The sequence below is a fragment of the Paenibacillus sp. CMAA1364 genome (assembly GCF_054373195.1).
The window spans coordinates 1-55,749 of sequence record NZ_JBITNB010000023.1; the positions used below are offsets into that span (position 1 = coordinate 1).

Sequence of the window (55,749 nt, forward strand, 5' to 3'; positions counted from 1 at the left end):
TTTTGAGAATGCGGAGAGTCTGTCTTCGCTTGTAGAAAATCTACTTTTGGGACAGTCCCTTCCTTTAAGACATATAAAGTTTATTTCAAGAAATTAATTTAATCTTTTGTGATGTGACTTACTTTAATAAGGTTAGTTGATCCTGAACGACCCAATGGTACACCTGCAGTAATAACTACAAGATCTCCATCTTTAACTATTCCAGAATCTAGTCCACCCTTAAGAGCATAGTCAAACATCTCATCCGTTGTATTAGCAGTTTTACCTTTTACGGTTGTAACACCCCATGTAAGAGCTAGACGGCGCATTGTACGATCTTCTGTCGTCACAGCGATGATAGGAGCCTCTGGGCGGTACTTAGCGACTACACGAGCTGTGTGACCTGTCTCTGTTGAAGAGATAATTGCTTTTGCATTCAAATCCATTGCAGTAATTGTAACCGCTTGACTGATTGCATCCGTTACCGTTGTTTCTTGGTAAGTACTCATCTTAGCGAATAGTCCACGATAGTCCAAAGCTGATTCTGCTTTCTCAGCGATACGCGACATGGTAAGAACAGATTCAACAGGGTATTTACCTGCAGCTGTTTCACCAGACAACATAATTGCATCTGTACCATCAAAGATAGCATTCGCAACGTCACTAGCTTCAGCGCGAGTTGGACGAGGGTTACGTTGCATAGAATCCAACATTTGTGTTGCAGTAATAACTGGTTTGCCTGCAAGATTTGCTTTGATGATCATACTTTTTTGTGCCAATGGAACATCTTCTGCTGGGATCTCTGTTCCAAGGTCACCACGAGCTACCATCAATCCATCAGAAACAGCAAGAATTTCATCTAGATTATCAACACCTTCTTGATTTTCGATCTTGGAAATGATGTTGATATGTCCTGCATTATGAGCTTCAAGCAATTCACGAATCTCAAGAACGTCACTTGCTTTACGAACAAATGATGCTGCGATGAAATCGATGTCTTGTCCAATTCCAAACACAATATCCGCTGTATCCTTCTCTGTAATACCTGGCAAAGAGATACGAACTCCTGGAACGTTCACACCTTTTTTGCTCTTAATCGTACCACCGTTTACGATAACACATTTAATTTCTGTTCCTGTAATATCTACAACAGTCAATCCGATCAAACCGTCATCAATTAGAATGGTAGATCCAATTTGTACGTCATTTGGAAGATTAGCATAAGTAATAGAGATACGATCCTTATCACCTAGAATTTCTTCCGTAGTAAGGGTTATAAATTCATCTTGAACTAAATCAATAGAATCCACTGAAAGTGAACCTGTACGGATCTCTGGACCTTTAGTGTCAAGTAGAATAGCTACTGTCTTCCCTAGTTCTTCACTTGCTTGACGGATAACATTAATCCGATTTCCATGCTCAGCGAAATCACCATGTGAAAAGTTTAGACGTGCTACGTTCATACCTGCATTAATTAATTTTTTGATGTTTTCTAAAGACTCACTAGCCGGACCGATCGTACATACAATTTTAGTTTTACGCATTATGTTTCCTCCGTTTTTTAGATATCTCTCTGTTCCATCTATTCAACTACCTAATTTACTACAACGCAATCGATTTGTATAGGAACTTTGTCACATTTAGCATATTTGTCACTTTTGATGACTCAAATGTTTGATTTATTTGTAGTTTCTACGTCTTTAAATGTAAACTGACCAATTTTTCTGAATTTCAAATATCGATCTTCCTTTAATTCATCTGGATTCATGACAGATAGTTCCTTTAAATGTTTACAAAGGCTTTCTTTAATATGTTGCGCTGTCAACTCATAATTACGATGAGCTCCACCTTGGGGTTCGGGAATAATATCTTCAATTACCTCAAATTCTAATAAGTCTTGGGCAGTGATCCTCATAGCCTCCGCCGCTTGATCCGCACGTGTTGCATCTTTCCAAAGAATAGAAGCTGCACCATTAGGAGAAATAACGGAGTAAATAGCGTTCTCTAGCATTAGAATACGATTACCGACGGCCATACCGAGAGCTCCTCCACTTCCACCTTCGCCGATAACGACGCACACAACCGGAACACCTAACACAGACATTTCCCTTAGATTTCGTGCAATCGCCTCAGATTGGCCTCTCTCCTCTGCTGAATTACCGGGATAAGCTCCCTTGGTATCAATAAAGGTAATAATGGGACGATTAAATTTCTCCGCTTGCTTCATAAGACGCAAAGCTTTACGAAATCCTTCGGGATGTGCACTGCCAAAAAACCTCGCAATATTATCTTTGGTATCTTTTCCACGTTGCTGTCCCAACACCGTAACAGGCACACCATTCAGTAATGCTATTCCGCCAACAACCGCAAGATCATCTCCAAATAAACGATCGCCATGTAACTCAACAAAATCCGTGAATATGAGTTCCATCAAATCTAATGAAGTTGGACGTTGTTGATGTCTTGCAAGATGCATTTTTTGAGGTGCTGAAATATTGGTATAGATTTCATTCTCTAGCTTTGTATATCGTTCCTCAAGTCTAGAAATTTCATCCGTGAAATCAATCCCTTTTTCCTCACCAAACACAATTAGCTCATCTATCTTTTTACGCATCTCAACAAGAGGCATTTCAAAAGGCATCTCAGCCGCCATTTAAAACTCCCCCTTCACCGTATGGAATTCAATAAGTTTAGCAAGCATTGCGCGCATTTCTTTGCGGTGCGTTACTAAGTCCAATTGGCCATGTGCCATGTTATATTCAGCCGTTTGGAAATCATCAGGAAGTTTTTGCCGTATCGTTTGTTCGATGACAATACGTCCTGCGAATCCAAAGACAGCACCAGGTTCTGCTATATTAATATCTCCAAGTGTAGCAAAACTAGCAGAAACACCGCCCATTGTCGGATCCGTAATAACCGAAATATACAATCCGCCTTGATCATTAAAGCGAGCAAGCGCAGCACTGGTCTTAGCCATTTGCATTAAACTTAGGATACTCTCTTGCATTCTTGCCCCACCAGATGTTGAGAATATAATTATCGGCAATTGTCGTTCCATAGCTGTCTCAATCGCTCGTGTAATCTTCTCTCCTACGACCGACCCCATGCTTCCACTAAAGAAATCAAAGCTCATTACTGCTACAATGACCGGCAATCCGGTTATTGTACCCTGTCCAGTAACTACAGCTTCACTCAGATTTGACTTCATCGCTTGCTCTTCTAGCTTTGTTGCATATCCAGGGAAGTTCAATGGATCCACAGAAATCATATCTTTATCGAATTCTTCGAATCCTTCTTCATCCAATGTGACCTGAATTCGTTCCATAGCATTTAAACGCATATGATATTCGCAAGAAGTACATACTTTCAAGTTCTTCTCCAGTTCCTTACTAATCTGGATAGTACCACACTTCGCACATTTACTCATTAGACCTTCAGGAATTTCACGTTTTGGACGTTCACCTTGTGGGCTATTGTCCCGCCCTACACGTTCTGAAGGTATGGTCGCGTATTTCCTTTTTTTCTGAAAAATATCTTTAAACACAACTACACCTCTTCAGCCGTTAATTTGTTGGCCGTTCTTTCCATCAATCTTGAATTGAACATCATGTATTGCATGTATTAAGTATAAGGATTAATAATGCCGTTCAGAACCTCCTGAACCTCTTCAAGTTCCCCAGAAGGAACTTGTATCTCGAACTGTTGCTTGGACATATTGATAGGACGTGCACGAACCAAAAAGCCTTCCTCTGTTAACTTCGTTTGTAACATATCTGCAAACTTAGCGGTAGGTGCGATATAAATAACCGTCCACACTTTCGCAATGCCCCCTACATTCAAATTCTGTGTACATATAATGAACCCATGATACCATATTTATCTTTTTAATCGCAAGAATTTGTATTGGCTATAAATGGATAGCTGGATTACTTCAGGCGGACTGTTCCTGCTCCCAACATCTGTTCGATCTCTTCCAACAGCTCCTTGGACGGATGAATTCGATACCGATCACTTAATGCAAGAATCTTTTGACTTTGCTCGTAAAAGAGTACCGTTGCCGTAGATCCCGGATGTAATTGTAGTAACTTTTTCAATCCATTCAGTAGTTCTTCCTTCTCCGCATGTGGACTGATCTTGATGAATACGCGCTGCTCAGTTAATGGTTTTGATTGAGGTACAGCTTTCATCGGAGGCTGATTAGCACCTTTTGGCACGACATGATTACGTATCACTAGTTGTTCCAATGCCTTTTCATCTAAGGGTAGAACTTCATCTGCCAACAGCTTAAACCCCTCATCTTGCTCTTGCACCTTAGCTCTCATAGCAACTAAAGATCCTGTCTCTATCCAAGATGAGCTACGTTTCCACACTTCTGGGAATAAGACGACTTCACAACGTTCAATCTGGTCCTCACACTCTATAAATGCCATAGCTTTCCCTTGTTTTGTCATGATCGTCTTAATGGAAACAACCATACCAGCAACCACTGTACGTGTATCATCTGGAAGTTCGTTCAGATCCATCAGACGATCAACAGAAGCCATCTCGTCTATAATATCATTATAATCGTCCAGCGGATGTCCTGATAGATATAGTCCTAACAATTCACGTTCAAGTTCAAGTTGTTGACCTGCGGTAAATGGACGAATATCGGGATAAGCAATGTCCCAATTCGCACTCTCCACGAAATCGAACATTTGAATCTGTAAGTCATCACGTTCTTTCCGCCATTTCAATGCGGCCTCGACGGTTTCATCTAACATCGCAAGGACTTGTGCACGATGTCCAGGCAACGAATCAAATGCTCCGGCTTGAATGAGTGATTCAATCACTCTTTTGTTACATATTTTCAGATCAATTCTTCTACAGAAATCAAGTAAACTCTCAAATGGCTTGGCTTGTCTAATGAGCATTATATTCTCCACAGCCTGCGTTCCTACATTCTTTATGGCACCCAGACCAAAACGAATATGATTGGTATTCTCATACTCACCATGTCCATTCTCGCTTCCCGATCCTATAACTGGTGTGAACAACACATTGCTAACATTCACATCTGGGGACAACACCTCAATGTTCATTCTACGACAATCAAGCACGTACTCAGCTACCTTGCGATGATTACCCATAACAGCTGTCAACATGGATGCCAAAAATGGTGTTGGATAATGTGCTTTGAGGTAAGCCGTTTGAAATGCTAATACCCCATAGGCTGTAGCGTGCGCTCGTGGAAATCCGTAGTCAGCAAACCTTACTATCATATCATAGACACCGTTAGCATCCGTTTCTGAATAGCCTTGCTCAAGGCTTCCATCTACGAAATGACTTCTTTCTCTATCTAATACTTCCCGCTTCTTCTTGGAAACTGCACGTCGCAAGAGATCTGCTTCACCGAGTGAGAACCCAGCCATGGTAGATGCAATCTTCATGATTTGTTCTTGATATACGATAATGCCATACGTATCCTTTAAGATAGGTTCTAAATCTTTATGAGGGTATTCCACTTGTAATAGACCATGTTTCGCTTGAATGTATTTAGGTATGAATTCCATCGGACCTGGACGATATAGGGCTAGAACAGAAATGATATCTTCAAAAGTAGAAGGTTTCATCTCCTTCAGCACCCTTCTCATTCCCATAGATTCCAATTGAAACACACCCGTCGTATCACCATCACCAAGCATCGTGTATGTCTGCACATCATCGTCTGGAATATATTCGAAATCAAGGACTACTCCTGTCATTTCTTCAATCCAATTCACCGTACGTTCCATGATTGAAAGTGTTCTAAGTCCAAGGAAATCCATCTTCAACAGACCAATATTCTCTAGAACATCCATTGGATATTGTGTGAGAGCTATCTTCTCGCTACCTTCTTGAAGGGGTACAACTTCCGTAAGAGGTTCTCTTGAAATAACGACACCTGCTGCATGCGTAGATGAATGTCTGGGCATACCTTCGACCTTCATTGCCATATCTAACATTTCTTTAATCTTATGGTTAGTATCATACATTTTCTTCAAATCTGCACTGACGAGCATAGCCTGATCAATATGGATTCCTAGCTGGTTAGGGATGAGCTTGGCCGCTTTATCCACATCACCAAAAGGGATATTCATCGCCCTACCTACATCTCGTACTGCTGCACGAGCAGCCATTGTACCAAATGTGATGATCTGTGCTACATGCTCACGACCATACTTATCAACCACATATTCAATTACTTCATCTCGTCGCTCATCACTGAAATCGATATCAATATCCGGCATCGTCACGCGCTCTGGATTTAAGAACCTCTCGAACAGCAACTGATATTTCATAGGGTCCACATTCGTAATCTTTAGAACATAGGCAACAATACTTCCAGCAGATGATCCGCGTCCAGGGCCTGTGGCAATGCCATTCTTATGCGAAAAAGCTATGAAATCCCACACAATGAGGAAATAATCAGCAAACCCCATACTGCCAATAACGCCAAGTTCATAAGCAAGTCTTTGTTCCAACTCACTTCTACCCACTGGATTATCCCATACATCTAATTTCTCATACCGCGCCACTAGCCCTTCTGAACAAAGTACTTGTAGATACTGCTCAGATGTCATCTCATTCGGCACAGGGCTATACTGTGGCAAGATCGAACGGTCGAATTCTAACTCCAATTGACACTGTTGTGCAATTAGCGCTGTATTCTCAAATGCTTCTTTCACATGAGGAAATAAGCGGGACATTTCCTCCCCACTTTTGAAATATAGTTGATCGGTTGGAATACGTAATCTTTGCTCGTCATCTATCGTCTTACCCGTCCCAATACAGATGAGCACATCTTGCATCTGTGCATCTTCTTCGCGAAGATAATGGACATCATTTGTGGCAACTAAAGGGATACCCGTCTCTTTACTAAGTTCAATAAGTTGTGGATTGACCCTCTTTTGTTCCGATATGCCATGGTCTTGTAGTTCTAAATAGAAGTCATCACCAAATATATCTTTGTATCGAAGTGCAGCTTTACGAGCTTCTTCGTAACGACCTAACAATAGTTGTTGAGGAACTTCACCACCCAAACATGCGCTAAGACATATAATACCTTCGTTGAAGTTACGAAGCGTGTCCAAATCAACTCTTGGTTTGTAATGGAATCCTTCCAAGTGTCCAATAGAGCATATCTTGGTTAGGTTTCGGTATCCTATCTCATTCTTTGCTAATAAGATCAAATGATAGATTGGCTGGTCCTTACGACTGCCTCTCTCCTTGCGAGAGCCTGACGTGAAATACACTTCACAACCAATAATTGGCTTAATTCCTTTACTGCGACACGCCTTATAGAACGGAATCGCACCGTACATAACCCCATGATCCGTAAGAGCCAACGCCTTCATTCCTAAATTCGAGGCCTGTTGGACGAGATCTGTAATACGTGCTGCTCCGTCTAGGAGGCTAAATTCACTATGAACATGTAGATGTACAAATGAATCCATCGTTGCCCTCCATTTCATGGTAAGTCATTATTTTTTATACACAAGACTTTCTCTTATTTTAACATATTCCAATAGGCCACGCCCATAGAATGGATAATAGCTAGGAGACAAGCGCTAGACGATCTATTATTCATGAGAGGGGACAGGTTTATGAGTACGTTTTTATCTAAGGCTATATTAGATTTCTTCATCGCCTTTGGCATTGTGCTCGGCGGCGCCATGGTTGGTGGTATGGGGGCCGTAATTTCGCTTCAACCACCCACCCAAACGATGCTCGATATCGCGGATCGAATTAAGATATGGGCTCTTGCAGCAGCCGTAGGTGGAACAATTGATCCAATGCGCGTGATTGAGAGTAACTTTTTCATAGGAAACCTATCCCCAGCAATCAAACAAATTCTATTTCTTGTATTTGCTTTTCTCGGCGCACATGCAGGCAGTGAATTAGTTAAATGGATCTGCAATGGTAGGAGATAAAGATGAGAATTCCACCTACGGTTATATTCCGTTCGAAATTAACGGCTTTTCTCGTGTTGGGGATTATCATTGGGAGTATTTTATATAATACTATTTATCACGCTAGTTACAATTCTCTTTGGCAAGAGAACCAAGATTTACTTATACGAATCAAGCAATATGAACTAGATAACAATTCCTTGAAGAAATATAGCAATCGTCAGACGGTTATCAAAGAAATTAAGATACGTGCTGAACAACAAGATCCTCCGCTAGATTCCCTTATTGAAAAAGATATATTACTTAAAGTTAGTAAAGATGTTGAAGTGTTAAGGGGCAGAAGTGTGTATGAGATCGACACCGATAGTAAATTAACTAGAGCCTTACTTCATCGTAAGACCTACATCGCTCGTGACAAAGATTACATCATCCAGATCAAGACAATGTTAGTTGCGGATAGTGTACTGCAAATATGGATTAGCATTAGTGTTGCTGTTCGCTAGCGAAGTGATATGTGATACAATACAGACACAATAACCATCTATTAAGGAGTGGAGACCACGTAATGATTTCTCTATTTAAAATAGTACTTATGGTACTAATAATCGCGACATGTATTGCTTCAGCCTATTATAGTCTTCGATCACATCGTTCCGCCGATCCAGTCGATCGAGGTGTGTTTAGCTCAATTACGAATATATTCATGGGCATTATGCTTATATTATTATCCATTACTTTCATGTTTATATTCCATGGTTCTACACCCGCTGTTATCATTGAAGCCCTATTCATGGTCTTAGGTGCATTCAATCTATTCGCAGGTATTCGTAACCGTAAATATTATACTCATCAGAAGACGAAGATCGATCATAACTAACCTTGTTCATCAACTATGATCAATGGATTGAAGTGTCATAACACCTTTACAGATCAGTGTCTCATCATGGATCATTTCAATCTCTATTTTACACATTCTACGACTCATCTCTAATAATTTGGAAGTGATCACGATTTGATCTTCAATTTGTACAGGACGCAAGAAATAGGTAGACATATGATCTAACACATAATCATTTCCCGAAATATCCTTGGTGTACTTAAATGCAGCCTGTGTCATTACGGTAGATAATATACCCTCAGAAATGGTGCCTAAATTCGTTGCCATTTGGGGGGTAATAAATCCATGGAAATACAATCGACCATCCTGATCCCGCTCCTCTGCGATACCATTCCATATCAATTGATCAAACGTCTCACCAACCTGAGCATGTTCCTGAGCATCTCTCATCGCTTGTAGAACTTCTCTACGTCTAATACTTGAGATGAGTTTGCGATTGCGGTCTACAACAGGTAAGAAGTCAATTCCTTCCCACATCATTAGTTGTGCTGCTGATGCAAGTGACGTCTGTAAGGTCGTTGTAATCGGATTTCGAATTAGAACCTTCTCGATAGATTGTCCGTCCGTTAGACTCTCAATGTCCTTATGATTCACAATGCCAAGCACACGATTCCATTCATCCGTAACCGTATACCTCTCTTCACCCAACGCATTCGCAAGTGTTCTCCATTCTGTCGTGGTGCTAGAAATTTTAAGTGTATTCATCTTCGGTTTATTCGCTACAATATCTTCAACTATCATGATTTTCTTCTTAATAATTCTATCAAAAATGGCCCGATTGATCATGGAAGCCACAGTAAATGTATCATATCGTGAAGAGAATATCGGAAGATCAAGCTCATCTGCCAACAACTTCACTTCACTGCTAATTCCGAACCCCCCAGTGATGAGTACTCCAGCACCGTGTTTAAGGGCTAATAAATGTGCATTATCACGATTACCAACGATCAATAGACTTCCAGCATCGATATATCTTATCATCGCATCGTCCTTCATTGCCCCGATAACATATTTGTGAAGATTCTTGTGAAGACCATCTCCTCCACCTAACACATGACCTTCGACAATTTCTACAACCTCAGAAAAGGTTAACTGCTCTGATATATTACGTGGTTTTTTCTCAACCCGGATGGTGCCCATTCGTTCTTTCGTAATTACAATTCCAAGGTTCTCCGCCTCCTTCACTGCACGATAAGCCGTCCCCTCACTAACTCCCATTTCTTTAGCTAGTTTCCTAACGGATATCTTTGTTCCAACTTTAAGTCTCTCAATATATTGAAGTAACTGTTCATGTTTCGTAATGGTATCGTCTCGACTTTCCATCTGTTACACCTCGCTAACATAATCTGTACTAATCTGTACCTATTATATCATGCATATTCCATAAGAAGAAATGGCATTTGAATAAACAAAAGATGAGTGCCACCGCCATTTAAAATGACTAATGTGACAACTCATCCTATTTGTTCATGACCGCAACTACAACGTTCGTCATTACCTATTATTGCTTCTCTCTTCTTGCGGCCAATTTAATTGCTTTTCAAACGACTTGGTTTGTCTAATCTGTGCAAGTTGCCTTTTCTTCTCTTCACCTACACCGAGAATAACATGCCAATGCGCACCTATAACCAGAAAGGCAAACGTTCCCCATAATACGCCGAATATGGATATCAGCGCATTTCCACTATCAAATGAAATGATAGGTAGAGCATACATTAACATCACTAAAGCAAGTAGCATGTACAAGAAATTCACGATCTTTCTCTTCTTTTTCATTCCAATGCAACTCCTTCATATCTAAATCTATATATCTAGTCTATGAAGATAGCAATTGAAATATGAGAAGAATTTAAGAAAGACTAGATATCGGACTCGTCATATAGATGTTGAAGACTATCTGTAATAATTTTATTCATATCTTCAATGATCACACTCAATCGACGCTCCGAATCAAATAAACGGCGAACATTCAGATTCATGCTCAGCACTTCATACTCTTTCTCCATCTTTTCCATTTCTTCTGGAGCGGGCATTTCACCTGTCATCATTTGTTGTTGAAGTTCCATTTGGCGCTTACGGAAATCATTCAACATTGCCTTACCTTCTGGATCCTTATTAATCATATTCATAGCTGAATTAATTTCTTTGACCTCTTCGCTATCCTTTAGTGCGTTTGCTAAATCATGTGCTTTGTCATAAACATTCATTATTTATTCCTCCTTTTTGAATTTCTCTCCAATTCTTTAGAAATGGTCAATCACCAAGGGATATATGTCCTCATATGATGAATCACATGCAATATGCACAGTCTAACTATGACTTAAGACATCAAGTTGTTGGAAGGAGACTCACGATGTCCACCAAAAAGATATCGGTCCAACTATTCAAACCAGGCATTGTGCAGGGGAACACAATCATGTTAGGCGATAAATTAATCAAATTGTGGAGACTATCCACAGATCGTCCAATACAATTAGTGTTCGGTTCCTTCAAACAGGAGTTCACTATTATCTCTGTACCCAAGAATAATGGACTACGAATCAGTGCAGTGTTAGCTAGACAACTAGGGCTTCCCTCTAAAGCTATGCTTCGAATCCATTATCATGCTGGAAGCCGGACACTACGATTAGGTCCACTAATCGGCATTATGATTAGTCGTGACTATCCCAATACGCCTAGTAATCCATTTGGTTCTATCTCCATGTTCTGTCGTGAGTTAGTGAATGCCTGTCAAAACCAAGGAGCACATGTCTACTTCTTCACGCCAGATCATATCACATCGAATACGAATAGTATTCAAGGCTGGTACTATGATGATGGTTGGCATATCACCCAAATGCCGATTCCTAATGTCGTAAATAATCGTTTGACTTCGCGGAAATTGGAGAATAAACCAAGCGTACAGCATTTTATGAGGGAAGTAAAATCCTTGCATGGCGGTCATGTTTTTAACGAGAAGTTCCTCGATAAGACCGAAGTGTTTGATGCATTAAGAAAAGAATCCAATATCCATCGTTACATGCCTGAATCACATTTATTAAATGGATACCCTGTTCTAAAGAAAATGTGTGCACAATATCCAGTTGTATTCCTAAAACCCGTTAGAGGCAGTCTAGGCAAAGGGATTATTCGTCTTTCTAAGAACTCAGACGGTACTTACCAAACCTTATCGACTACATTAGGCGGTGCACAGAAAAATATTTACGCTAATCTACCCAAATTATTCAATACAATATCCGGAAAAATGAAAACAACACGTTATCAAATACAACAAGGATTGACTCTCATCGAACATAGTAAACGCCCTGTAGATTTTCGTGCATTAGTTCAAAAGAATGGCAGTGGACAATGGAGCATCACATCTATTGTGGCACGTACAGCTGGTGGTAACCACTTTGTGTCTAATCTAGCTAGGGGTGGCAGCCTTAGCCATGTAAAAGAAGCCGTTATGAAAAGCAACATGCCCATTTCTGCAAAGAAATCTGCTGAGGCTAACCTCAAATTGGCTGCTATACAAATATCTAAAAGTCTAGACAACACAATTCCGGCCCATTTCGGCGAGTTGGGCATTGATCTAGCGATGGATACATCTGGGCGAATCTGGTTGCTTGAAGTAAACTCTAAGCCTTCAAAGAATGATAATACACCACTACATGTACAGAAGGTTCGTCCCTCTGTGAAACAACTTATTTCATATTCTCGTTTCATATCTGGATTCTAAGGAGCTGTGTCTGATGACTCCTCCATACCTTGGTTCACTTGGTATCCTTTGTAATATCAAGTCAGGAAGTCCTCCTTTTTCCGAACAGCAATACTGTCGTCGTTTAAGTCAGGCTGCTGCTAAATATGGTCTATCTGTTGTCGTCATTTGCCCAAGTTCAATTCGACTTCTTCCTCATCAAGTCAATGGATATATACTCGGTAAAGAAGGCTGGAGCGAAACCATCGTTCCTATTCCCGACGTGATTTATGATCGTTGCTTCCACAAGAAAGGATCAGACAAAAGAGCAATATCTAAGTTACTTACATCACATGAATCTCGGACACAATCACTGATGTGGGCCCGAGGATTGCCTGGGAAATGGCAAGTCTATAATAGCTTAATTCATCATCCTAATCTTATTCCCTATTTGCCCCCTACCACTTGTTATACAGGTCCGCAATCTATTGCTAAAGCCTTGGAGATGTACCACGGACAAATCTTTCTCAAACCTCAAGCCGGTTCACAAGGGAAGCGAACTTTATATGTTGAACAGACGCCTCTTAAGGATACATTCTTGATTAGAGGTAGAGATCTTCATAACCAAGATTTCCAACACATGTTCGATACGAAACGCCAAGCTTACGCATGGATTCAACGATTCATAGGAAGACGTCCTACAATCATCCAACCTTATTTATATTTAACCAACTCTAAAGGATATCCCTTTGATATACGTGTCCTGATGCAAAAGAACGCCGAAGGGCAATGGTTACTCACAGGTATGGCAGTACGACAAGGACCGATTGGTGGAATTACTTCCAATCTACATGGTGGCGGAACAGCGAGAGCAGTCCCATCATTCTTAACTGAAGCCTATGGGAATGTTGAAGCTGAACACATCATCACCATTCTTCATAAACTGTCGAATGATATTCCACCGATTCTAGAAAACCAGTTCGGTCGATTGGGAGAACTCGGTATCGATTATGGCATTGATATCGAGGGGAATGTTTGGCTACTTGAAGTGAATTCTAAGCCAGGTCGTTCATCTTTTGATCATATTGATGATCACAAAGTCGCCATTAACGCAACTGAGAATCCACTTCGCTACACTCGTTATTTATTGCTTCGACAACTTAGGAGGGTAAATTCATGAGTTTGACCTTTTGTAATGTCCATTTTTCACAACAGCCCGAGAAAGTCGTCTATATTTCAAATAATCTAATGAAAAGCCTCAAGCTGTCTGGTAAAAAAAATATTCAACTACGCTTAGGGAATGAAGTGGTTCCTGCCCGTGTAAAAGCTATTAAAAGAGGTGGTAACCATCTGTATTTAGGTTCTGGTATTCGCAATCTCATTCGTGTTCCCAAGTCAGGTGGTGTATTCCTACGTAATGTACAAGAAGACGAGTTCCAACTGGGTCCATTAATTGGTATCCTCTCCGATGGACCAGGAAATTCAACTACACAGCCTTTTAGCTCTAGAACGGGCTTCATTAAACAACTGCTAAGAGAAGGTAATAAAAAGGCATATGTCTTTGCATTTACACCTAGAGACATCAACTGGCAACAAGAAACGGTACGAGGATACTTCCTCACAGATACGGGGGTATTTACACGTAGAACTGTACCGCTTCCAGATGTCGTCTATAATAGATTGCCTAGTCGTAAAGCAGAAACAACCGCATCTATCAACCAATTAAGAGACCGGTTCGGTCGCAAAAGAATCCCTTTCTTCAACTGGAGTTTCTTCAATAAATCAGATATTTATTCACTGATCGAACATGATAATACCGTTAATCGGTACGTACCTGAGTCGCATATGAATCCAAGTACTGAAATGCTAAAGGATATGCTACATCGCCATCAATTTGTATACTACAAACCATCTGGCGGTAGTCTTGGTAAAGGAATCTATCGGATGACTTATTCCCCGAAACGTGGTTATTTCGTACGTTATCGTAAGAACAAAGGGAATGTTCTTCTACGGTTCAACAATTTCAACAGTCTCATGCGGATGTTAAATACGAAACATGGACGAATATTACAAGGGTACGTCATTCAGCAAGGAATTCGATTGATTGAAATTGATAATTGCCCCATCGATTTCCGATTCCATATGCATAAGAATGGTAGCAACCAATGGGTTGTTGTTGGTATTGGAGCCAAAAAGGCAGGCCGCGGAAGTGTCACCACACACTTGAAAAATGGTGGTTCTTTATTGACACCAGAACAAGCACTTAGTCGTAGCTTCGGAGCTCGTTCAGATGATGTACTCAAACAAGCGAAACAAGTTGCGATTGCCCTTGCTGAAGCTATCGAACTTCATCATCAACATTTACTTGGCGAGATCGGGTTCGATATTGGAATTGATCAAGATGAGAAGATATGGATGTTCGAGGCTAACGCTAAACCAGGACGGTCCATATTCCATCATCCTTCTTTGAAAATTGAAGGGAAAGCCTCGATTGAGCATATTATGGAACACTGTCTATATCTAAGTAAATTTCGCAAGAGGATTATTCAGTGAACAGCCGGAATTTAGAAGAAGTGAAACCGGTTGTTGCCATACTGACTATGCCTGATGCCATAAGAGGGTTCCGAGGCAACCACGCTAATTTTATGGACATCATTCGGACGGGGAAAGAAATGGGGTTCCCCGTCTATGTAGTCACCATCCGTGATTTGAAGTTAACTTCAACTACGGTCAAAGGCTATACACTAAATGCGAAGAATGATGATTGGGAAATCCAGCAATTCCCGCTTCCGCAGGTGATCTATAATCGAATTCCAACACGCGAAGATGAAGAGAAACCTTGGGTTCAACGTAAAATAAGAAGTTGTCTTGCACACCCAGGTATTCATTTCTACAATCCCTTTTTCTTCAATAAGTGGGACCTGTTCGAATGGTTACAAGCTTCCAAATCCACGGATTATCTCGTACCTATGACAAAGCGTTTAGTTGGACGTGTATCTCTTTCCAATATCGTTGATAGCAATCCTTACCTATATCTTAAGCCTGAAAGTGGAAAAGCAGGAAAAGGGATCATGTTGTTGAAATTTCAAAAAGATAAAAAGATGCCCTACCGATTAAAAATACAAAATAACAGAACTAGTATCACATATAAGTCAACTTCGATCCGAAGACTCTGGCTTCGTCTAAAGAAAGAGACCGGTAGCTCTCCTTATATTGTTCAGCAGGGAATTCAGCTTGCTACTGTCAATGACCGTCCATTTGATCTTAGAGTCATGGTCCAAAAAACGAGTAAAGGTCAATGGGCAGTGACTGGCGTAGGTGCTAGAATGGCTGGTCTGAAGAGCATCACAACACATGTCCCTCGCGGGGGTACTATTGAGAATCCTACAAAGTTAATCTCCAGTCTTTTTGGGTCGGATATGGCTACTGTGATTATTACTCAAATAAAAACAACTGCACTCATCATCGCTCGTCAAATTGAAAGAGCATCACGTTATAACCACGGAGAAATGTCCATGGATCTCGGGTTGGACCGTCTAGGAAAAGTATGGTTCTTCGAAGCCAATGCACGCCCAATGAAGTTCGACGAATCACATATTCGCAAAAGATCATTGGAACGTATATTTGAATATAGTGAATATCTCGTACTTCATCATAAACATCAGTAAGGAGGTGAATCGATATGCCACACCCCGTTTTAGGCATTCTGACACTTTACCTGAATGACCAAAAACAACTTGAAGAGAAATCGATCTATCAACATATGATCAAAGAAGGTAAGTCTATGGGGCTTGACATCTTCGTATTCACTCCAATGGATGTGAATAATAATAAAATTATGGCGATGGAGTATAACCCTACTAATCAGAAATGGACCCGCCGATTACGTGAATTCCCAGATATGATCTATGATCGCTGCCGCATTCAAAAGAGCTATCGTTTTGAACAATTGCTGTCCTTTCGTAGAAAATATGGGCACCTTCTATTCCTGAATCGCCCGCTTCGAAATAAGTGGACCATTCATGAGGTTCTTTCGAAAAAGGAGAGTATTCGCTCTCATTTGCCAGAAACGAAGCTAGTGAATGACTTAACAGATGTCCAACAGATGCTTAAACGTCAATCTGTCATATATCTCAAACCCATCAATGGCACGGGGGGACGCGGCATTCTACGAATTGAACGTTTGAAGGATAGTCATCATCAATATTATATTCAAGGTCGCAATCAACAACGAAAAATAATAGCACCGCAAAAAGTTCATTCGGCTACTTTAGGTTCTATTCTAAAAACATGGAATATGAATTCTCGTTATATTGTGCAACAAGGCATTCCTATTTCACTTCCGAATGGTCGTGTACATGATTATCGCATGCTTGTTCAGAAGAATAAGGAAGGTCGTTGGGAAGTAACAGGAACTGTTGGGAGAGTAGGCGCAATTCGTAGCATCACTTCTAATCTTCATGGAGGAGGCAAAGCAATCCCCATGGATGCGCTATTGTCTCAATGGATACTCAATAAAGAAACACATGAACAGGTGAAGAAGACGTCAGAAAGACTAGGCATTGAAACAGCCACTTATTTAGAACAATCCTATGGGGCATTATGTGAGCTTGCCCTTGACTTAGCTATTGATAAGAAAGGGCATGTCTACCTGCTTGAAGTTAATCCTAAACCAGCAAGAGAAGTATTCGCTAGAAGTGGACAAAAGGATATTTATCGTCAATCGATTAAGAAACCACTTGAGTATGCCTTATGGATCAATCGAACTAAGGGCAAGACTTTCAAAACAGAAACAAAAGAAACTTAATCACTATACCAATAGATATATTAAAGAAGCTGATGCCATTGTGATTTTGGTATCAGCTTCTAAGTTGTTTAGCATTTATCCAATCATTCTAGAATACTTTCTGCTGCTCCCGATCATCCTTTAGTATTTCTACAGCTTCTCTAAATCGCAATGCATGAATAATCTCACGCTCACGTAGGAACTTCAACGAATCTTGAAGATCAACATCATCCGTCAAGTCAATGAGCCATTGATATGTAGCCCTCGCTTTCTCCTCAGCAGCGATATCCTCATAAAGGTCTGCAATTGGGTCACCCTTCGCTTGAATGTATGCGGCGGTGAATGGAACGCCATTTGCATTCTCATAGAATAGAGCACTATCATGGGCAGCATAATGTGGACCGAGTCCCGCGGCTTTTAATTGTTCAACAGTAGCATCTTTGGTTAGTTTGTAGATCATGGTCGCGATCATTTCGAGATGCGCGAATTCCTCGGTGCCATAACCTTATCGGTGATATGTTTCATTATTATTGATACGTCTTTTATGTATGTTTGAATTTATTCACCTTGTCCTTTTGAAAATTGCCTTATTATGACAAACAAATTCTATATTATCTTTGACCAATCATTTCTATACTACGTTGTCTTCCCAATAGATCATATTAATCCATTGGTAGTAATAAAACAGATACATTGTTATTTTTACGATAGTTATATGCTCGAATTATATTTGTCCGAATAGCGTATGCAACCCTCTTAAAGTCATACATCATTGTCTTCATGTGTAATTCAGGCAAAAAATAATAACCTAAAATTTCTGCATTTGGGTCTAGATTGTATCGAGCAGCTATCCTATGGCAACCTTTAAATCCTAAATGCTTAAATTATGACTCACCCCTATTTGTTCAAGAATGGGTACACTTCAAGAAAAAGTGAGATTACCCAGTCTTGTTTCAATCACCCGATTAAAAATCTGACATGAAATGTGCCTATGGTTGCCTTTTACTGGCAGTTTGGAAACTTTATCAATTGCTTGAAACAGTTTTTTTGAATTAGCTCTTTATGAGTTGGGAAATGCGAAAGAATTTCTTACCTCGTATATTTTTATATGCTCGCTAATTGTTCCCAGTATGTTATAACAATCCCACCCTCTTCACGTCATTATGTCCTTCTTATCGGCTCCACCGATGCCTTTAGCTCAATCCCTAGCCTTAACATCATTCAGCATAATGTAGCAATAAAGACGTACAACTAATTCTTCCCTAAGCTACAGGATCAATTGCAACCAAATATTTCACGTCTACTTCAAACCCATTTTTCATTAGCTTGTACAATAGTCTTAACCAATGATCAAATTAATAGAGTCACTTACAAAGTAATATAAATGTCCGAACGGTGTAGAAGCATAAAGCGTCCAAAGAAAAGATCACTTCAGAACGCTCCCTCAATCCTGATTGCCTTACATCTTACGCAGGCGTATTTTCACACCATCGGATACCCGTGATTGCGGAGATGCAGGCGAATAAAAAAAGTCCAATGGAACACCGATGATTTTCGGTGGTCGCTTGGGCTTTAACGGATGATCGGGTTTCGTAGCGTATTACAATCGAATTATGTTTTTATTATTGTCGTTTGTAGTGGAAAAAGGTTTGATCAATTTTTTTAATTTGGCAGTACCCACCTTATGAATTGTATCCCCATTCACTTTATATATTACCTTTATATTAATTTCATCATCATTTCGAACTTTTACATCTTGAATTAAATTCATATAGATTTTGGCGATTTTCCCATTGAAAGTAGCATCAGGTAAAGTAAAGGGATCATCCGCTTGACTATTAGACAAAATCATTTGTTCATCAATAGATATAATGTAGGAAACACCTGAGAATTGTTTATCTTCCCCGATGACTTCCAAAGAGTGGCCTGCTACATACACAGAGTTTGAGCCTGGATACACTACAAATTCAATATCATTTATACGTAAGTCAGCTGTTGCAACGGTGAAGCTATAGACTTTCGGATCTTGACGAAGTTGGACTTGTTGATAAAAAATAATGGCAATAGTCGTAATAAGAGTAAGACATACTAATGTTAACATTATGTGTTTTCTAAACATGTTGTCTCTCCTTTTAATCACAGTATGACAGTAATAGAGAGACATATAAATGTCTCTCTATTATTTAAATTATTAACACTTAATATGGAAGTACCGAATCAACGTATAATGATCCATTTATTGCACCGAGCCAAAGTGAACAAGACGCCCCAATAGAAGTATTTACACCAGTTTTTCCCCAAGAGAAACTTAGATTAGATTTGCTAAACCAATAGCTCCGGGCTAAAGCAGATCTTCCTTTTTCCAAATCCTCGTTCGGTCTAATTATTTCTGTGCTAGGATTGTCTTCAAGTGAAAATCCATGAGCCTCTGCACCATACAATCGGAATATTTTGGACTTGTACCCATTTCCAAGGAACGCTAAGAAGAAATCAGCATACACATGGGATCTAATCAAACCAACAACTTTTTCTGTCTTGTAATCCCAGTAAGTGACTCCATATTGATCTGTTGAGCTTCCATAGGGTTGTATTCTTCCTTGATCTTTACTGGTTGTTCCAACCTCCGTACTAATCTTGACGAAGGAACCGTCAGTAAAACGGTAATATTTCTCTTGATCGCCTAATTCCGGAGTGAATGCATAAAAGTCAGAAGGGATTTGTTGTTGCATTTCAGGTTTATAAGCATCCCACAATTCATTATTTTTGACTTTTTCCATCAGCAAAACCTGTTTTTCTTCTGGTACTTGATTGTCTTCAAAGTATTGATTTAAGTCAATACCTTGCACTCCATTAACATCAGTAGCTTGAACATCACTAGCACTAACAACACCTAAAGACGAAAACAACAAGACAAGAGACATTAAAAATACTATACCTTTTTTGAACAAAACTACCATCTCCTTTACTTTTTTGTATCACAAGAAAATATTAACAATTAATTAAAAATAAGTATGTGAATATAATCACTATACGCCGAATGTATAATATCTTTGGGTATTATTCAATCTGATCATTTCTTGATGACTACCACCTTTATCGGAATGAATCATCCTAGCTCTATTCTTATATGCCTTACGAATGTCATCCCAAGAAGCGTTAGGATGAACTCCAGGTACTGAATACCACTCATTGTTTTTCAAATCGCCTGTATATTATCTTCGATTCTATTCAAACGATCACAAGCAAATACCTGTGATTGTCCATTTAATTTGAAATAGACGGCGGCTCCTGATACGCTCCCATCATAGTAGACAAATAGAAAAATGATTTATTCTACGATGAAAGAAGTCCGATTTCTATAGAGGCGAAACAGTTGGGGATAGACTAAAATACAGTTACAGATTGGGTAAGGAAATATAAAACAGATGGTCTTGAAGGATTAAAGTACTCTAGAGGATGGAAAGCTTACAACTCATCTCAGACAAACAGACCCCACGATTATCTTTAGGGTCTGTTTCCTTAATATCTTAATTTTTTCCTTAATACCCTTAATTTCTTTTCCTTAAAACACCTTTTGCTCCTGCCGATCATCCTTTAGAATCTCTATCGCCTCCCTAAAACGTAGCGAATGCACGATCTCACGCTCCCGAAGGAACTTTAGGGAGTCCTGTAGATCGACATCATCGGTCAAGTCAATGAGCCACTGATATGTAGCTCGAGCCTTCTCTTCAGCAGCGATATCCTCATAAAGGTCTGCAATGGGATCACCTTTCGCTTGAATATAGGATGCCGTAAAGGGTACGCCACTTGCGTTCTCGTAGAACAAAGCACTGTCGTGAGATGCGTAATGCGCTCCTAGGCCTACTTCCCTTAGCTGTTCCACAGTAGCATCTTTTGTTAGTTTATAGATCATCGTTGCAATCATTTCGAGATGCGCGAATTCCTCCGTACCGATGTCTGTTAATAGACCAATCACTTTATCTGGTATCGTATATCGTTGATTTAAATAACGTAATGCCGCAGCTAATTCACCATCTGCTCCGCCATACTGTTCAGATAAATATTTGGCCATCTGGGGGTCGCATTTACTCACCCTTACAGGATATTGCAACTTCTTCTCATAGACCCACATAAACAAACTCCACCTCCATTAGATTCTAAACTTGCCAAGGCCAAGGTGACTGTGACCATTGCCACGGGAATTGTGAATAGGCATGACCGAAATTCATCAGAGGTCCATATACCTCTTGGAATTGGTTCGCAAGTCGTGTTCTTTCTTGACTAAGTTGATTATATTGTTGGATGATCTTCAGATCATCAGGATGTGTATCCAGATATAAATTCAGTTCTACCAAGGCGAAATCCACCACTTGAAGCTGTTCTAGCCATTCATAATACTGTTGATCACATGCGACGTCCATTAACATTCGCCTCCTTGTGATTGACGCGCAGTATAAGGACTGTACAGCGCAGGCCAGAGTGTACCCACTCTTAAAGCCTCTGAGAGACTATACTGAGGCCAACCTACGGGCTGAAATGTTATGAATTGATTAGGTGGGATAACATATGTTCTACACAGCATGGGTGGACAGGGATCAAAGGGACCAACAAATGGTCGATAACTTCGTAATTCTGTATTCAATAAAAGCCTCCTCCTTTAGTTTCGAATTTGTAATCCTTACCATCTCTTCGTAAATAGCATATGACAATAGCCCAGAAAATGAACTGAAAAGTAACAAAAAAACTTCTTAGCTTGGACGAAGAAATACCTTCATCCAAGCTAAGAAGTCCAAAAAAGACAATGCTCTACATTTCACTATTCATATGAGCTTTCTTTCGCTCGAAGAATCATAACACGAGTAATACGTAATCGCGTTGCTTCTTCGACTTGAAATATTAAATCACCTATCTGCACTTGTTTACCTTTGGTAGGGATTCCTTCAAGTACTTTAAATAACCATCCACCAATGGTATCCACTTCATCATCATCTATGATAACACCTGTCATATCATGCACAGCCTCAATTAACATTCTACCTTCAACAGAAATAACATCACCATTAATTTCTATACTTTCGCGTTCATTCTCAAATTCATCGTATAAATCTCCTACGATTTTTTCGAGAATTTCTTCAGCTGTTAACATGCCTGCAGTCCCACCGTACTCATCGACTACAAGTGTAAGCTGGGCATGTTTCTTCTGCATTAAACGAAGCACATGGCTGATCTCCATAGATTCAGGTACGTTTAATATGGGGCGGATTATGGAGGTAAGATCCTCTTGTTGATCCCTGTCTGCAAGGAGTAAATCTGTAATGTGAATAAACCCCAATATTTCATCCTTATCTTCTAATGCAACGGGGTATCGTGAGTGTTTCGTTTCACTGATAATTCTTATATTCTCTTCAAGAGAAACATTGGTATATAAGCATACCATATCTGTTCTAGGTAACATTACCTCACGAGCTAACAGATCTGAGAATTCAAATATGTTGTCCATGAGCTTCATTTCATCTTTATCAATAACACCGCTTCGAGCACTTTGATTCATAAGGATTCGAATTTCTTCTTCCGAATGTGCTGCTTCCAACTCACTTGCTGGTCGTATTCCAATCAGACGCAAAAGTGCGTTAGCAGAAGCATTCAATACCCAAATAATCGGAAAGAATACTTTGTAGAAAAAGATCAATGGCGCTGATAGAGCAAGAGCTGTGCTCTCGGTTCTCTGAATTGCAATCGACTTCGGTGCTAATTCTCCCAGAACAATATGTAAGAAGGTAATAATACTAAACCCAACAGCTACACCTACAGTTGTTATTAGAGTTGCATCAGTCACACCTAATTGATACATAATTGGTTTAACTAGAAGCTGTGATATCGCCGGCTCGCCAATCCAACCAAGACCCAACGAAGTGAGTGTGATTCCAAATTGTGTCGCTGACAGATAGGAGTCAAGTTTATTATTTACTTTTAGCGCATATCCCGCTAGTTTATTTCCTTCACTGACTAATTGAGCTATGCGTGTCTGACGTATTTTCACAAGTGAAAATTCGGCTGCCACGAAAACCCCATTTAATAAGACAAGGATTAATACTAGGGAAATATTCAATATAAATTCGCCAAGCGCAAATTCGGATTCCAATATGAACCCCTCGTTTCTATAGATTGTTCGCTGTTCTTAATTTAAAATTTACGTCCTTATAATACATGTCTGCGACTAACAAGTTAGGCCCACAGCAGCTTACTGCATCACAATGACAATTGACACTTTCATTTAACGGGTGTCCATTGGCCCATTTATCAAAGACATGATCAAGCATCTCTGTCTTAATATTTCCAAAAGGGGGGATTTCAGCAAAATCAGTTACATACACATCTCCAGAGAACAAATTCACATTCACTCGATTACGACCATCCGGGTCATTTCGAACAGTAACATGACGAGACTCCTGAAGTCGACGAAGAAGATTGATGTCCTCTATCGACGGATTACATGCATAGAACGGAAGCGTTCCGAATAACATCCAAATGCTCTCATCGCGTGAATCAAGTAAACTATTTATGCAATTGCGCATATCTTCTAGGGATAATACAGGTAAATTCGAGGCGAAACTCGACGTATACATCGGATGTATTTCATGACGTTTACATCCCATTTCTACAATTAATTGATGAATTTCATCCATTTTGTGATGTGTTCTATGGTTAATCATTGATTCGGCAGATATATACATACCTGAATCACTCAGCTTCCGCGTGTTTTCAACCATCGTATTATATAACCGATATGCGGCTTCTTTACTCACAGGATTTGCACTGTTTGCGAATCCAATCTCATGAAAATCGTCACCGTTCAAATAATTAAATGACATATGCATGACATCGAGATAGGGTAATAACAAGTCATATCGATCCATCCCCATCGTAAGATTGGAATTAATCTGAGTCTTCACACCACGTTCACGTGCATATTTTAATAGTGGGACAATGATTTCTTCAACTGTTTTCTTTCTGAAAAGTGGCTCGCCGCCAGTCATACTTATCGTCTCTAAGTGCTCCACTTCGTCTAGTCTTCTCATCATAAGATCAAGCGATAAAGATTCAGATTCCTTCATCACTAACATCTCACCTACTGCACAATGTTCACACCGCATATTACATAAATGGGTAACTGTCATCTCTACACTCGTAAGAACATGTTTACCATGCTTTCGAAGGGAATGTATCGGCTCCCAAGGATCATAACTCGAAGAAATTTGTTGTAGTTCTAGTGTGTTACCAAGCATTGTATTCATATTTACCACCTTAATCCATTTCATATTTATTCATTTATATCATATCACGATGCAATACTTACCGCATTCATTCAATATCCCCTATTGTACTGACAAAAAAACCACGTAGTATCGATTAGTTTACGACAGTGGTTATACTTCTAGTCCACTGTCGTAATTCCCTGTTCGATATCGCGGTTTCATACAATTATCATTAAAGCACTATTGTGCTAATGTGATGGGAGTCTCCATTCCCTCCACATGAGTAATAATCGTGGATAGCACTTTAGTTAAATCTAAGTCATAGGGACATTTTAGTAATTCCCCCTGGCAGTTAGACATAATACGAACGACAGGACGATGTGGCAACATGGGATCAATCTTACACACAACCCCAGATTCACCTGTACTGAGTCGAACACCTATACCTGGTGGATAGATAGCTACTTTATCACGGAATATCTCTAACATATGCTGATCATACAATGTACCTGAACCCCCATACAATACCTCCACTGCCTGATGTGGTAGCATCGCAGGCTTATATACACGATGTGTTGTCATCGCATCAAAGGAATCTGCCAATCCGAGTAATTGAGCGAATTCATGGATTTCAGAGCCTTTCAGACCCCGAGGGTATCCTGTTCCATCAAGTCGTTCATGATGTTGCAGAGCACAATGCGCAGCAAGTAGCGGAATATCCGATTCATCTTTTAATATCTTATAACCAATATCTGCATGTGACTTCATTTGTTGATATTCCTCATCAGTAAGCTTGCCCGGTTTCATCAATATTTTAAGAGGTATTTGTGTCTTCCCAATATCGTGTAACAATGAACCCATACCTAACACCTTTAGTTTATCTTGATTCATACCGCTAGCTGCACCAAGGATCAAAGTATATACACATACATTTAATGAGTGTTTATATAAGAATGAATCCGTAGTATTCATATCCATAAGCATAATCATCGGTAATTCTTGACTACGTAGATCGTCTAAGATCGAATCCATCACTGCTGAGAATTGTCTACCTAGATGACGGTACCCTTTTACAGGAGTAGAAGAACTAGTTGGTGAGGATATTTGTTGGAAGCTTGTACGAATCGCTTTCATGGCTTCGCGGCGTGTCTCTTCATGCAAGACCTCCGGAATAATAATATCTTCTGTCCATTTATCCTGAATATATATAAAGCCAATATCTAATTCTTTCAATCTTCGAATAAGAGTACCCGTTAACTCCACGCCTTCTGCCAATAGAGTTACCCCTTCGGTGCTATATATCTTTTTTCCAATTTTCATTCCGTCTTGAAGCTTGTTTACAGGTACTAGTCGCAAGGTGTACCCTCCTACATAAAGAATGGTCATTATTATCTACGAAATCATTACGAAATTCCATCAAATTGAATTCGATATTATCTTGTTAGTTCAAAATGAATATCCAAAAAATAGCCGCAAGGACAAAACGATATATCGCAAAATGTGTCAGTCGAATACGCTGGATGAGCTTCATAAATACTACAACAACGACATAGGCAACTATAAATGAGATCAAAAACCCAATCGCAAAGAAGCCAATTGTCTCACTATTAAAATATCGGTAAGAATCAAGTAATTCATAACCCGAAGCAGCACACATAATTGGAATGGCAATTAAAAAAGAGAAATCAGCTGACGCTTTATAGCTGACGCCACTTAGCATCCCCCCTGAGATTGTGGAACCTGAACGTGAAAATCCAGGCCACAGCACAGAGATAATCTGGTACATACCAATCATAAATGCCTGTTTGTATGTTAAATCATCTAGCTCATGGGCGGTTATCGTTATTTTGGATTTGTTAAACCATTCGGCAAAAATCATAAATATACCACCGGCAACCAATGCCCATACAACAGTATTTGCATTAAATAAACTTTTGATAAAATCTCTAGCAAAGAATGCAACAATAAGTGCCGGTGAGATTCCTAGAATAACATGCCATAAATCAAGCTTTTTACTTCGTTGGCTTACATTTAGAGATACCTCTTTATATCTATTCAAACCAAGTAAGCTTAATAAACGATTCCAGTACACTATTGCAATCGCCAAGATAGCTCCCAGTTGAATGACTATTTCAAAGGTCTTCATGATGTCCGTTTGATCGTTAAACCCCATTAATCTTGATGTTAATATCATGTGACCTGTTGATGACACAGGAATGAACTCCGTGATCCCTTCTACAATTCCAAGAATAATTGCTGTAATGATATCCATGTAACCCTCCCTAAATATGTATCCATTGAATTCAATATTCTAGTATAATATGTATGCTCAATAGACTAGCTTATTCCATCTATATACATGAACCACCTTTGATTTACTTGTCTAATATTACAACATCCGACAGAACTCAACAAGCCATTTGGCGAAAAAATTACATTATTTTCATGAATCAAATTCTTTTACCAATTGATTGCTAATTTTTACAATAATAATGTTGGAATTGTGTAAAATTATGCTTCAAATTTCCCCCTATACTATCGATATTTATTGTAATTCCATTTTCTTCTTGATATGATAGACTTATTGCAATACCTTACGAGAGGAGACTTTACTTGAGACTACATGTCACGGATCTAAGCGCTGGAGATATCTTAGAAGTTGATACTTTCAATAGACATGGCCTGCACGTATTACAAAAGGACACTACATTAGGATCACCAGAGATCAGTAAGCTCATGCAACATGGGATTGATTATGTTGATGTCACAGTTTTCAGTAAAGAAGAGGCACTTAAAGAACTAACAAAAAAGGAAGAGGCTTTAGCTAGAGCCAAACCCAATATTAAGCAAGCTGTCGATGGTTTTGAGAATATATTTTTAGAAGCAATAAGTACGGGAACTGTAAATAATACCGTTATTGACGATGTTATGCATCCGTTAGTTGACCAGTTACGCGAAAATAAAGATGTAGTTTCTTTATTGTTAGTACTTGATCAGGAAGATGACTATACATATCAACACTCCATGCAAGTTGGCATGTTATCTTATTATATTGCTACTTGGCTTGGTTATTCAAAGAAAGATGCTTATACATGTGGCAAGGCAGGATATCTACATGATATCGGTAAATGCCGAATTCCTCCTGAAATACTTAATAAAGCGGGTAAGTTAACACCTGAAGAATACGAGATCGTTAAACTTCATACTACCTATGGGTACGAAATCATACGAAATTCTTCGATGGACGAAGTATCCGCTCTTGTTGCTCTGCAACATCATGAGCGTGATGATGGTAGCGGTTACCCTCTTCAGATTAATGAACACAATATTCACCCTTTCTCTCAAATCACTGCTGTCGCTGATGTGTTTAGTGCGATGACGACACATCGTGTATATCAGTCAAAACAAGAATTATTAACTGTACTTAAAGAAATATTTAGTCTTAGCTTCGGTAAATTAAATGGTAAACCAACACAAGCTTTCATCCGACATATGCTTCCTAATTTCATTGGTAAAGAAGTGATTTTATCCTCTGAAGAGGTAGGAACAATCATCATGAACAATAATCAAGATTTCTTCCGTCCTCTCGTTAAGGTAGATACTAACTTTATAGACCTGTCCATTGAACGTCATATATCTATTAAACAAATCATCGCTTAGTTGAATTGAACTAGCAGTAAGTTATATCTCTGAAGTGCACCCCAATGATTAGATACCACTAACCATTGGAGTGCACTTCTTTGTGTCCAACTAATAATAAAGACTGTACGCATACATGGCTGCGGCGTATTTTTCATTCTCTGCACAGTAATTTCACAGCACTATCGTCTTATTGCACAATAAAAAATAGGAGACGAACTGGATAAGTTCGTCTCCTACACATGTATAGCGATTTACCCGATAGAACCTTCCATCTCGAACTTGATGAGACGATTCATCTCAACGGCGTATTCCATCGGCAATTCTTTCGTGAATGGCTCGATGAAGCCCATGATAATCATTTGAGTAGCATCAGCCTCAGTAAGTCCACGGCTCATTAAATAGAAGAGTTGTTCTTCAGAAACCTTAGATACGGTAGCTTCATGCTCCAATATAATATTATCATTCATAATCTCATTATATGGAATTGTATCCGAAGTGGATTCGTTATCTAGAATCAACGTATCACACTGAATATTAGCCTTAGCTCCTGATGCTTGACGCCCGAAGGAAGCAAGACCACGATAAGTGACCTTACCACCATGCTTACTGATGGATTTAGACACAATCGTTGATGTCGTATCAGGTGCCAAATGAATCATTTTGGCTCCGGCATCTTGATGCTGGCCTTTACCTGCAATAGCAATGGACAGTACCATTCCTTTTGCTCCACGTCCCTTAAGTATAACAGATGGATATTTCATCGTAAGTTTAGAACCGATATTACCATCTACCCATTCCATCGTAGCATTTTCTTCTGCAACAGCACGCTTCGTTACAAGGTTATAAATATTCGGCGCCCAGTTCTGAATCGTTGTATAACGCACTCGTGCGTTCTTCTTACAAATAATTTCTACAACAGCACTGTGCAGAGAATTCGTACTATATATAGGAGCTGTACATCCTTCAACATAGTGTACATGACTATCCTCATCAGCAATAATCAACGTACGTTCGAATTGTCCCATATTTTCAGAGTTAATACGGAAGTAAGCCTGTAGAGGCATTTCACATACAACACCCTTAGGTACATAGATAAAGCTTCCACCTGACCATACCGCACTATTCAATGCAGAGAACTTGTTGTCAGTTGTCGGAATAACCGTACTGATGTATTCCTTAACAATCTCTGGATGCTCTCTAAGTGCTGTATCCATATCCATGAAGATTACACCTTGATCTTCAAGTTCTTTCTGCATACTATGATAAACAACTTCTGATTCATATTGTGCAGATACACCCGCTAGAAACTTCTGCTCCGCTTCTGGAATGCCCAGCTTATCAAATGTTTCCTTAATTTCAGATGGAACCTCTTCCCATGTCTTCCCTTGCTTGTCTGAAGCTCTAACAAAGTACTGAATTTCATTGAAATCCAAGTCATCCATGTTACCACCGAAATTCGGCATAGGCATCTTCTCGAACTGTTCTAATGCTTTCAGACGGAAATCAAGCATCCATTCTGGTTCATTCTTAATTCGAGATATTTCCATGACAATTTCACGCGTTAATCCTTTTCCAGTCTTAAAAATAGATTCATGTTCATCGCGAAATCCATATTTATATTCTTCTAACTCAGGTGATTTCTTAGCCATATTTATTCATCTCCCTATCATAATTTGTTGAACTGTTCCTCATCAATCACTTTGCGTAGTGCATTCCAAGATAGCGTTGCGCATTTAATGCGTGCAGGGAACTTATTCACTCCAGATAAGGCTTCAATATCTTCGTATTCATCAAATTGAACATCGTTACCTAACATAAGCTCTGAGAAACGAGCAATCATTTCCTTCGCTTCTTCTAGTGTCTTGCCTTTCACTGCAGCTGTCATCATCGATGCAGAAGACATACTGATGGAACATCCATCGCCGGTATATTTCGCATCTTCCACTATTCCATTATTCACTTTAAGTTGTAATGAAATTTTGTCGCCACATGTAGGATTATTTAGATCAACCGTTATCGCATCCTCTTCAAACTTCCCTTTATTACGAGGATTCTTATAATGATCCATAATTACCTGACGGTATAAGTCATCAAGTTGCATGTCCGAAGTACTCCTTTGTCTGGATTAAGGCACTAACAAGACGATCAATATCTGATTCTGTATTATACAAGTAGAAGCTTGCACGTACGGTCGAATTCACTTCTAACCAACGCATTAACGGTTGGCAACAATGATGTCCCGCTCGAACTGCTATTCCACTTGCGTCCAATACTGTAGCTACATCATGAGGATGAACGTCATTTAAATTAAAAGTAATCAGACCAACTTCACGCTTGCGTGGTCCATATAATGTAATTCCATCTATCTCAGATAGACGATCCATCGCATACGTCGCTAATTGAATCTCATGGCGCTCAATACGATCAAGTCCAATGTCTTCAAGGAAATCTATAGCAGCACCTAATCCTACAGCACCTGCTATAATAGGCGTTCCGCCTTCGAACTTCCAAGGAAGTTCTTTCCAAGAAGAGTCGTACAGACCCACATCATCGATCATTTCTCCACCAAATTCAACGGGTTCCATGAACTCAAGCAGTGCCTTCTTACCGTAAAGCACACCGATACCCGTTGGACCACACATCTTATGAGATGAGAATGCGTAGAAGTCGCTATCTAAATCTTGCACATCCACTTTCATATGCGGAACGCTTTGAGCCCCATCTACTACAAGAATAGCACCATGGCGATGAGCAATCTCTGCAATTTGTTTAATTGGATTGACGACTCCCATGACATTAGAGACATGTGCAATGGATACAATTTTAGTCTGAGCAGTGACTGTTTTCTCTACTTCAGCTAGATCAACCGATCCATCGGTTTGTAATGTAATATATTTGAGCGTGGCACCGGTTGCTTTGGCCACCTGCTGCCACGGTATGAGATTACTATGATGCTCCATAGGTGTAATCACAATCTCGTCGCCTTCGCCACATACTGCACGAGCATATGAAGTCGCTATGATATTTAATGCTGAAGTCGTTCCACGGGTGAAGATGATCTCTTGTGTACTCTTCGCATTGATGAACTTAGCTACCTTTTCACGAGCACCTTCATACGCATCCGTAGCACGGCTACCTAGCGTATGAACTCCACGATGGACATTTGCATTATCCAACTCATAATAATGCTGCAGTGCATCTATCACAACACGAGGCTTTTGAGAAGTAGCTGCACTATCCAGATACACTAATGGATGTCCATTGATCTCCTGCTGCAGTATAGGGAATTGCTCGCGAACGTCTAAGTTCATCGTCCTAGCTTCCTTTCTACAAGAGATTGAAGTTGAGTCCGTAAGCCTTCCAGTGGAATCTGCGATACTACCGGAGCAAGGAAACCATAAATAATTAATGCTTCTGCTTCACTACGTGTAATACCACGAGACATTAAATAGTACACTTGCTCAGCATTTACTTGTCCAACTGATGCTGCGTGACCTGCCGTTACGTCGTCTTCATCAATAAGAAGCAATGGATTCGCATCCCCACGTGCTTTAGGGCTAAGCATTAACACTTTCTCTGTCTGCTGACCGTCCGCTCCGGAAGCACCATGCTCAATCTTCGTAATGCCATTGATAATAGCTGTAGATTGCTCACGCAATACAGCACGTGTGATCATTTGGCTTGGCGTATTCTTACCGAAATGTTGCGCTTTAGTTGTGTAATTGAGCTTCTGGGCACCTGAACCAACAGCAATAATCTTAGAATCAGAAGAAGATCCATTTCCTTTGAGGATAGAATTCGTATCACTCATTGTATTTCCATCATTCATCTCACCAACGATCCATTCAATCACTGCATCATTGTCTAAGATTGCCCGACGATAACTAAGTTCGGTCACTTGTTCGCCAAGTTGATGCACTGTTGCGTAACGAACTTTGGCACCTGATTTCGCGAATACTTCAACCGATCCATTATGAACGACAGATCCACCAAGATCGCCTGATACATAGTTATCTACATAAGTTACACTACTGTTCGTATCTGCAACAATTAATATATGTGGTGCAAATGTTGCCTGCCCTTCATCCGTTAGAAAAATCGCTTGGAGAGGTACAGTTACTTCAACATTCTTAGGTACATATAGGAATACTCCGCCGTTCCAAAGAGCAGCGTGTATAGCTGTAATATAATTCTCATCCATTCCAATCGCCTTATGAAGATAAGTCTTCACTAAATCTTCATGCTTACTAGCCGCTTTATGAAGATCCATAAAGATAACCCCTTGAGCTTCTAATTCAGCAGAAAGATTCGTATATACTACGCCAGAATTATGCTGAACAATAAGACTGTCTTGTAATCCTTGATCCTTAATCAATCCTTGTAGCATATCTGGAAGTTGATCTACAGATTGGATGACAGTTGAATCTTGATACGCTCCATATGCTTGCGTGTCCCACCGATCAATTCTCGTCTTCTCTAGACGAGGAAGTTCCAATTGACTTGCTAACTCCAATCCTTTTAGACGTAATTCAGTTAGCCAGACTGGCTCTTGATTACGATTAGATATCGTTGTTATACTTTCGGCATTAACCGGAAGAATGGTTTCTGTTGTCATATCAATGTCCTCCTCCCGTTATATTTATGCTTCTTGTCCTACAGTTTCATCTTCAATACCAAGCTCCGTCTTTATCCAATCATATCCGTCTGCTTCCAAACGCTCCGCTAATTCAGGTCCACCCGATTTCACGATAACACCTTGCATCATAACGTGAACGAAATCTGGTTTAACATAGCTTAATAGACGTTGATAGTGGGTAATAATTAAGAATCCACGATCTTCATTTCTCATCGCATTAACGCCGTTTGCAACAATTCTAAGTGCATCTATATCTAGACCGGAGTCAATTTCATCAAGGATTACTAGTTTCGGATCTAACATCATCATTTGAAGGATTTCATTACGTTTCTTTTCTCCACCAGAGAAACCTTCGTTCAAATAACGATGAAGAAACTCAGGGTTCATTTCGAGTTCTTTCATCTTCGCTTCCATTTGACGGATGAATCTAATTAAGGAAACTTCGCTTCCTTCCTCGCGGCGAGCATTCATTGCACTGCGAAGGAAATCCGAGTTCGTTACACCACTAATTTCGCTTGGGTATTGCATTCCAAGAAAGAGACCCGCACGAGCACGTTCATCCACATCCATCTCAAGTACATCTTCCCCATCCAATAACACTTTCCCCTCGGTTACTTCATACTTAGGATGTCCCATCAAAGCAGAAGCTAACGTACTTTTACCTGTACCATTTGGACCCATGATGGCATGAATCTCTCCACCTTTTATTTCCAAGTTGATACCTTTCAGTATTTCTTTACCTTCTATTGATGCTTTAAGACCTTCAATGACGAAATTTGTAGTCATATTTATTGTTCCCTCCGTTTTTTGTTATTGTTAAAAAAAATGAAAACTATATTTGAAATGGATTTATATCCCCAATCTCAAGTATTAGTTATGTTCTTTATACTCATTCTAAACTAAATCCGTTTGATTCTCAATGATTCTCACTTAATTCTTTTTTATCATCTTATTATAGATAGGTAATATAACTATATATATATATAAATTGGGCTTGGCCAAGTAATTCAGCCAAGCCCAATAATCAACAATTATTGATATCCATATAGGTTGTTAATATTATGCAGAATATGAGCGAAGCATCCACATATGCTTTTCGAAATCACCTTTGATTGCAACTAACATATCAGCAGTTACAGCATCATCGGATTTCTCAGCTAAATCAATGCCATCTACCAATTCTTCCGTAATTGTAGCAAGATCTTCAATCAAAATCTGAACCATTTTGCTTGCGTTCTCTTTACCATTCGCTTCTTGAATGCTTGTCATCTCAAGAAATTCTTTCATTGTCGCTACTGGACTTCCTTTGATCGTCAATAAACGTTCAGCGACTGTGTCCATTTTTAGAGTAACGTCATTATACAATTCTTCGAACTTCACGTGTAATGTGAAGAAGTTCTCCCCTCGCACATACCAATGAAAATTATGAATCTTTACATATAATACATTTAAATTAGCAACTTGTAGATTCAACGCTTGTTCCAAAGTCATTTTTTGAGATTTAACTAAAGTAGCCTTTGCCATATTAATCGCATCCTTTTCTATTTAATGATTTATATATCCTTGACTCCTATCTTATATCTTACCCCCATTCATTGCTATTTGAAACATCACATAGACACTTACATTATTTTCCGCCTAAATTCGATTATAATTGTGGACTGTCATCCACAATTAGTAAGCAACGAAGACTTTTTTTTCTCGCATAATAATGGTATAGTCTAATGGCTAAACAGATTTTAATGATAGGATGGGTGACATATGGATAATACACAAGACAACGGGGATATAGGCTTTTTATTCAGTGTCGACATCTTAATCAAGAACCAATCTAATGCTAAGGCACTTCAATTATTGATTGAAATGATGAATCAAAGTGACGATGTTTTGGACTTCAGAGTTAAATCTGGAATTAAGCTGGGCGGAATTATAGATACTCTTCTTGAATTAAAGAAGAAGCCACACTCCACTCAATCCAATATATCTAACTCCACCGCATCTAAATACAAGAAAATTGGCAACAGCGAAAAAGCTTCGACTGTCATTCGGAAAGTTGAACCCATAATTCAACAACCCATTGTCAATCCTACTGATTCAAAACTTAATAATATTGAAGATCCTAAGATCTGGATTAGAGCTTGTATTAAAGATAATCGATTGGTACATTTGACAGCTAATCGTCTGGGTAAAGTGATGACTCTTCCATGCCGAATATTAAATTTAGATGAAGAGAAGCAATTTATTAATGTTTATCACGTCGATGAGAAACAAGTTTATTCATTCAATTTGAATGAGATTGACTCATTTGATCATTAGTATGTTTAGTCACACTCCACTCAAAGCCACCATTACAACAAATGACCAAGCCAAAGAGTATCATTTTGGCTTGGTCATTTGTTGTAAGCAATACTTCTTTATCTTATTTCCTTCTTGCTTCCTGCAACGGATAACAAACATAACCAACCCGCAATAAAAGCAACCCCACCAATAGGTGTAATGGCTCCCAACACTTTAATGCCCGTCATACTTAAGATATATAAACTCCCAGAGAAGATCATAATTCCAACTATAAACAAATTACCAGCCCATTGTAATTTTTTAGATTCACCCATCTGTCCAACCATTAATCCAACAACCAGAAGTGCGAGACCATGAATCATATGATACTGTACAGCTGTCTGATAAATCTCCATAGCTTCTTTACCTATTCTAGGCTCTAACAAGTGCGCACCAAAAGCACCAAAAGCAACAGAAAGAGCCATTAGGATCGTTCCCCATTTCATGAAGCGTTGTTTCATGTGTATCTATCCCCTTTAACCATTTTCTAACATACTTCCATTATGATAGTCCATTGAGAAATGAATTGCCACCTTTCTAGTGATGCGCTACACTTTTATTACAATCCTTGATTTTTCCTCTCAAATATGGAAAAGTATTAGTATAATGTAACCTGTTAAGGAGGATCACATGCCAAATATTAAGATTTTTGCTGATAGCACTAGCGATTTACCCACATCATGGATTGAACAATTCAACATTGGCATTGTACCTTTATATGTCGTCTTCGGAGAAGAATCCTTGAAAGATGGCGTTGAAATATCCCCTACGGATTTATACCAGAGAGTCTCAGAGAATGGCGTTTTACCTAGAACTGCTGCACCCTCTCCTGCTGATTTCATAGCTGCATTTACTCCCTACACAGAACAAGGAGATCAGATTCTGTACATAAGTCTCTCGTCAGAACTATCTTCAACCTATCAGAACGCTCTAATCGCAGCCGCAGAATTCCCCGCAGATCAAATAGCTGTCTTCGATTCTTTGAATTTATCATCTTCCATTGGACTTCTTGTTATGAAAGCAGTTCATGCCGCTAGCTCAGGTCAACCATTACGAGATATTGTTTCTCTTCTGGAAGCTGTGAGACCTCAGATCGAAGCTGAATTTGTTGTAGATACTTTAGAATATTTGTATAAAGGCGGACGCTGTTCTGGTATGCAAAATCTTATCGGGAGTCTTTTAAAGATCCGTCCTATCATTAAAGTATCAAATGGAACGATGACACCCGCCTATCGAGTTCGCGGTAAACGCGAGAAAGCTGTGGAGATGTTATTACAGAATGCACTAGATAAGAAAGATCTCATGGATCATGATCTAATTCTTGTTGTTCACTCTTTAGCACAAGATGATGCCATTCTTCTACAACAAAGTCTTCAATCCCACACCACAGCCGAAGTAGCTATTGCCACCGCAGGTTGTGTCATTTCTTGTCATTGTGGACCTCAAACGATTGGTATTATGTACGCGAAGAAAACACAATAGCACTAAGTCAATATGAACGATTTCTCTGGTCTATCTTAGACTAGGAAATCGTTTTTATTTATTCCGGTTCTCCCCTCACATATCATGTCTTTCATTGAATATACATACTTAACATCTATTATAATTAATCCATGTGAGGGGGCTACGTTATATCCATGTCACACCAACATAATTCATTTGTCGTATCACGGGAAGACTGGTCGCTACATCGTAAAGGTTATCAAGACCAAGTTAGACATCAACAGAAAGTACGAGATATTATCAAAAAGAATCTCCCCGATCTCATTACAGAAGAGAATATCGTTATGTCTGATGGTAAACAAATCATCAAAGTTCCAATTCGAAGTTTAGATGAATATCGTTTCATTTATAATTATCAGAAACAAAAACATATTGGGCAGGGTGATGGAGACAGTCAAGTTGGAGATGTGCTTGGTCGTGAACCTATTCAAAAGCCTGGCAAAGGTGATAAGGCGAGTGATCAACCCGGGGTAGATACTGTGGATACAGAGATTAGTATTGAAGACATCGAGAATATGCTCTTTGAAGAATTAGAGCTACCACACTTACAACAGAAAGATAAAGAACAAATCGAAACGCATAAGATAGTCTTTAGTGATGTGCGAAAAAAGGGCATGATGTCTAATCTCGATAAAAAAAGAACGATCCTAGAAAACATACGGAGAAATGCTACTGCAGGGGTTCCTGGAATTCACGGTATTAATCCAGATGATTTGCGTTATAAGACATGGGATGATGTCGTAGTTCCCGAATCCAATGCTGTGATTATCGCGATGATGGATACTTCTGGTTCCATGGGCGCCTTCGAGAAATATTGCGCACGCAGTTTCTTCTTCTGGATGAATCGATTCTTAAGAAAGCAATACGAGAAGGTTGAGATTGTCTTCATTGCACATCATACCGAAGCTAAAGAAGTAACGGAGAATGAGTTCTTTACACGTGGTGAAAGTGGTGGAACGATCTGCTCATCTGCCTATCTAAAAGCACTTGAGATCATTGATGAGCGATATCCCCCTTCAAAATTCAATATTTATCCGTTTCATTTCTCAGATGGAGACAATTTATCATCAGATAACGATCGATGTGTAAACCTTATCGCTGAATTACTCAAAGTGAGCAATGTATTCGGTTATGGTGAAGTTAATCAATATAATAGAAGCAGTACATTGATGTCTGCCTATCGCAATATCAAAGTTGAGCAATTTATGCATTATGTAATCAAAGAACGAGGAGAAGTATATCAGGCTTTAAAGAGTTTCTTCCAAAAGAAATAATAATACGAATTACAATGGCAGACCAAGGAGAATATCCTTGATCTGCCATTGTTAAGATGTTGTCTAAGTCTAATCTACTTATCGTTATATTACTTTTCTCTTCACTACAACAAAAGGTGCCCGCTCATGTCCTATTAATGTTCTATCTGCTTTCACGATAACATCCTTATCCATAATGGCATGATCAATCGATGTATTCTCGTGAATCACACCATTCTGCATAATAATACTATTCTTTACGGATGCTCCTTTATGGATATGAACACCACGAAATAGAATCGAATTTTCCACGTTACCTTCAATGACACAACCATTAGCAACCATAGAGTTACTTGTCTGTCCACCTGTAATATAGCGTGTCGGTGGCTCATCCTTAATCTTCGTATAGATCAGACCTGGCTTAAAGAATAAGGATCTCCAGATATCCGGATTCAAAAGATTCATACTATGTCTATAATAACTATTCAACGTATTAATGATACCTAAGTACCCTTGATAAGCGTATCCATAAATATTCAGACGATTCATATTTGTACGTATAACATCCTTCATGAAGCTCTGATGACCTTCGGCTAAGGATGTTTCTATTAATTCTAACAGTAAGCTTTTCTTAAGAAAGAACATTTCCATAGATAAGTTATCTCCATGCGGCGATGCACTAGGCTCCCACATCGATGTGACTTTACCATGATCATTCATCTCAATACGAGTCGAATATGAATCGAAATCCCTTGATTCTTTATACAATACCGTAATATCTGCTTGCATATCATGGTGAAAACGCTCAAGTCCACTAAAGTCAATGTTACACACCATGTAACTACGTGAGATAAGTACATACTCCTCACTACTGCGATGTAGATAATCTCGATGCGCATTTAACATATGCAAATCTCCATTCGCAGGATCCACCCCTTCTTTCATTGGCGGTAGAATAAACAAACCCGATCTTTTACGATCTAAGTCCCATTCTTTTCCAGAACCCAAATGGTCCATTAATGACCTATATTTCGTATGTGTAAATATACCTACATTCGTAATGCCAGAGTTAACCATACTCGACAGAATGAAATCGATTAATCGATAACGACCAGCAAATGGAACTGAGCTCATATTACGATGATACGTAAGCTCCCCTAATTGATCTGGTTCATTCACCAAATTGATAATTCCCATGACATTTTTCATGTTGGCATCTGCTCCTTCATGGATAAGAATTCGGAAGGAATCGATTCATGATTCCCAACTAACGTGACTTCTTCACTGTCAAGTGAACCTATTATACTTCTATCTCCTATGATAGAGCCTTCCCCTACGATTGATTTATAAATTTTAACATCTTTACCAATCTTAGCATTTGGCATAATGACAGAATCAACAATGACACTTCCCGCTCCTATCTCGACACCATAGAACAATACAGAGTGATTGACTTCACCAAATACAATACACCCTTCATTCACCAATGAATGATCTATCTTGGATGAATCCGCAATATATTGTGGAGGTTGATTCGGATTTAAAGAATAAATACGCCACTTACGATCATCTAATCTCAGTGTAGTCTCATCATCTAACAAATCCATGTGAGCTTCCCAGAGGCTATCGATCGTTCCTACATCTTTCCAATACCCATCGAAAGGATAGGCTGCTATAGGTATCCCGTCACTCAACATGGTTGGAATAATATCCTGTCCGAAATCATGATTAGATTTGGAATTCGATGCATCATCTTTCAAATATTGTTTAAGTGTGCTCCATGTGTAAATGTACACACCCATCGATGCCAGATTACTCGTTGTTTGTTCAGGTTTTTCCTTGAAGTCAGTCACTCTATGCTGATCATCGACAGTTAGAATGCCAAATCGATGTACATCCTTCCAATTCACTTCAATGACAGCTATGGTGGCATCTGCCTTTTGTTTTTTATGAAATTGTAGCATTCGTTCATAGTCCATCTTGTAAATATGATCACCTGATATAATAAGAACATATTCGGGATTGTATTGTTCAATATAATCCCTATTCTGATGAATGGCATCTGCCGTTCCCTTGTACCAATCTCCACCTTTTCGCTTGATGAATGGCGGCAGAATGGATACACCACCTTCTTTACGATCTAAATCCCAAGGCTTACCAATACCTATATAACGGTTCAATTCTTGTGGACGATACTGCGTTAATACACCAACTGTATCTATACCTGAATTCGTACAATTACTTAGTGTGAAATCAATAATTCGATATTTGCCACCAAAGAACACGGCTGGTTTTGCTATCTTTCTAGTTAGTTTACCTAAACGCTTACCTTCGCCTCCAGCTAAAAGCATGGCTATGCATTCCTTGTCCTTCATCACATTACCCCCCATCAAAGCAATGATCTATAGCCAACTGAGCTAGTACTACAAATATATGAAAGAGTGGACAGGATTATGACGGGTAGTACGTGCAAAAAACTCATTTAAACACACTAATATTCCGATAATATAAAGATAGACATATAAAAGGAGAGAAACACATGTACAAATTCTTTGAAAAGATAAAAGGTTATCGGAAGAATCAAACGATCATCCAGCAACTTTTGCTGATGCTGGTTGTCGTATTGCTCGTCAGTATTGGTTCAGGAACAAGCAATGTTTTATCTAACAGGGCTGTGTCCAAGAGTATCGAGGATTCCCAATATGCAACTGAACAAGAAAAGGGATACATAGAAGTGTCAGATAAAATGCAACGTGATCTCATATGGATGATGGATATGTTAGAGACAGGAAATAAAGATAACCAGCAACATTTAGAGGATGACCTTGGATCTCTTCCTGGTGAAATGGAGAATCTCTCTCAACAACTGACTGCTTTTGATAACCATTTGAATTTGACAGATTCGGGATTCAATCTTTTTGTCAACGTTCTAAATATGGTTTATGATACGCTAATGGAAGTGTATCCTCAGACATCAGAAGAGCTAACTGATTTCGACACATTCATATTGAAACAAAAGCTTATGACTACATATACGTCCGTTTTAAATCATAGTAGGTCTAACATTGGCGAGAAATTTGAAGGTGTAATACTAGAGAACCAGAATAACTTAAGCGATAATGTCGCTACTGCCAACATCGTAATCTATATCAGTGGCGCACTTCTCATTATTCTCCCGTTCTTGATGATCATGAATTTCATCAATAGAATTCGTAAGGGACTATCAGGGATTATGAAGCGTATTGATTCCTATCAAAAAAGTGACTTCACCTATGATGTGAGTTTAAATCGTGGAGATGAATTGGGAACGATCGATCATAAACTAGCCTATATGGGGGCTAATCTTCGGAGTAGCATTCAAGCCACGCTAGAAGTGAGCCAAGATGTCATGAAAATATCACAACGTATGGAGATCATTGCCCAAGAGAATAAAGAATCATCTGAAACGGTTAAGAACGAAATCGAGAATAGTGCTCCTGTGCTCTTATCTCAACTTGATGAGACAACTTCGATCTCTGCAGTAACCGAACAAGTATCTGCAAGTTCTCAACAAATCACGGCTTCTAGTGAGTATATTAATGATAATATGCAACGGATGAAGGACTCTTCACACATTGGTGTTAATTATATGAACGAGGTCGTAACATTAGTTGAAAAAACAGGGACTGAATTTGATCAATTAATGGAAGTATTCGATACGATGTCCGAACGTTTCAATCATATTGAACAGACGATTAGTGGTATTCAAGATGTAAATACGCAAACGAATCTGTTGTCACTAAACGCTTCCATAGAAGCCGCTAGAGCAGGTGAACATGGAAGAGGATTCGCAGTTGTTGCAGATGAGATCCGCAAACTTTCTGAGAATACCAAATCTTTATCAGAGGATATTAATACGGACCTAGTGCTAATCCACTCGAATATGGCTTCTTGTGGAAAGAGCCTCTCTACCTTCTCAACAGTTATTCAAGAAACGAAGAATATTTCTGAGAAGTCTAGTGTGACATTCCAAGAACTAGAATCACAAAGTTCTGTTTTAGCTGGTCAAGTTAGTGAAATCACCGTGGCCATTGGTGAAATTTCCATGAGTATGGGCAATATTGTGAACTCGGTTGAGACATTATCTTCTTCTTCCTCAGAGGTTAACAATCGTATGCAACTTGTAAATAATATATCTCAGGATCAGAATGAAATATCTGATCAGCTATACGATTTAACCCATACTTTAAAGAACGCTTCAACCCATTTACAGAACAATACATCTTCCTTCACAGTGTAATCTATCATTCCTATCATTTTTCATCATAAAGTATAGCCCCGTCCACGAGTTAGGCTCGTGAACGGGGCTATTTGTTGTTAACTGTGTATATACCATTCTTCCTTAATTATGTTTATCCCGCTTCTGGATTTCATGTACGCCCATAACAATGGCGACCAATTCGTAACTATCCATCTGCTCTGACTCATTAAGCAAGCGAAATGCTCCTGATTGTAACCCACCATTCATTCTAGCAAAAGATGCGATCAACTTACCTTCGCTTGTCTGAATACGGTATTCATTAGAAAATGCTGGTGAAGTAATTTCAAAGACACCCTGGCCTTGAGCATGATATTCATACTTCTTGTTAAGAAAACTCATTCGTCTATGTAGCACACCTAATTCTCTATCTGCTCCATCCGAGATTACCCATTGATTTAGAAGCATACGGAACTTTCCCATAGAAGCGATTTGACCATTCGCATTCCATACTTCTAATGAAGACGTGAAAGCAGATTTCAAATCCACCTGACCTATCACTTGTCCATCATTCCTCATAATATCTGACGTTCCTGAGCTGAAAAATTTGTCTTTAAAGTATAATTCCAATCATCATCACTCCCTCGAATTTCGAAAGATTATAATGTTCATCTTACTACAAGCTATCACCTTTTGCCTATATCATCAATTATATTGTGGTCCTTTATAAATATACGATGGATCAACTCTTTGAAATCTAAGTCACTAAGTTGTTCTGCTCTATGAAATACAGGATCAAATTGCATGAAACTTGTGACTTCGTTGGGTGTGACTACACAATGCATCCCTGCCGATGCAGCGGCCATTGCTCCATGCAATGAATCCTCTATCGCAATAGCCTCGTCAGGTTGAACTTGAAGGCAAGCTAATGTCTGTAAATAAAGTTCAGGATCCGGTTTAACATGTTGCACATCATCTGCCGTACGGATACATTCGAAGTAATCTCGTATATTTAATTGGGTAAGATATGCTTCTACCCATTCCCTTGGGGAACTTGAAGCCAACCCAATTCTAAGACCTGCGTCCTTGGCTGCGTTAAGATATTCCATTACGCCTGGACGCATATTTTCTTGTTCCATAAGTTTTGTATGCCGTACTTTAATGATTTCCATAAGCGTTTCGAGATCAATCGCTTGATTGGTCTCCGTGATCAAATACGCATATGGATCATAGTCTTCTGAGTACGTTCCAACACATTGAGAATATAATTCAAGAGAAAGTTCAACACCATATTCTTTATATACTTCTTGGAATGCTACATACCATGGTGTTTCAGTATCGATAATCGTACCATCAAAATCAAATATTATTGCTTTTATCATCCCTAGACACACCCTTTCTAATCGCTATTTAATGAATTATGACTTTGAAATAGAATAGACCGTTGTTCGATTTCTACCTTCATGCTTAGATTGATATAAAGCTTCATCCGCCATTTCAACAAGCCTCTGTGGACTTTCTACGTTATCAGAGAAGAATGATATTCCAATCGAGATTGTTGTCACTTGACTATTAAATGCCATGGAAGTTTCAAGCTTTTTACGTAAGGATTCAGCTAGATTAACTGCACTTTCTTTACATCCATATTTAACTAGAATTCCAAATTCTTCACCACCATAGCGAAAACATAAGTCTTCAGCCGAGGTGAGGTCTTCAATTTGTGCAGCTACATATCTAAGAGCATCATCGCCTCGAGCATGACCGAATTCATCATTAATATTCTTGAAATAGTCCAAATCCATTAAGATCAGGCCAAATGGTACGGCTTCATCAAACCATTCAGAAATCGTTAGATCAAATGCCTTTCGATTGGATAAGCCTGTAAGACTATCTGTCTTTATTTCTTTGTTCAGTAAATCCAAGTATTTACCCATACTCTTGTGAAGCTGTTTGACTTCATAAATATGTGAGTGGTTCTTAGGTAATGATGGTTTGTTCACCTTTGTAGAATCAAATGCATCTTCTGAGAACTTAACAAGATCATGAAGGGGGCGAGAGATGTATCTGGATACACGCAAAGCCACAAATAAAATAATGAGAAACAAGGGGATATCTTTGAGTAATAAATTCCACAACAATGCTCTAAACGGTTCATTCAGTACAGTTATTGGTGTTTGAGATACAACTCCCCATCCACTCATTCGCTCGAAAGCATACCCTGCCAAATAAGATGTTCCTCTTGAATTCGTAACCTGATCTGAGCCGCTTTCTCCAGAAATAACTTTATTAATTACTGAATTATCAGTCATCACCTCATAAATTCTACTCTTATCGGGATGATATATGAGGACTCCATTTGAATCAACAACGTAAACGTAAGAGCCATTCCCATAGTAATGCTCACCTAATATTCTGCTTAATACATTGTCGTCTTCTAGATAAATAGTTCCACCTGCAAATCCGATATAATTTCCTAAGTCATCATAAATAGGAGCGGAGATCAAAATGATAAGTCTTCCTGTTGCGCTGATATAAGGATCCGATATGAACACTTTTCGTTGCTCATTAGCACGAATCGATGCATCTGATGTTAATATCGTCCCTACAGTGATTCTTACGTTCTCATGACTAACCAACTTAATTCTTCGATCTTGATCTGCGATGATGATGGAATTGAAGTACTGCTCATAACCTTTAAACATGATGTCAAGTTCCTTCTGTCCGAAGGCTTGGTCTCCAGCCATTTCAGCAGTATCTTCAATTTTCGTCTGTAACAGATTTAATAAATCACTGGTATTTGTCGCTAGCTTTTTAGCATAGCTATAATTATTATCCAGATAATTGGTAGTTAGGAGTTTCTTATTTGCGGATAAAGCTAAATAACCACCTATCAAGGCGGTTATTAGAACTGATCCTATTACTAGCATACTTAGTATTGCGCCAAGTTTGAAGCCCTTTTGGTTATTCATGTTCTAACCTCTCTTTACTACACGGTGACATCTTACGTTCCTATTTTACATGAAAGAGAGATAAATCACATCATTAATGATGAAAACTTAGAAAATTCATGTCGAATATAGGCTCTTATAGAATCCATCTTTTCTCATTAACATGTCATGGGTACCTCGCTCAATAATACACCCGTCTTGTAGAACTAGAATTTGATCTGAATTACGTATCGTATTTAATCGGTGTGCGATAACGAAACTTGTTCGACCTTTCATCAACTCTTGCAGCCCTTGTTGTATTTTAATTTCAGTTACTGTATCAATACTACTCGTTGCTTCATCTAATATTAGAATGGATGGGTCGGCCAGAATAGCTCTTGCAATACCGATTAATTGTTTCTGTCCTTGACTAATCCCACTACCATTAGCCTTCAACATTGTATCGTAACCACCGTCCATCTGCTCAATAAAATCATGCGCGTTCGCTAATGTAGCGGCTTTCTTAACATCATATAGACTAGCTGTAAGTTGTCCATACCGGATATTATCGTAAATAGAGCCTTCAAACAAGATGACGTCTTGTAATACAAATGCCATATGAGATCGTAGACTATCACGATTAATGGTTGTGATATCAAGTCCATCTATTGTGATTTCACCCTCATCAACATCATAGAATCTTGCAAGTAACTGAATTAATGAGGTCTTTCCAGCTCCCGTTGGTCCAATCAGGGCAATCATTTCTCCAGCTGATACGTCAATAGACAGATTATGTAATGTAGTCTTCCCTTGATCATAAGAAAAAGATACATTTCGGAAATGAACCTCTCCTTTGACATGTTCTAAGATCATGCCATCATTCTTCCCTGTCGTTTCTTCTGATTCATCCAGAATTTCGAATACACGTTCAGCACCAGCAATAGCTGATAACATCGCATTCCATTGATTCGCTAAATCATTTAATGGCCTTGTAAACTGCCTTGCGTACTCAACGAATATAACAATGACACCGATGGATATATCCCCTCGTATGGCTAATACACCTCCTGCACCCGCGATAAGTGCAAAGCTAAGATTATTGAGGCTATTCATCAATTTAGGAATAAAGCCAGAAATAGTTTGAGACCAGAATCCCGAATGTTTGATCATATCATTACGTTTGGTCATTTGATCGATAACATGTTGTTCCTGTGAGAATGATTTCACGATACGTTGACCAGAGAGAATCTCCTCGACATATCCATTTAATTCACCTAGATTACGTTGTTGTTCCCTAAATAAGGGTCCTGTTCTTCTAGTTATGGCACGCATTCCTAGCGCCATTAATGGAATAATTAAGAAGGTCAATAATGTAAGCAATGGACTTAGCGATATCATCACAATTACGGTTCCTACTAGGGTTAGAACACTAGATACCATTTGAATAATAGAACTATTTAATGTACTACTTACATTATCAATGTCATTAGTGAATCTACTCATTAACTCACCATGTTGTCGTTTACTGAAGAATGGAATCGGTAAACGATGTAGATGATGAAACAAATCCAATCTCATCCGGTATATCGTATCTTGCGCAATACCAATCATCCACGTATTCTGTAGCCACAATGTTAGCGAATGTATCATATATACCATTCCAAGAGCAACAAGGAAATACAACCAAGTGACATCAGCCGAACGTTCAATATATGTATCAATTGCAGTACCTATCATATATGGACCCAATAGCGCCAGGGCAGAACTAACGATGACCATGATCAATACGAACATGAGTTTAACCTTTTGCTTCGATAAATATAACCATATTCTCATTAACGTACCTGTAACATCCTTCGCTTTAGGTTTCTTGCGTTTCACAGAATGCGAAGCATTTCCCTTTACATCTTGTTGCATCGACTCTGGTTTAGCATACCGAAACGGTTCATTTAACTCCTTCCACATGGCGCAAAGCTCCCCCTTCCAATTGAGATTCATATATGGTCTGATAAAGGCCACCACTTGCAAGTAATTCTGTATGCGTCCCCTGGGCAATTAACCTTCCATTGTCTACTACCATAATAAGATCTGCCTGTAATGCAGAACTAATCTTCTGAGTGATGAGAAATGTTGTACATGACATGTCTTTCAACGCATGTAGCAAAGCACTCTCCGTCTTGACGTCCAGTGCACTTGTACAATCGTCCAGCAATAATAGTTGAGGATTACGAACTAACGAACGTGCAATTGCCAATCTCTGTTTCTGACCACCAGAAAGATTGACTCCCTTTTGGCCTAATAATGTTTCGTATGCTGAAGGGAAATGAATAATCGTATCATGGATTTGAGCTAGTTGAGCAGCCTTAATCACTTCATCTAGTGTAGCGTCAGGCTTCCCCCAAGCAATATTCTCATGAATTGTCCCCGTGAATAGGCTGGTCTCTTGTGGAACATAGCCAATAACAAGCCGTAAATAATCCAATTCATAATTGCGTATATCTTTATTATCCAATAAGATGGCTCCCTCATTCGGTTCATAAAGTCTAAGAATAAGACTTAGTAAGGATGACTTACCAGACCCTGTCATTCCCATTATGGCAACCGTTGAACCTGCCTTAGCTTGAAAAGATATATTATATAGCGCATGTGTATTCTTGTCTGGATATCTAAAAGAGACTGCATCGAATTGGACATGCCCTTGGATACGACGGGATGTGTAGTTCTCATAATGTTCTTCCACAAACTCATCCTTCGTCTCAAGCACCTCGGCAATTCGTTCTGCTGAAGCTTTAGCTCTAGAGAAATTAACAACAATCATTGAGAACACAGACAAAGCACCTGTCGTCCGCATGGAATAATTAATGATCGCAACGACTTCTCCCATCGAAGCAGCCCCCGTATATACTTCAATCTGTCCAAACCACAAGATGGCTAAGATTACGCTATTCATCATCAGTAGAATAAAGGGCATGGTTAGTTCCGTCAGTCTCATAACTGAAATGGTTCTAAACATCAACTCTTTACTTGTATTTGCGAATCGCTCCGATTCATAGCTCATACGACCAAATACGCGAATTAACCTCATCCCCATTAAATTTTCTTGAATCAACCGATTCACATGATCAAGGTTTATTTGAACAATTCGAAATAATCTTCCTGCTCTCTTCAGCATCCATACTAGAAATATAAGAAGTATCGGTACAATAACCGTAAGTAATAACGCTAATCTTGGATACACTACAAATGCCATTACCACACTTCCAACTACAAGTAATGGTGCTCGCATCATAATACGCAATCCCATAAACACCGTATTCTGTAACTGCGTTATGTCATTGGTCAAGCGTGTCAGTAAAGAAGATGTAGCGAAACGATCAAACACCGACAAGCTAAACGTTTGTATCGTCTTAAACAACTTTTCCCTGAGATCATAAGCGAAGCTTTGACTAACGTGAGATGCGAAGAACGAACTTACAATACCTGAACATAAGGCAATCAGAGCAAATCCTGCTAATACGCCTCCCCACATCAATACAACTGAAAGCTCGCCCTTCCTAATACCGTCATCAATCATTTTAGAAATAATAAAAGGTTGTAATAGTTCTACTAATAATTCAATAATCATCATTACTATGGCGGCGAACGCGGATATTCGGTATTTTCTCAAATAAGACATACAGGTTAGCATGATTACACCCTCACTTTCTATTCCATTCCGAGTTTATTAATACAATTGTCATTAGACGCATGCGTTGGTTTATTATAACAAATTTAATATGGCATCGTTTGGGAAGAATAATCTCCATGAATACGTCAATTACTTTGTGACAAAGTGAGTAACTTTCTCTAGTGTTGAACATTGTATGAACACCCATAGAATCGCGCCACTGTAGTGATTAAAGTCATATCCTCAATGCTTTGTAACAGATTACTCACACTTTGTTAAAAAGATGGACATATTTGAACAATATTTTACCAGTATTTGAACTTTATTACTTTTGCTTTACTTCGTTAGTATTCCTACAATAGTGTTTGGCATATTAATCCCTTATTCAAAATGTAGTTCAAATGAATAGTAACTTATAAAGGAAGGAGTTCATCATGAAAAAAAGAGGAGTATTGTTTGTAGTTTTCTTGAGTCTTGTCATGCTTATGTCAGGATGTAGTTCCATCACAGTTTTGGATCCTAAAGGTCCGGCTGCAAGAACGATATCCGAAACCATTATTTTCTCTATTGCCATGATGGCAGTGGTATTGCTAGTTGTCTATGTCCTATTTGTCGTTTTCTTGGTGAAATACAGAGCAAAAAATTCGAAAGATGACTATATACCTGCTCACGAAGAAGGTAACAAATGGCTTGAAGCACTCTGGATCACGATCCCCATTATTATTGTAACGGTTCTGTCCGTAGTCACTGTGCAATCAACTAGCGCGGTTGAGAATATCCCGGAAGGTTACCAAGATCAAGATCCATTGGTTATCTATGCTGGTTCATCTAACTGGAAATGGCACTTTAGCTATCCAGAGTTAGATATAGAGACAGTAAATTACCTGAACATTCCAACACACCGACCTATTGAATTACGAGTGTACTCTTTCGGTCCAATCTCGAGTCTTTGGATACCTCAGTTAGCAGGACAGAAATATGGGATGAGCGATATGATCAACAAGTTGAACTTGGTTGCTGATGTGCCTGGTTCTTACTTAGGTCGAAATTCTAACTTTAGTGGTGAAGGTTATGCCCATATGGAATTTGAAACACTGGCCATGCCTCCAGCAGATTTCGAAGATTGGGTTAATGAAGTTAAATCCACTGCATCTATATTAGAAGAAACAGAATTTAAGACATTGTTATCTACCGCACATGTAGGACGCAAAACATTCTCGAGTACACATCTGGAGTTCAGTCCACCTCCGGGCGATCACTCTGAACACATGAATCATCCTGAGATGGAAAATGGAACGATGGAACACGAGGAGAATAAAGACGAGCACCCTGCACCGGCTATTCATCCGGATGAAACGGAGTTCGATGGTGTCCCAAATATAGATCCTAATGAACCACTACCTCAATCTCCAGCTGAGGATAGTAGCGAAGATATCGATCATACAGATCACGAAGGGCAATAAGATATTAGACAGTTCATGTAACTATTTATTCTTAATGCCAATTTCAAAGTACTATACACAACCTGAAAGGAGTCAATTCCTAATGAAATGGGACGAATTTTTCGTAACCGGTGAACCGCTAATCTACGGAGCGATGGCAAGTATTGTTCTCGCTACGATAGCTATCATTGTCGGGCTTACCTACTTTAAAAAATGGGGTTACCTGTGGCGTGAATGGTTAACTACCGTTGACCATAAGAAGATCGGAGTCATGTACATTCTCTCCGCACTTATCATGTTGTTCCGTGGTGGTGTTGATGCCATGATGATGAGGCTTCAAACCGCTGCACCAGAAATGAAGTTTCTCGATTCACAACACTATAATGAGGTCTTTACAACACACGGTTTAATCATGATTCTATTCATGGCGATGCCATTTATTATAGGAATTATGAACGTCGTTGTTCCACTTCAGATTGGTGCAAGAGACGTAGCCTTCCCTCGATTGAATGCAATTAGCTTTTGGTTATTCTTTGCAGGAGCTATGCTGTTAAACCTATCCTTTGTTATCGGTGGTTCTCCTGACGCAGGTTGGTCAGCTTACTTCCCGTTAGCAAGTATAGAGTTCAGTCCTACTGTAGGTAACAACTATTACTCGCTCGCTCTTCAAATCTCGGGTATTGGTACATTATTGACGGGGATCAACTTTATTGTAACGATCCTTAAGATGCGTGCTCCTGGGATGAAGCTTATGCGTATGCCCATGTTCGCTTGGTCATCCTTGATTACGAGTGTTATTATTACTTTCGCATTCCCAGTCCTCACGGTTGCACTTGCGCTTATGATGTTCGACCGAATATTTGGCTCACAATTCTTCACGATGGCCAATGGTGGGATGGACATGTTATGGGCCAACCTATTCTGGGTATGGGGACATCCTGAAGTCTACATTGTCGTCATCCCGGCATTCGGAATATATAGTGAAATTATCGCAACCTTCTCTAAAAAGAATTTGTATGGTTATACATCCATGGTAGTTAGTATGGTTGTTATATCACTGCTCTCTTTCTTGGTATGGGCGCATCACTTCTATACGATGGGTCAAGGAGCTATGGTTAATGGATTCTTCTCTATCACAACGATGGCGATTGCCGTTCCGACGGGGGTCAAGATATTTAACTGGCTCTTCACCATGCGAAAAGGTAAGATCAGTTTCACGACACCAATGTTATATTCATTAGCGTTTATTCCAATCTTCACCATCGGTGGCGTAACAGGTGTCATGCTAGCTATGGCTAGTGCTGATTATCAGTATCACAACACGATGTTCTTGGTTGCACACTTTCACTACGTTCTAATTCCAGGAACTGTATTCGCCGTTATTGCAGGATTCCATTATTGGTTCCCTAAAGTATTCGGTTTCAAATTAAATGATCGCCTTGGTAAACATGCCTTCTGGTGGATCGCCGTTTCATTTAACGTCACCTTCTTCCCTTTATTCTTCTTGGGATTACAAGGTATGACACGTCGTATGTATACCTATTCAGCAGAGACCGGCTATGGTCCGCTCAATATGTTATCCTTCGTCGGTGCAGTCGGTCTGATGATCGGATTCGTTATTTTAGTGTACAATATTTATTACAGTATTCGTTACAGTCCTAGAGAAACAAATGGAGATCCATGGGATGCACGTACGCTTGAATGGGCAACAAGTAGCCCAATTCCTGCATACAACTTCGCTATCACACCAAATGTCAAATCAAGAGATGCGCTATGGGCTGCGAAACATGAGAATAAGACCATCTTTGATGAAGAGATTAAGCCGATACATTTACCTAGCAATACCGGGAAACCTGTCATTTTAGGTGCTGTCTTCTTCATGTTTGGATTCTCACTGGTCTTCAGTTGGTGGATTCCAAGTATTATATCCGGAATTGCTATCCTTATTGTTCTAGCTGCCATGTCCTTTGATCGAGATCATGGTATTACCGTTTCTGTCAAAGAAATTATGGAGACTGAAAAGAAATTGCGGGGTGAAACGCTATGAAAATAGATGCCACACAACCGCTTGAGTACGGTTCAGAAGAAAACAGCAATAAAATCTTCGGATTTTGGATCTTTCTAGGAGCAGAAATCGCTCTGTTCTCCACACTATTCACCGTATACTTCGTATTAGTGAATCGTTATGCTAGCGGACCAAGTGGTGCTGAAATATTCGAACTACCAGGCGTATTGATCGAAACTTTCTTGCTACTCACAAGTAGCTTTACCGTTGGATTAGCTATACACGCGATGCGACTTGGCTTAAAGAAACCAATGATGGTATTCATGGGACTTACCCTTGTTATGGGTCTTGCCTTTCTAGGTATTGAGATCGCGGAATTCTTCACTTATGTGCATGAAGGTGCCACACTATCAACTAGTGCATTCGTTTCAAGTCTATTCGTATTATTAGGAACGCATGGAGCACACGTTGCCTTTGGACTTCTATGGGGTACAGCCATCCTAATCCAAGTGAAAAGACAAGGCTTCACGTTAGCTACAACGAATAAGTCATTTATATTCTCTCTTTACTGGCATTTCTTAGATGTCATATGGATCTTTATCTTTAGTTTCGTTTACTTGAAAGGACTGATGTGACATGATGAAACAGCTATTTCCAATTCGCCATGTAATGGGCTATCTTTCCTCTCTCATCCTTTCTGCTGTTGCGCTAACGGTGTTACTTGATATCCCTTTCGCTTCCAAAATGGGAATATTGGCAGTAACAGCTATCATTCAAGCTTCATTACAACTGTTCGTGTTCATGCACGTGAGTGAATTAGCTAGTACAAAGAAAGAACTATACCTCAATCTTGCATATGCGTTATTTGTTGGTCTAGTTACGATCTTCGGTTCAATGTTCATCTTCGTATGGGGATGGTACAACTAATACGCAACATTCATCATCAAAAAATGCAGCTGGCCTACATTGTAGGTTGGCTGCATTTTTGATTGTATTCAACATAACAATTGGCTAAAATCAACCTAAGGAGTGATCGTAATGGAACCAACAACAGAACTAGCCGCACAGTGGATGTATAACGAAGTGAAGACAACCGGTCGATTGCCTCAGACAGAAGCCGTCCAACACATTCTAGAGCACTTCGGGACATCGTTTATCTATACGAACGATAATGGTAACCAATCTATATCTAAAGACGTCAAGAAGGCCTTTAAGAAGCTCCACGGTGGTAAAGCTTCTTGGGATCGGGATCAATTCTTCTGGTATTGGACTTAACCAAGCACACATCCTACAGATGACTTACTATACTATGACTCATCTGTAGGATACACAATGCCTGTTTGTCGTCTAACTTCATCCATAACTTCCATAACAATGAACGAATTCTCGTGTGAATTGCTTGAACTCTCGTATTGTCGATTATTTAATAATGTGATGAACTCTTGTATCTCATAATACATAGGTAGATGCGTCTGTGACTTTGTTAAATCTTCAATCGTCCCATCTCTATAATGGATTTTAACATTTTGTGGAGCACTGATCTTCTCAATGACCATCGTTCCATTCTCCCCTTGAATCTCAGCAGGTAAGAACGAATCTCCAATCTTCGAATGGATAATAATAGCATCCATCTTATCATATCCCATCGCTATACTACCTTCACCATCTACACCTGTAGGTAGCAATACACTTATGGCTTCAATTGATTTCGGCTTGCCGAATAAATGAACCAATGGCGCAATACAATAGACTCCAATGTCCATTAAAGAGCCTGCTGCGTATTTTGGATTCAATGCATTCGGTATATCCCCCGTGTGATGATCTTCATAACTTTGAGAATATCTACAGAAACTTGCAAAATATCTCCGTACTCGACCTATTTTATACAAATTATCCTTCATAACGTGATAACCTGGCATGACGGTAGATTTCATCGCTTCCATCAAAAGCACTTCATTAGACCTTGCCACGTCTATCATCTTACGTAACTCCACCACATTTACGGCTATCGGCTTCTCACATAGGACATGCTTCCTATGGTTCATACAACATATGGCTTGATCTGCATGTAGAGAATTTGGACTTGCAATATACACAGCATCGATGTGATCACTAGACACCATATCGACTAAGTCCGTAAATACCATTGGAATATTATATTTATTGGCAAACTGATCACCTTTTTCTTGCGTCCGAGAATAAACCGCACTTACGACGAAATCATCGTGCTCCATTCCTGCTTGAATGAACCTCTCTGTTATCCAATTCGTTCCGATCACACCAAATCGTATCACAACTATCACATCCTTCAATTATCTATCACGTAGATGAGTTACATCATTAAGCTTCTTGTATTATAACGTTTCTTTACAGATTAGGAAATTCCACTGTACAAATTTGTAAACTATATTATATTGATTAGGTTATTAATTACATAAGACCTTGTTATTCACTAGGGGAGTCTATTGACTGAGATGGAACGCGAAGTTCCGGACCCTTGGAACCTGATCTGGGTTATAGCAGCGGAGGGGATTACCGCGATATTATCACTACAGAATCTCACTTACTCTTTTGTAAATATGAATCAGCGTCCCATTTGGAGAATTATACTAGACAATTGTCTAATATCATGGCACATTAACCAGACAATTACCCTTGTGAAGAATATACATAACAAAGACTAGATCGTATCACATATTCAGTTCACGTTAGAGCAATTTGGACTTGGGAAATATACAGTCTCGTATCCACATGAGTTATCAGGAAGAATGATACAACGAGTAACAGCTCGTTTCATAAGAGAAATCGACAATAATCATTTGCTGCTGTAGATTAACAGTTCTGTGAAGATGCTTATTCTTATATAAACACACAAAAAGCTGCGAATGTTCGCAGCTTTTTGTGTGTAGTCACTATTGATTTACATAATAATCATGAAGCGGGTGATGGGAATCGAACCCACGCTATCAGCTTGGAAGGCTGAAGTTCTACCATTGAACTACACCCGCGTGTTAATAAGATATCGGGACGACACGATTTGAACATGCGACCCCCTGGACCCAAACCAGGTGCTCTACCAAGCTGAGCTACGTCCCGACATATTGATGGCTAACCATCATTTTCGATAAAAGATGAAACTATGGTGCGCGTGGAGGGACTTGAACCCCCACGTCGTGAGACGCTAGATCCTAAGTCTAGTGCGTCTGCCAATTCCGCCACACGCGCACAAACGGCTGCTTGGTGGGATATGAAGGGGTTGAACCTTCGACACCCTGATTAAGAGTCAGGTGCTCTACCAACTGAGCTAATATCCCACAATATTATATTATTAATGGCGGAACCGACGGGATTCGAACCCGCGATCTCCTGCGTGACAGGCAGGCATGTTAGGCCAACTACACCACGGTTCCAAGATTAAATTGGTTGCGGGGGCAGGATTTGAACCTGCGACCTTCGGGTTATGAGCCCGACGAGCTACCGTGCTGCTCCACCCCGCGTTATTAATAAATATACAATTGGTGACCCGTAGGGGACTCGAACCCCTGTTACCTCCGTGAAAGGGAGGTGTCTT

51 protein-coding genes, 6 tRNA genes, 1 pseudogene and 1 riboswitch are annotated in these 55,749 nt (G+C 39.4%); of the genes and pseudogenes, 18 read left to right on the forward strand and 40 right to left on the reverse strand.

Going from position 1 to position 55,749, the window contains the following annotated elements; all coding sequences use genetic code 11:
* Positions 1–98: 98 nt before the first annotated feature.
* The 5 genes from pyk to ACH8E3_RS12850 form a co-directional block, all read right to left on the reverse strand.
* Entirely contained in the window at positions 99–1,523 is a 1,425-nt protein-coding gene (pyk, locus tag ACH8E3_RS12830) for a pyruvate kinase (RefSeq protein WP_458633039.1), read from the reverse strand.
* Between the two features lie 122 nt (positions 1,524–1,645).
* Entirely contained in the window at positions 1,646–2,632 is a 987-nt protein-coding gene (locus tag ACH8E3_RS12835; protein WP_458633040.1) for an acetyl-CoA carboxylase carboxyltransferase subunit alpha, read from the reverse strand.
* Complete coding sequence (accD, locus tag ACH8E3_RS12840) at positions 2,633–3,523, reverse strand: acetyl-CoA carboxylase, carboxyltransferase subunit beta (protein WP_458633041.1); 891 nt, start codon at positions 3,521–3,523, stop codon at positions 2,633–2,635.
* A gap of 77 nt (positions 3,524–3,600) precedes the next feature.
* Complete coding sequence (locus ACH8E3_RS12845) at positions 3,601–3,795, reverse strand: glutamate decarboxylase (RefSeq protein WP_458633042.1); 195 nt, start codon at positions 3,793–3,795, stop codon at positions 3,601–3,603.
* Between the two features lie 110 nt (positions 3,796–3,905).
* A complete protein-coding gene (locus ACH8E3_RS12850; protein WP_458633043.1) occupies positions 3,906–7,454 on the reverse strand; it encodes a DNA polymerase III subunit alpha in 3,549 nt (1,182 codons plus the stop codon).
* A gap of 150 nt (positions 7,455–7,604) precedes the next feature.
* On the opposite strand from ACH8E3_RS12850, the gene ACH8E3_RS12855 reads away from it, so the two are divergent.
* The 3 genes from ACH8E3_RS12855 to ACH8E3_RS12865 all read left to right on the forward strand — a co-directional run bounded on the left by ACH8E3_RS12855 (position 7,605) and on the right by ACH8E3_RS12865 (position 8,787).
* Positions 7,605–7,931, forward strand: coding sequence for a YtrH family sporulation protein (locus tag ACH8E3_RS12855; protein ID WP_458633044.1), 327 nt, complete (start codon positions 7,605–7,607; stop codon positions 7,929–7,931).
* A gap of 2 nt (positions 7,932–7,933) precedes the next feature.
* Positions 7,934–8,413: a hypothetical protein gene (locus tag ACH8E3_RS12860; protein WP_458633045.1), complete on the forward strand. Its 480-nt coding sequence runs from the start codon at positions 7,934–7,936 to the stop codon at positions 8,411–8,413.
* A gap of 62 nt (positions 8,414–8,475) precedes the next feature.
* The gene (locus ACH8E3_RS12865) at positions 8,476–8,787 is read left to right on the forward strand and encodes a YtpI family protein (protein ID WP_458633046.1); all 312 of its coding nucleotides are present in this window, start codon (positions 8,476–8,478) and stop codon (positions 8,785–8,787) included.
* Positions 8,788–8,796: 9 nt separating this feature from the next.
* Here the strand turns inward: ACH8E3_RS12865 and ACH8E3_RS12870 are convergent, their stop codons facing one another.
* From ACH8E3_RS12870 to ACH8E3_RS12880, 3 genes are all read right to left on the reverse strand, one after another.
* Positions 8,797–10,131: a DRTGG domain-containing protein gene (locus tag ACH8E3_RS12870; RefSeq protein ID WP_458633047.1), complete on the reverse strand. Its 1,335-nt coding sequence runs from the start codon at positions 10,129–10,131 to the stop codon at positions 8,797–8,799.
* Between the two features lie 171 nt (positions 10,132–10,302).
* Entirely contained in the window at positions 10,303–10,584 is a 282-nt protein-coding gene (locus ACH8E3_RS12875; protein WP_458633048.1) for a hypothetical protein, read from the reverse strand.
* Positions 10,585–10,667: 83 nt separating this feature from the next.
* Positions 10,668–11,015 carry a YlbF family regulator gene (locus ACH8E3_RS12880; RefSeq protein ID WP_458633049.1) on the reverse strand — a complete coding sequence of 116 codons (348 nt, stop codon included), beginning with the start codon at positions 11,013–11,015 and terminating at the stop codon, positions 10,668–10,670.
* A gap of 146 nt (positions 11,016–11,161) precedes the next feature.
* Between ACH8E3_RS12880 and ACH8E3_RS12885 the strand changes: the two genes are divergently transcribed.
* The 5 genes from ACH8E3_RS12885 to ACH8E3_RS12905 are packed head-to-tail and all read left to right on the forward strand — an operon-like array spanning position 11,162 to position 17,294.
* Positions 11,162–12,529, forward strand: a complete 1,368-nt coding sequence (locus ACH8E3_RS12885) for a YheC/YheD family endospore coat-associated protein (RefSeq protein ID WP_458633050.1) — start codon at positions 11,162–11,164, stop codon at positions 12,527–12,529.
* Positions 12,530–12,542: 13 nt separating this feature from the next.
* Positions 12,543–13,667: a YheC/YheD family endospore coat-associated protein gene (locus ACH8E3_RS12890; protein WP_458633051.1), complete on the forward strand. Its 1,125-nt coding sequence runs from the start codon at positions 12,543–12,545 to the stop codon at positions 13,665–13,667.
* A complete protein-coding gene (locus ACH8E3_RS12895) occupies positions 13,664–15,040 on the forward strand; it encodes a YheC/YheD family endospore coat-associated protein (RefSeq protein WP_458633052.1) in 1,377 nt (458 codons plus the stop codon). The genes ACH8E3_RS12890 and ACH8E3_RS12895 overlap by 4 nt, the downstream gene beginning before the upstream one ends.
* Positions 15,037–16,155: a YheC/YheD family endospore coat-associated protein gene (locus ACH8E3_RS12900; RefSeq protein WP_458633053.1), complete on the forward strand. Its 1,119-nt coding sequence runs from the start codon at positions 15,037–15,039 to the stop codon at positions 16,153–16,155. Before ACH8E3_RS12895 ends, ACH8E3_RS12900 begins: the two co-directional genes overlap by 4 nt.
* Positions 16,156–16,169: 14 nt before the next feature.
* Complete coding sequence (locus tag ACH8E3_RS12905; RefSeq protein WP_458633054.1) at positions 16,170–17,294, forward strand: YheC/YheD family endospore coat-associated protein; 1,125 nt, start codon at positions 16,170–16,172, stop codon at positions 17,292–17,294.
* Positions 17,295–17,382: 88 nt separating this feature from the next.
* Here ACH8E3_RS12905 and ACH8E3_RS12910 read toward each other — a convergent pair.
* The 11 genes and pseudogenes from ACH8E3_RS12910 to ACH8E3_RS12960 form a co-directional block, all read right to left on the reverse strand.
* Positions 17,383–17,772, reverse strand: a pseudogene (locus ACH8E3_RS12910) (manganese catalase family protein); the annotation flags it as partial.
* A 1,101-nt stretch (positions 17,773–18,873) separates the two neighbouring features.
* Positions 18,874–19,392: a hypothetical protein gene (locus ACH8E3_RS12915; protein WP_458633055.1), complete on the reverse strand. Its 519-nt coding sequence runs from the start codon at positions 19,390–19,392 to the stop codon at positions 18,874–18,876.
* A 79-nt stretch (positions 19,393–19,471) separates the two neighbouring features.
* Positions 19,472–20,221 (reverse strand): hypothetical protein, encoded by a 750-nt coding sequence (locus tag ACH8E3_RS12920; protein ID WP_458633056.1) that lies wholly within the window; start codon positions 20,219–20,221, stop codon positions 19,472–19,474.
* A 78-nt stretch (positions 20,222–20,299) separates the two neighbouring features.
* Positions 20,300–20,473, reverse strand: a complete 174-nt coding sequence (locus ACH8E3_RS12925) for a DnaJ domain-containing protein (RefSeq protein ID WP_458633057.1) — start codon at positions 20,471–20,473, stop codon at positions 20,300–20,302.
* Positions 20,474–20,835: 362 nt separating this feature from the next.
* Entirely contained in the window at positions 20,836–21,405 is a 570-nt protein-coding gene (locus tag ACH8E3_RS12930) for a manganese catalase family protein (RefSeq protein ID WP_458633086.1), read from the reverse strand.
* 25 nt (positions 21,406–21,430) lie between these two features.
* The gene (locus ACH8E3_RS12935) at positions 21,431–21,694 is read right to left on the reverse strand and encodes a spore coat protein CotJB (RefSeq protein ID WP_458633058.1); all 264 of its coding nucleotides are present in this window, start codon (positions 21,692–21,694) and stop codon (positions 21,431–21,433) included.
* Positions 21,694–21,855: a spore coat associated protein CotJA gene (locus ACH8E3_RS12940; RefSeq protein ID WP_458633087.1), complete on the reverse strand. Its 162-nt coding sequence runs from the start codon at positions 21,853–21,855 to the stop codon at positions 21,694–21,696. Before ACH8E3_RS12940 ends, ACH8E3_RS12935 begins: the two co-directional genes overlap by 1 nt.
* A 234-nt stretch (positions 21,856–22,089) precedes the next feature.
* Complete coding sequence (locus ACH8E3_RS12945; RefSeq protein WP_458633059.1) at positions 22,090–23,415, reverse strand: hemolysin family protein; 1,326 nt, start codon at positions 23,413–23,415, stop codon at positions 22,090–22,092.
* A 16-nt stretch (positions 23,416–23,431) separates the two neighbouring features.
* A complete protein-coding gene (yfkAB, locus tag ACH8E3_RS12950) occupies positions 23,432–24,568 on the reverse strand; it encodes a radical SAM/CxCxxxxC motif protein YfkAB (protein ID WP_458633060.1) in 1,137 nt (378 codons plus the stop codon).
* Between the two features lie 201 nt (positions 24,569–24,769).
* Positions 24,770–25,885, reverse strand: coding sequence for an HD-GYP domain-containing protein (locus tag ACH8E3_RS12955; RefSeq protein ID WP_458633061.1), 1,116 nt, complete (start codon positions 25,883–25,885; stop codon positions 24,770–24,772).
* Between the two features lie 85 nt (positions 25,886–25,970).
* A complete protein-coding gene (locus tag ACH8E3_RS12960) occupies positions 25,971–26,801 on the reverse strand; it encodes an undecaprenyl-diphosphate phosphatase (protein ID WP_458633062.1) in 831 nt (276 codons plus the stop codon).
* Between the two features lie 341 nt (positions 26,802–27,142).
* Here ACH8E3_RS12960 and ACH8E3_RS12965 point away from each other — a divergent pair, with 341 nt between their 5' ends.
* Entirely contained in the window at positions 27,143–28,189 is a 1,047-nt protein-coding gene (locus ACH8E3_RS12965) for an HD-GYP domain-containing protein (protein WP_458633063.1), read from the forward strand.
* A gap of 233 nt (positions 28,190–28,422) precedes the next feature.
* On the opposite strand, the gene sufB is transcribed toward ACH8E3_RS12965, so the two are convergent.
* The 6 genes from sufB to ACH8E3_RS12995 form a co-directional block, all read right to left on the reverse strand.
* A complete protein-coding gene (gene sufB / locus ACH8E3_RS12970; protein ID WP_458633064.1) occupies positions 28,423–29,820 on the reverse strand; it encodes a Fe-S cluster assembly protein SufB in 1,398 nt (465 codons plus the stop codon).
* Between the two features lie 17 nt (positions 29,821–29,837).
* Positions 29,838–30,272, reverse strand: coding sequence for a Fe-S cluster assembly sulfur transfer protein SufU (sufU, locus tag ACH8E3_RS12975; RefSeq protein ID WP_458633065.1), 435 nt, complete (start codon positions 30,270–30,272; stop codon positions 29,838–29,840).
* On the reverse strand, positions 30,262–31,482 hold the full coding sequence (locus ACH8E3_RS12980) for a cysteine desulfurase (RefSeq protein ID WP_458633066.1): 1,221 nt from the start codon (positions 31,480–31,482) through the stop codon (positions 30,262–30,264). The genes sufU and ACH8E3_RS12980 overlap by 11 nt, the downstream gene beginning before the upstream one ends.
* Positions 31,479–32,786 (reverse strand): Fe-S cluster assembly protein SufD, encoded by a 1,308-nt coding sequence (gene sufD / locus ACH8E3_RS12985; RefSeq protein ID WP_458633067.1) that lies wholly within the window; start codon positions 32,784–32,786, stop codon positions 31,479–31,481. Before sufD ends, ACH8E3_RS12980 begins: the two co-directional genes overlap by 4 nt.
* Positions 32,787–32,810: 24 nt before the next feature.
* The gene (gene sufC / locus ACH8E3_RS12990; protein WP_458633068.1) at positions 32,811–33,593 is read right to left on the reverse strand and encodes a Fe-S cluster assembly ATPase SufC; all 783 of its coding nucleotides are present in this window, start codon (positions 33,591–33,593) and stop codon (positions 32,811–32,813) included.
* Between the two features lie 273 nt (positions 33,594–33,866).
* The gene (locus ACH8E3_RS12995; RefSeq protein WP_458633069.1) at positions 33,867–34,331 is read right to left on the reverse strand and encodes a Dps family protein; all 465 of its coding nucleotides are present in this window, start codon (positions 34,329–34,331) and stop codon (positions 33,867–33,869) included.
* Positions 34,332–34,568: 237 nt separating this feature from the next.
* On the opposite strand from ACH8E3_RS12995, the gene ACH8E3_RS13000 reads away from it, so the two are divergent.
* On the forward strand, positions 34,569–35,123 hold the full coding sequence (locus ACH8E3_RS13000; RefSeq protein ID WP_458633070.1) for a hypothetical protein: 555 nt from the start codon (positions 34,569–34,571) through the stop codon (positions 35,121–35,123).
* A gap of 98 nt (positions 35,124–35,221) precedes the next feature.
* Here ACH8E3_RS13000 and ACH8E3_RS13005 read toward each other — a convergent pair whose 3' ends face one another.
* The gene (locus ACH8E3_RS13005; protein WP_458633071.1) at positions 35,222–35,605 is read right to left on the reverse strand and encodes a DUF423 domain-containing protein; all 384 of its coding nucleotides are present in this window, start codon (positions 35,603–35,605) and stop codon (positions 35,222–35,224) included.
* 169 nt (positions 35,606–35,774) lie between these two features.
* Here ACH8E3_RS13005 and ACH8E3_RS13010 point away from each other — a divergent pair, with 169 nt between their 5' ends.
* Both ACH8E3_RS13010 and yhbH read left to right on the forward strand, forming a co-directional pair.
* Positions 35,775–36,626, forward strand: coding sequence for a DegV family protein (locus tag ACH8E3_RS13010; protein ID WP_458633072.1), 852 nt, complete (start codon positions 35,775–35,777; stop codon positions 36,624–36,626).
* Between the two features lie 155 nt (positions 36,627–36,781).
* Positions 36,782–37,921, forward strand: coding sequence for a sporulation protein YhbH (yhbH, locus tag ACH8E3_RS13015; RefSeq protein WP_458633073.1), 1,140 nt, complete (start codon positions 36,782–36,784; stop codon positions 37,919–37,921).
* Between the two features lie 84 nt (positions 37,922–38,005).
* Here the strand turns inward: yhbH and glgD are convergent, their stop codons facing one another.
* On the reverse strand, positions 38,006–39,109 hold the full coding sequence (glgD, locus tag ACH8E3_RS13020) for a glucose-1-phosphate adenylyltransferase subunit GlgD (protein ID WP_458633074.1): 1,104 nt from the start codon (positions 39,107–39,109) through the stop codon (positions 38,006–38,008).
* Positions 39,106–40,275: a glucose-1-phosphate adenylyltransferase gene (locus tag ACH8E3_RS13025; RefSeq protein ID WP_458633075.1), complete on the reverse strand. Its 1,170-nt coding sequence runs from the start codon at positions 40,273–40,275 to the stop codon at positions 39,106–39,108. Before ACH8E3_RS13025 ends, glgD begins: the two co-directional genes overlap by 4 nt.
* A gap of 164 nt (positions 40,276–40,439) precedes the next feature.
* On the opposite strand from ACH8E3_RS13025, the gene ACH8E3_RS13030 reads away from it, so the two are divergent.
* Positions 40,440–42,179 (forward strand): methyl-accepting chemotaxis protein, encoded by a 1,740-nt coding sequence (locus tag ACH8E3_RS13030; protein ID WP_458633076.1) that lies wholly within the window; start codon positions 40,440–40,442, stop codon positions 42,177–42,179.
* 102 nt (positions 42,180–42,281) lie between these two features.
* Here ACH8E3_RS13030 and ACH8E3_RS13035 read toward each other — a convergent pair whose 3' ends face one another.
* The 5 genes from ACH8E3_RS13035 to ACH8E3_RS13055 form a co-directional block, all read right to left on the reverse strand.
* On the reverse strand, positions 42,282–42,767 hold the full coding sequence (locus ACH8E3_RS13035) for an LURP-one-related/scramblase family protein (protein ID WP_458633077.1): 486 nt from the start codon (positions 42,765–42,767) through the stop codon (positions 42,282–42,284).
* 56 nt (positions 42,768–42,823) lie between these two features.
* On the reverse strand, positions 42,824–43,519 hold the full coding sequence (locus ACH8E3_RS13040) for an HAD family hydrolase (RefSeq protein WP_458633078.1): 696 nt from the start codon (positions 43,517–43,519) through the stop codon (positions 42,824–42,826).
* A 36-nt stretch (positions 43,520–43,555) separates the two neighbouring features.
* The gene (locus tag ACH8E3_RS13045) at positions 43,556–45,106 is read right to left on the reverse strand and encodes a sensor domain-containing diguanylate cyclase (RefSeq protein ID WP_458633079.1); all 1,551 of its coding nucleotides are present in this window, start codon (positions 45,104–45,106) and stop codon (positions 43,556–43,558) included.
* Between the two features lie 96 nt (positions 45,107–45,202).
* Positions 45,203–47,029: an ABC transporter ATP-binding protein gene (locus ACH8E3_RS13050; protein WP_458633080.1), complete on the reverse strand. Its 1,827-nt coding sequence runs from the start codon at positions 47,027–47,029 to the stop codon at positions 45,203–45,205.
* The gene (locus ACH8E3_RS13055; RefSeq protein WP_458633081.1) at positions 47,010–48,752 is read right to left on the reverse strand and encodes an ABC transporter ATP-binding protein; all 1,743 of its coding nucleotides are present in this window, start codon (positions 48,750–48,752) and stop codon (positions 47,010–47,012) included. The genes ACH8E3_RS13050 and ACH8E3_RS13055 overlap by 20 nt, the downstream gene beginning before the upstream one ends.
* 413 nt (positions 48,753–49,165) lie before the next feature.
* On the opposite strand from ACH8E3_RS13055, the gene qoxA reads away from it, so the two are divergent.
* The 5 genes from qoxA to ACH8E3_RS13080 all read left to right on the forward strand — a co-directional run bounded on the left by qoxA (position 49,166) and on the right by ACH8E3_RS13080 (position 53,453).
* Entirely contained in the window at positions 49,166–50,194 is a 1,029-nt protein-coding gene (gene qoxA / locus ACH8E3_RS13060; protein ID WP_458633082.1) for a cytochrome aa3 quinol oxidase subunit II, read from the forward strand.
* A gap of 82 nt (positions 50,195–50,276) precedes the next feature.
* On the forward strand, positions 50,277–52,220 hold the full coding sequence (qoxB, locus tag ACH8E3_RS13065) for a cytochrome aa3 quinol oxidase subunit I (RefSeq protein ID WP_458633083.1): 1,944 nt from the start codon (positions 50,277–50,279) through the stop codon (positions 52,218–52,220).
* The gene (locus ACH8E3_RS13070) at positions 52,217–52,813 is read left to right on the forward strand and encodes a cytochrome (ubi)quinol oxidase subunit III (protein WP_458633084.1); all 597 of its coding nucleotides are present in this window, start codon (positions 52,217–52,219) and stop codon (positions 52,811–52,813) included. Before qoxB ends, ACH8E3_RS13070 begins: the two co-directional genes overlap by 4 nt.
* A gap of 4 nt (positions 52,814–52,817) precedes the next feature.
* Positions 52,818–53,105, forward strand: a complete 288-nt coding sequence (gene qoxD, locus ACH8E3_RS13075) for a cytochrome aa3 quinol oxidase subunit IV (protein WP_458633088.1) — start codon at positions 52,818–52,820, stop codon at positions 53,103–53,105.
* A gap of 111 nt (positions 53,106–53,216) precedes the next feature.
* Positions 53,217–53,453 carry a DUF6953 family protein gene (locus ACH8E3_RS13080; protein ID WP_458633085.1) on the forward strand — a complete coding sequence of 79 codons (237 nt, stop codon included), beginning with the start codon at positions 53,217–53,219 and terminating at the stop codon, positions 53,451–53,453.
* A 32-nt stretch (positions 53,454–53,485) separates the two neighbouring features.
* Here ACH8E3_RS13080 and ACH8E3_RS13085 read toward each other — a convergent pair whose 3' ends face one another.
* From ACH8E3_RS13085 to ACH8E3_RS13115, 7 genes are all read right to left on the reverse strand, one after another.
* On the reverse strand, positions 53,486–54,469 hold the full coding sequence (locus tag ACH8E3_RS13085; protein WP_458633089.1) for a Gfo/Idh/MocA family protein: 984 nt from the start codon (positions 54,467–54,469) through the stop codon (positions 53,486–53,488).
* A gap of 153 nt (positions 54,470–54,622) precedes the next feature.
* Positions 54,623–54,726: riboswitch (TPP riboswitch) on the forward strand.
* 389 nt (positions 54,727–55,115) lie between these two features.
* Positions 55,116–55,186: transfer RNA gene (locus ACH8E3_RS13090), tRNA-Gly, on the reverse strand.
* 14 nt (positions 55,187–55,200) lie between these two features.
* Positions 55,201–55,274: transfer RNA gene (locus tag ACH8E3_RS13095), tRNA-Pro, on the reverse strand.
* A 44-nt stretch (positions 55,275–55,318) separates the two neighbouring features.
* A tRNA-Leu gene (locus ACH8E3_RS13100) sits at positions 55,319–55,403 on the reverse strand.
* Between the two features lie 13 nt (positions 55,404–55,416).
* A tRNA-Lys gene (locus tag ACH8E3_RS13105) sits at positions 55,417–55,492 on the reverse strand.
* An 18-nt stretch (positions 55,493–55,510) separates the two neighbouring features.
* Positions 55,511–55,588 (reverse strand) — tRNA-Asp (locus ACH8E3_RS13110).
* Between the two features lie 10 nt (positions 55,589–55,598).
* Positions 55,599–55,675 (reverse strand) — tRNA-Met (locus ACH8E3_RS13115).
* Positions 55,676–55,749: the final 74 nt, after the last annotated feature.

Coding starts and splice junctions, on each gene's coding strand:
- pyk (WP_458633039.1), bottom strand. CDS start 1,523: ATGCGTAAAACTAAAATTGTATGTACGATCGGTCCGGCTAGTGAGTCT.
- ACH8E3_RS12835 (WP_458633040.1), bottom strand. CDS start 2,632: ATGGCGGCTGAGATGCCTTTTGAAATGCCTCTTGTTGAGATGCGTAAA.
- ACH8E3_RS12850 (WP_458633043.1), bottom strand. CDS start 7,454: ATGGATTCATTTGTACATCTACATGTTCATAGTGAATTTAGCCTCCTA.
- ACH8E3_RS12855 (WP_458633044.1), top strand. CDS start 7,605: ATGAGTACGTTTTTATCTAAGGCTATATTAGATTTCTTCATCGCCTTT.
- ACH8E3_RS12860 (WP_458633045.1), top strand. CDS start 7,934: ATGAGAATTCCACCTACGGTTATATTCCGTTCGAAATTAACGGCTTTT.
- ACH8E3_RS12865 (WP_458633046.1), top strand. CDS start 8,476: ATGATTTCTCTATTTAAAATAGTACTTATGGTACTAATAATCGCGACA.
- ACH8E3_RS12870 (WP_458633047.1), bottom strand. CDS start 10,131: ATGGAAAGTCGAGACGATACCATTACGAAACATGAACAGTTACTTCAA.
- ACH8E3_RS12875 (WP_458633048.1), bottom strand. CDS start 10,584: ATGAAAAAGAAGAGAAAGATCGTGAATTTCTTGTACATGCTACTTGCT.
- ACH8E3_RS12880 (WP_458633049.1), bottom strand. CDS start 11,015: ATGAATGTTTATGACAAAGCACATGATTTAGCAAACGCACTAAAGGAT.
- ACH8E3_RS12885 (WP_458633050.1), top strand. CDS start 11,162: ATGTCCACCAAAAAGATATCGGTCCAACTATTCAAACCAGGCATTGTG.
- ACH8E3_RS12890 (WP_458633051.1), top strand. CDS start 12,543: ATGACTCCTCCATACCTTGGTTCACTTGGTATCCTTTGTAATATCAAG.
- ACH8E3_RS12895 (WP_458633052.1), top strand. CDS start 13,664: ATGAGTTTGACCTTTTGTAATGTCCATTTTTCACAACAGCCCGAGAAA.
- ACH8E3_RS12905 (WP_458633054.1), top strand. CDS start 16,170: ATGCCACACCCCGTTTTAGGCATTCTGACACTTTACCTGAATGACCAA.
- ACH8E3_RS12915 (WP_458633055.1), bottom strand. CDS start 19,392: ATGTTTAGAAAACACATAATGTTAACATTAGTATGTCTTACTCTTATT.
- ACH8E3_RS12930 (WP_458633086.1), bottom strand. CDS start 21,405: ATGTGGGTCTATGAGAAGAAGTTGCAATATCCTGTAAGGGTGAGTAAA.
- ACH8E3_RS12935 (WP_458633058.1), bottom strand. CDS start 21,694: ATGGACGTCGCATGTGATCAACAGTATTATGAATGGCTAGAACAGCTT.
- ACH8E3_RS12940 (WP_458633087.1), bottom strand. CDS start 21,855: ATGCTGTGTAGAACATATGTTATCCCACCTAATCAATTCATAACATTT.
- yfkAB (WP_458633060.1), bottom strand. CDS start 24,568: ATGAATACAATGCTTGGTAACACACTAGAACTACAACAAATTTCTTCG.
- ACH8E3_RS12960 (WP_458633062.1), bottom strand. CDS start 26,801: ATGGATATCATTACAGCAATTATTCTTGGAATTGTAGAAGGGATCACG.
- sufB (WP_458633064.1), bottom strand. CDS start 29,820: ATGGCTAAGAAATCACCTGAGTTAGAAGAATATAAATATGGATTTCGC.
- sufU (WP_458633065.1), bottom strand. CDS start 30,272: ATGCAACTTGATGACTTATACCGTCAGGTAATTATGGATCATTATAAG.
- ACH8E3_RS12980 (WP_458633066.1), bottom strand. CDS start 31,482: ATGAACTTAGACGTTCGCGAGCAATTCCCTATACTGCAGCAGGAGATC.
- sufD (WP_458633067.1), bottom strand. CDS start 32,786: ATGACAACAGAAACCATTCTTCCGGTTAATGCCGAAAGTATAACAACG.
- sufC (WP_458633068.1), bottom strand. CDS start 33,593: ATGACTACAAATTTCGTCATTGAAGGTCTTAAAGCATCAATAGAAGGT.
- ACH8E3_RS12995 (WP_458633069.1), bottom strand. CDS start 34,331: ATGGCAAAGGCTACTTTAGTTAAATCTCAAAAAATGACTTTGGAACAA.
- ACH8E3_RS13000 (WP_458633070.1), top strand. CDS start 34,569: ATGGATAATACACAAGACAACGGGGATATAGGCTTTTTATTCAGTGTC.
- ACH8E3_RS13005 (WP_458633071.1), bottom strand. CDS start 35,605: ATGAAACAACGCTTCATGAAATGGGGAACGATCCTAATGGCTCTTTCT.
- ACH8E3_RS13010 (WP_458633072.1), top strand. CDS start 35,775: ATGCCAAATATTAAGATTTTTGCTGATAGCACTAGCGATTTACCCACA.
- yhbH (WP_458633073.1), top strand. CDS start 36,782: ATGTCACACCAACATAATTCATTTGTCGTATCACGGGAAGACTGGTCG.
- glgD (WP_458633074.1), bottom strand. CDS start 39,109: ATGAAAAATGTCATGGGAATTATCAATTTGGTGAATGAACCAGATCAA.
- ACH8E3_RS13025 (WP_458633075.1), bottom strand. CDS start 40,275: ATGAAGGACAAGGAATGCATAGCCATGCTTTTAGCTGGAGGCGAAGGT.
- ACH8E3_RS13030 (WP_458633076.1), top strand. CDS start 40,440: ATGTACAAATTCTTTGAAAAGATAAAAGGTTATCGGAAGAATCAAACG.
- ACH8E3_RS13040 (WP_458633078.1), bottom strand. CDS start 43,519: ATGATAAAAGCAATAATATTTGATTTTGATGGTACGATTATCGATACT.
- ACH8E3_RS13045 (WP_458633079.1), bottom strand. CDS start 45,106: ATGAATAACCAAAAGGGCTTCAAACTTGGCGCAATACTAAGTATGCTA.
- ACH8E3_RS13050 (WP_458633080.1), bottom strand. CDS start 47,029: ATGTGGAAGGAGTTAAATGAACCGTTTCGGTATGCTAAACCAGAGTCG.
- ACH8E3_RS13055 (WP_458633081.1), bottom strand. CDS start 48,752: ATGCTAACCTGTATGTCTTATTTGAGAAAATACCGAATATCCGCGTTC.
- qoxA (WP_458633082.1), top strand. CDS start 49,166: ATGAAAAAAAGAGGAGTATTGTTTGTAGTTTTCTTGAGTCTTGTCATG.
- qoxB (WP_458633083.1), top strand. CDS start 50,277: ATGAAATGGGACGAATTTTTCGTAACCGGTGAACCGCTAATCTACGGA.
- ACH8E3_RS13070 (WP_458633084.1), top strand. CDS start 52,217: ATGAAAATAGATGCCACACAACCGCTTGAGTACGGTTCAGAAGAAAAC.
- qoxD (WP_458633088.1), top strand. CDS start 52,818: ATGAAACAGCTATTTCCAATTCGCCATGTAATGGGCTATCTTTCCTCT.
- ACH8E3_RS13080 (WP_458633085.1), top strand. CDS start 53,217: ATGGAACCAACAACAGAACTAGCCGCACAGTGGATGTATAACGAAGTG.